Raw genomic sequence first — 53545 nt, 5'->3', positions numbered from 1 at the left:
GCTGGATCTCCTAAAAACAGGACTCCTTGGGCCGCTGGCGGTATGGTGTTGATGGTGTAGGAGGCGATCGACCCGTCGGGGTCATTTCCTCCCAATCCGGGCACAGGAAGGGTGTTTCCCGGCAGCACTGACCCAGTGGTAGGGTTGGCTACTGGTGGTTGGTTGGCTGCTGTCAGAGTCGTGGTGACATTAGCACCCGGAGCACTACCGTCGTTGTTAGTCGGAGTGGGGTCTGGAGTAGCTGAGCTGCTGCTAGCCTTGTTGCTGACGCTTGGCCCTGCGGGTGCGATGAAGCTGACTGTGTTGGCTAGAGCATTGGCCGCACCGATGGCTAAGTTCACAGGAGGGAAGGTGACAATACCCGTAACGCTATCGTAGATGCCACCCGGTGCCACCACTCCCGTTAAATTGGGAATGATGGTGTCGGTGACAGTGACGTTAGTCGCTATGCTCGGCCCGTTGTTGACTGTGGAAATTGTGTAAGTAACTATATTGCCAACAGTCTCCGCCACTGGCCCGATTTTTGTGGTACTGACATCGGCTTGAGCAACTGTAGTTTGGACTTGAGATGTTACAGCAGTACCGTTGTTGTTAGCTGGGGTGGGGTCGTAGGTGCTGGAGTTACTAAAAGCAGTGTTAGTTATGGTAGTCCCAAGCGCCCCGGTGGCATTTACGGTGATGGTGCGGACTTCACTAGCACCGCTAGCCAAAGCCGGAACCGTCGGCCAGATTACAGTCCGCGTGAGAGGGTTGTATACACCATTGCCATTAGGGTGGAGAGCACTGACAAAAGTTAAGTCTGCGGGCAGTTGATCTTGAATCAAAACGTCTGCGGCAGCGGATCCACCAGCAGCATTGCTGGTGGTAATTGTGTAGGTAATGTTTCCGCCAGGAGCGACGAAGGCGGGGCCTGTTTTAGCAACGGAAATGTCGGCTTGGCTTGCAGGAGGATTGATCGTTTCGACAAGGAGATTAGCAACCTCGTGAATGTTTGTAGACGAGCCTGTCGAACCAGCAAAACCAAATTTGAAAGTAGGTGGTATTGTTTCGTTTACCGCGATTAGATCGGGTATGTCTATCAAAGTTACGCCCGTATCAAATACATCGTTGCCGTCAGTATCTATAGCAACTGAAAGACGGCTTGAACCTGGTAGTAATGTAATTTGGACGGTTTTTTTTACATTAGCAGTAGTGCGAGTGGTTGCCGTAACATTATCTATGCCGCCCGGAACGGGAGCGGTAGTTAAAAATTTATAGTTGTTGGCTTCGCTGCCTCTAATTGTAATTGAATCAGGTCGCTGCCCCGGGTTGGGCATGGGGCCGATACGCCCTTGACCAGAATTGGAAAAATTGCCAAATTCATCTAATCCGACACCTAAATAACCTCCTACAATCCCGAATGCTGCTGGGGGGGAGGTGTTGGGAGCATAGCCGAGAGAGCCGCCGAAGCCTCCCGCCGATGCTGGCGTAGCTGTTCCGTTAATTAGGAAAAAACTAATGCCATCAGCACCATTATTGCCGTTATAAGCAAATAAATCAAAGGTAACTCTCAGCCCGTCAGTTGAAGAGATGGGGTTGTTGTAGATGACATAATTTGCTTGGTTATTCGCATTTGATGTTAATCTCAAAGCACCGCTGCCTGGTGGATCGACTGGCCCTGCCACTACACCGGGAATAATGCCGGGGCCGGTGCCTGCGGTTAAGCCAGGAGGAGGTGAACCGCCGCCATTATAAATCCAAGGCCCTAGTGCTGTTGAACCTTGAAAGGTTTCGCTAACTAAGGTAGCGAGGACTGATTTGTAGTTTTCTAGGACTTTTTTTTCAAAGGCTACTTCGGCATTTATTTGTCCTGTGGTAATTTCTAATTCCCAGTCGCCGCCTAGTGCTGCACTACCAGTTAAATTGTTGGAAGCGGCAATATTTGCTCCGGTGAATTCGCTAATTTTTTGTATGAATTTAAGGCCGGATTTGCCTGCTGCTATGTTGCAGCCGTAAAGTAGAATGCTGGCGGATTTGCTGAGGGATTTTCCCCACTGCTGCAATTGGTGGCTGTGGGTTTCTAGGTTGTCAAGATTAAATTCTGCAGGGCCGATCGCGATTGCTGCTTCTCGGCCGTGAGATACTACGTGCAGGCTGTTGATATTGTGGCGCTGACCCAAAATTTCGGTGATTTGCTCGATCGCCCCCCTAGTTTCACTGAGTATAAATACTTCCGTTCCTGCTTTGACCCCACCGATCAATTGCTCGTAATTTTCTACTCTGGAGTCAACCACCACTAGAGATTTTTTGGCTTCTGGCTCTGCTTGAGAGCTCGCTCCTGCAAAAAAAAAGCTGTTTTTAGTGGCCATATTTTTAGATTTCAGTATTTTTACCGCTGACAAATGCGACGTTTTAGGGATCATTTTCATTATTCGTTGATTTACTTATCCGTTCTAACCTACCCCTTTAAAAAAAATCAATCAACAACAAAATATAAATTTTTAATAAGTTTTCTTAAACTTCAAAATTAATACTTACGTGTTTTTTTTGTTGAGTTGAAATTTTTAGACAAAAATGGAGGGGAATGCTGGGGCGCATCTGCTGCCACCTAATGACTACTCAACTCAAAGCTTTTATCTGCAAAGGTTTTTAGGATTTTACGGCTACGGTTAAGTCTTGTTTTTTTTGAGCGTAGACTGTGCCAGAAAATTGAAATTGCGATCGCCCGCAATACAAAATCCGGCTTGAATACCCCTTTTATTTTTTAGCTTTTCTGAACTATAACGCCAGTTTATGCAAGATGGGTTTCAAGCGTTAAGTTTTATAAAGAGGGGTTTTTAACCCGGATTGAAGATTACTTACGCAGGGCTGAAAAAAGACAGTAATGTAAGTGACATAAGGGTACTCAGTGCGGACAAAAGTATTATTTCTCACCCAAGATTTACCGTAAATCCACTGAAAAATCTGTTTTTGAGAATTGGAAAGTTTTTAATTTGAGATTCGATTGACTTCTGTTGCCCGCTTGACATTGCCGCTAAACTAACTGAAAAAAGCGGTCTCAAAAAAATGTCAAAATGACCGCTAAAGCATACAAAAATTAATTTTAATAAAAATGATTAAATGGGGGGTTGACAATCTTTACTTACCTATGTTATTTGAGCTGGTTTATGCTGCGAACACCAGTGAAACATCGCAGGATTGGAGGGAAAAATTAGACGAGTAGAGTAATTGCATAAATCTTTGATAAATGTGTCAACCGCAGATTTAAGGCAGATACAACGCTGATACATTCACCCCCAATCCCGCGCTGGTTAAACCTTAATATCGAGCTCGCGCACCAAAAAAGCCCATTCATCTGCTAATTCTTCAATGACTTTAGCAGTAGGTTTGCCGCCCCCGTGACCTGCTTTGGTTTCGATCCTAATTAACACCGGCTTTTCTCCCCCTTGGGTTTCTTGCAAAGCCGAAGCAAACTTGAAACTGTGGGCGGGAACTACTCTGTCGTCGCGATCGGCAGTTGTAATCATTGTCGCCGGATAAGCTGTGCCCGATTTGAGGTTGTGCAGGGGAGAATAGCTGCGGATTGTGGGAAATTCTTCGGGATTTTCCGGGGAACCGTATTCCGAAGTCCAGGCCCAACCAATGGTAAATTTGTGGAAGCGCAACATATCCATAACGCCGACTGCGGGCAATGCTGCACCGAACAATTCCGGCCGCTGAGTCATGCAAGCCCCTACTAACAAACCGCCGTTGCTGCCGCCTGCGATCGCCAATTTAGCCGGTTTGGTGTACTTGTTTTCAATCAACCATTCAGCAGCGCTGATAAAGTCATCAAACACGTTTTGCTTCTTTAACTTTGTACCTGCTTGGTGCCAGGATTCACCGTACTCGCCACCTCCCCGCAAACAGGCTGTGACGTAAACTCCGCCCATCTCCAACCACACAACCCTGCTAACCGAGAAACTAGGAGTCAGCGAGATGCCAAAACCGCCGTAACCGTATAGGTATGTCGGGTTATTGCCATCTAATTGCAAACCTTTTTTGTGGGTAATAAACATGGGTACGCGAGTACCGTCTTTGCTAGGATAAAATACTTGTTTCGTTTCGTAGCCTTCGGGGTCAAAATCGACATTTGGTTTCCGATAAATAGTGCTTTCATCTGTCACCATGTTGTAGCGGTAAATCGTGTTTGGCGCTGTGAAACTGGTGTAAGCATAAAAGGTTTCCGTGTCGTGCCGCTTGCCGCCGAATCCTCCCGCCGAACCGATTCCCGGTAAGGCGATTTCTCGCACAAAAGAGCCTTCTAAGGTGAAGATTTTAATCTGGGTGTAGGCATCTTTTAGGTAAGAAGCGATAAATTGATTGTTGAGGATGCCAATGCCTCCGAGGGTTTCGGCTGCTTCGGGAATAATTTCTGCGAATTTCCCTTGAGTGTCACTGCCCGCGAGGGATGATGGTGGTGGGTTGCTAATGTCGATCGCAATTACGCGGCCTAGCGGTGCATTTAAATCTGTTTGAAACCAGAAAAGAGAGCCGTCATTATCGATGAAACTGTACTCTGCCTCAAATTCGCTAATTAGTTCAACAACGCTGGATTCCGGTGCTGTTAAATCTTTGTAAAAAATCAAGTTTTTGGTTTCAGTTCCCAGCCAAACAGAGATAATTAAGTAGCGGCCGTCTTCGGTGACACCTGCGCCAAATCCCCACTCTTTTTGATCCGGTCGTTCGTAGATCAATATATCTTCAGATTGGGAAGTACCGAGCTTGTGATAAAACAGTTTTTGGTAATAGTTAACGTCTTCGTGTTTAGTTTTTTCGTTTGGTTCGTCGTAGCGGCTGTAAAAAAAGCCTTTACCATCATGAGTCCAGGATGCTCCTGAGAATTTAATCCACTTTAAATGGTCTGATAAATCTTCGCCTGTTTCCACATCGCGAACTTTCCATTCTTGCCAATCGGAGCCGGAAGTTGACAAACCGTAGGCCATTAGTTTGCCGTCTTCGCTGATAGCTATGCCGCCGAGAGCAATAGTTCCGTCTTCTGAGAGAGTGTTGGGGTCAATTAATACTTTAGGTTCGCCGTCTAAGGATGGTAAAGTATAAAGTACAGATTGATTTTGTAGACCGTCATTTTTGTAGTAGAAATAGCGATCGCCTTCTTGGAAAGGTATGCCGTATTTCTCGTAATCCCAAAGTTGAGTCAGTCGCTGTTTGATTTTTTCCCGCGCCGGAATCTGGCTGAGGTAGCCGAAGGTGACTGCGTTTTGGGCTTCTACCCAGGCTTGGGTTTCCTCTGATTCGGGATTTTCCAGCCATCTGTAGGGATCTGATACTTTGACACCGTGATAGTCGTCAGATACGTCGGTTTTGTGGGTTGTGGGGTAGATCAAAGGGCGATCGAATTGAGTCATATTTTTTCACTCTCAGTAACTTTGTTTAGTTTAACCTTTTTTGCAAATTTGCGATTGCGAACCTGAATAAAGCAATCGCACTTCCTTCTCTCCCATCTTCCTTTGTGTCCTTTGCGTCTTCGCGGTTCGTTTCTCTAACATTTCAACTCAGCAATTGCCCATTTTAAACTAATCCAATTCCCTCCTTCCTTCCAAAGCACGAGCCAAAGTTACCTCATCTGCATATTCCAAATCTCCCCCCATTGGCAAACCAAAAGCGATGCGCGTCACTCTGGTAAAAGGTTTCAATAAATGACCGATATAAAGAGTAGTAGTTTCGCCTTCCACGCTGGGACTAATCGCAATAATTACTTCACTAATTTTTTGCTGGCTGACGCGGCGGACTAAGGGTTGAATGTTCAATTGTTCCGGGCCAATTCCATCCATCGGCGAAATAACGCCGCCGACAACGTGATATTTGCCGATGTATTCCCTGGTTTTTTCTAGGGCGATTACGTCGCGGGATTCTGACACTACACAAATGGTAGAACTGTCGCGGTTTGTGTTGCGACAAATTTCGCAAACAGGTTCAGCAGATAAGTGAAAGCATACTTTACAGAAACCGACTTGTTTTTTGGCATCAATCAAAGATTGAGCTAGGGCTTGCACGTCTTCTTCGGGTCGTTTTAAAATATGCAAAGCGAGTCGCTGTGCTGTTTTTGGCCCGACTCCTGGTAAGCGCTGCAATTGTTCGATTAAACGGGCTAAGGGTCGAGTATACATAAAATGAAGGAAGAGGGAAGATGGAAGATGGAAGATGGAAGATGGAAGATGGAAGAATAATATAAATTAGCCGCCGCTTATTTTAGCTTTGTAGCCCATTTTTTTGAGAATTTCGGCAAGCTTTTGTTTGTGTTCGCCTTGAATTTCGATTTCGTTGTCTTTAACTGTACCGCCTGTGCCACATTGGGCTTTTAGCTGCTTGGCTAAGTCTGCTAATGTTTCGGGTTTTCCCTGAAATCCGCTGATGACTGTAACTGTTTTGCCGCCTCGTCCTTTTCGGGATGCTTCTACTTTGAGATTTTGTTGATTTGGGGCAACTTCTGGGGTGCCGCGTTGGAGGGCGGCTGAGTTGTCGGTGTTGCCAAATTCGGAGTAAACTATTCGTTTGCCGTCGGTTGTTTTGTTGTCTGAATCTTTGCGTTTGGATGCTGCCATGTGTTAATATGCCTGAACTTCTTTTACTGGTATTTCTAGTTTTAACGGGTTCGGTAAAGTTGCGATCGCTCGGAATGCGCTCTATCTTCTATTTATTGTATTAGTCTGTTCAGGGTTGAAGGAATTATAATGAAATTTGTTCGATCGCCTCAAGTCTCCAAGGGATTTGGTACGATCGACTGGCGCGCGATCGAGTGCGCCGACTTCTAGCTTACCCGCGAATCGAACAATCTCAAATTTAAAATCTAAAATCCAATGACTGTTACCCCCCTGCGTCTCACTTCCGAAACCGCGGCCCAACGCCCCGACTCCCTGGGTAGATTTGGCCAATTCGGCGGCAAATACGTCCCAGAAACCCTAATGCCTGCTTTGTTTGAGTTAGAAGCGGCTTTTCAAAAATACCGCAGCGAACCGGAATTTCAAGAGCAACTTCAAGGATTGCTCAAAGATTATGTCGGCCGCCCCAGCCCTTTGTATTTTGCCGAACGCCTCACAGAGCATTATGCTAAAGCAGACGGTACTGGCCCGCAAATTTATCTCAAACGGGAAGATTTAAACCACACTGGTGCTCACAAAATTAATAACGCTTTAGCTCAAGCATTGTTAGCAAAACGCATGGGGAAACAGCGGGTAATTGCTGAAACTGGTGCAGGTCAACACGGTGTTGCTACTGCTACGGTTTGCGCTCGTTTCGGTTTGGAATGCGTTGTCTACATGGGCGTTCAGGACATGGAAAGACAGGCTTTAAATGTGTTTAGAATGCGGCTGATGGGGGCAGAAGTGCGACCGGTGGCGGCGGGTACGGGAACGCTGAAAGATGCGACTTCCGAAGCGATTCGCGACTGGGTGACAAATGTGGAGACAACTCATTACATTTTGGGTTCCGTAGCGGGGCCGCATCCTTACCCGATGATGGTGCGCGATTTCCATGCGGTAATCGGTCAAGAAACGCGCGCTCAGTGTCAGGAAAAGTGGGCTGGTTTGCCGGATATTTTATTAGCTTGTGTCGGTGGCGGTTCTAATGCAATGGGTCTTTTCCACGAGTTTGTCGGGGAAGAAACTGTTAGATTGATCGGTGTTGAAGCGGCGGGCGAGGGTGTGGATACGGACAAACACGCTGCTACTTTGACTAAGGGAACTGTGGGTGTTTTGCACGGCGCAATGAGTTATTTGCTGCAAGATAATGAAGGTCAAGTGATTGAGCCACACTCGATTAGTGCTGGTTTGGATTATCCGGGCGTGGGGCCGGAACACAGTTATTTGAAGGATGCTGGCCGGGCTGAATATTATAGTGTCACTGATGCAGATGCGCTGGCGGCTTTTCAGCGTCTTTCGCAGTTGGAGGGGATTATTCCGGCTTTGGAAACTGCTCACGCGATCGCCTATTTGGAGACTCTGTGCCCGCAGTTAACTGGGAGTCCGCGCATTGTGCTTAACTGTTCGGGGCGCGGCGACAAAGATGTGAACACTGTTGCTAAAGTTATGAATATGGTTTAGCGGAATTTTGGGCGATCGCTCTGTAGGAATCGGTAACAATTAACTTTATTTGTCATTCAAATTCATGTCCAAAGCTTTGGTTTTGATTTCTTTAGGATTGTTGACAATCTTGCCTAATTGTGCTAATTCACTTTCGGCGCGATCGCTCCCACAAGATTCTATGAATACTAATGTTGCTTTGACGAGTTCGCTGGCTGACTTAGAAAAAGCTGTTAACCAACAGATAAATCTATACCGAGCATCGAAAAAGTTGCCGCCGCTGAGTGTCGATGCGCGAATTACTCAGCAAGCAAGAATTCACAGCCAAAATATGGCGAGTGGGAAAGTTAAGTTTAGCCATGACGGATTTGAGGGGCGGGTGAAAGCAATTTCTATTCCCTATCAAAGTGTGGCTGAAAATGTTGCTTACAACATGGGCTACAACGATCCGGTACGCAATGCTGTTGAAGGTTGGATCAAAAGTGAGGGTCACCGCAAAAATATGGAGGGTCAGTTTAATTTAACTGGTATTGGGATTGCCAAAAATGCCAAAGGCGAGTATTATTTTACTCAGATTTTTGTCCGCAGTAGATAAGGTGAGGGAAGAAGGAAGAGGGAAGAAGGAAGAGGGAAGAGGGAAGAGGGAAGAGGGAAAAAAGCAGTCAACAGTCAACAATCAACAGTCAACAATTACTAATAATGGAATTTCCAGATTTTCAAGTGTGCGATGGTGATATTTCCGATGCTCTGTTATCTTATTATTTGACGGCGGAGGCGATCGCCGTTGATACCGAAACAATGGGTTTGCTACCGTGGCGCGATCGCTTGTGTTTGGTGCAGTTGTGCGATCCGCAAGGTAAAGTGGCGGCGGTGCGGATTGCTAAAGGTCAGACGGCGGCACCGAATTTAAAAAAGTTAATGGAAGTCCCGAATATTGAGAAAGTGTTTCACTTTGCCCGCTTCGATATAGCAACAATGCGCTACAATTTAAGTATTGAGATTGCACCTATTTTCTGCACAAAAATAGCGAGCAAACTAGCGAGAACTTACACCAACAGACACGGACTTAAAGACTTAATTAAAGAACTAGAAAAAGTAGAACTCAACAAAACCTCTCAAAGTTCGGATTGGGGAAATTCCGAGAATCTTTCAGACGAGCAACTGCACTACGCTGCGAACGATGTCCGCTATTTGTTAAGCGCTAAACAAAAGTTGACTGCTATGTTGCAGCGAGAAGAACGCTGGGAAATTGCACAGCAATGTTTTCAAGTTTTGTCGGTTTTTGTAACTTTGGATTTGTTGCAGTACAAGGATGTTTTTGAACACGGGCAATCTTAGGCGCGATCGCACAATTGCAGTCACCTAGGTTTGTAGTGAGGACTTTAGTCCTTCCTCATCCAAATTAAAAGGGTGGATCTGTGTTTTGCATTTGTAGCTGTAGAGAACTCGCGTGCTTTACACAGCACGCGAGCAGGGACGCTCGCACTGTAAAAAAAACATCCTTTTTGCGATGCAGGAGATGCTCCAAATCAGAAGAAGGACTAAAGTCCTAACTACCAACCTAATTATTATTTATTTGACCGGGCTAGATTCGAGTGAAAGAAATTTCAAAACTTACCAGTATTTCTAATTAGGGCTGATCGGGATTGTGTTCGTGCATCAAAGCTTCAAGTTGGTCGTCAACATTTTTAACCACCTGTTCCAAAGCGGGTAGCCCGTCTAAAGGTAAAGGAGAAAGCCGAGTGCGATCGCGAATTTGATTCACTTTCCGCTGCAATTCTTTGGCCAGTTGCAGCGCGTCCCGACTCAAACTAGACAATTGCTGCTGCTGGTAAAACCTCAAAGCCGCTCCCCGCAGCACTTGCAACGTGGCTTCTTCCTTGCCGCCCACTGCCATTACCCGCAAGCGCAACAGCAAATGAGTGTTTTTATATATGCGTTCAACTTCGACTTGTTTGGGATGTTCTATGGGGGAAACAGGCATATCCGTCAGCCTCTTCAACTCGTCGATGACTTCTTCAAACAGCACCGGATCGATACCTTCGACGATCGATTTCAAAACGCCGTCTTGACTCCAAAGAATGCGGCCCTGGGACTGGGGGCGCTCAAAAAACAGGCGGCCGATACCGTCTAGCAGCACTCTACCGAGCAATTCTTCCAGCAGTTGGGGCGCGGGTAAAGTTGCCAAAACTTCGACAGGGCTTGACAAATACGAGGCTTCGACATCCAAAACCGGCACATCAGCAGGTGTCGGGTAAACTTCGGCGCTTGCTGGTTTGATTGCTGCGGAGGTCGCTTTCAACCGGCTAGCGGGAATGGAGGGTTGGGGAAAAGAGGTCGGGGTTTTTGCTTCGGATGCGGAATTTGCTGGTGCGGGATTTTTTGGTGCTGGGGCTGCTGCGGTTGGTGTGGGGCTGGGTTCTTTGACTTGGTTCCCGTGGAGCAAGTAAGCTGAGAGCATCGAGCGTTGAGTTTCCGAGGAAATTTGCTCGGTTGTGACTGAGCAATTCATGTAAGCTAAAATCCGCTGCACGTAGTCCAAGGCGGAGTCATCTTTCCCATCGACTACGCCCAATTTCAATATATTGCCTTCTAGGGATATAGGCAAAACTTGATAGTAAAGACAAGCTTCAAAGGGGACAACTGTGTCGATTAGTTGAAATATTCGATCGGAGTCCATGTCCATTGTAGCCGCCAAGTCTGTTGAAGATGTATGTACCATTAGCTGCTCTGTAGTCGGAAGCGCGATCGATCGCGCCACAACAACCTGATTGATATAATTAAACGCTGCAACTTCCCTGACGGAGACATTCGTCTAAAAACCGGAAGCTTCGATCAAATAAAAATCCTCAGTCTCAGAATTTTTTCCCTTCTGTGTTGCCGTTTCAATATCTACTGAAAGATTTACAGTTAGATGATGACTTGCGCGCTGATGGCGAACACTCGATCGCGATCGATTGAGCGGCTGACAACGACAGAACGATCTTATTAATTCGCAAGTATTGCATCTGCACCACAATCGATGACTTGCGGGCCACGGCTAAATTGAGGATTTGTTGAAAAATCCTGACAAGTCGATCGCGCTGCTGATATTTTACCCCACAGAGTTCGCGGCGAGGCTAGCGATCGAGATATCATGACGCCCGTGCTGCGATATCCCGATCGATCTTACCGAAAGTGCGATCGCGCCAATGGCGATGTGCGAATTTTCCAGGGGAAAAATCGCAGGACTCTGTAGCTATTCCGGCATTGATTAGTAGCACGCATTATGCAAAATCCTACTGTTAATTAAGAATTAGCAATTGCCCGCAACTAATGGCTCATCTAGTCGTTGCGGAGGGTTTGAGCGGCTAAATAGAGTTTACTCCACTCGCCGATAACTTGATTAGTTTTCAGCTTTAATTCAGATGCGATCGTCTCTACGCTTTTTCCTGCCTTCAGCGATTCGACCAACTGCAGTTGCACCGGCGTGAGATTTTGTAAATATTGCTGCCACTGAGCGGGAGTCAAACCCAAATTGTGTTCTTTGAGCGAAGTTTCCAGCCAGTTAGCGACTAATTCCGGTGCTTGTTTGACCGCAAAAACCCGAATCGCGTGGTAACTGACTTTTTCTCGCAAGCGGTAAATTTGTTTGATGGGAACGTTCAAAGCCTCAGCAATTGCCTCTTGGGAACGGCCTTGCAGATAAAGCCGCAGCCACTGACAAGCCAGCGGATCGACTTGATCCCTCAAATAATTCTCAAATTCTTGCTGGACAATCTGCCGCCCCGCTTGTCGCTCTTCCCAAACTTGATTTTCTTGGTAATCGGACATCGCCTGTGTGTCTAGCAGGCTGAGCGGTTCCTCTGTATCGTCGGGTAGAATTTGTTCCGACACCAACCGCACCCAATCTCCCGCCGGGACTTGCGTCAACCCGCCCCGCTGGGAACGCCGCAGGTAGTTGACGAAGCGGTACACCAGCAGTGGCTGGTTGCGGATGGGCCGCAAACAGTATTCTTCTGTGCTCGCTAGTAGCAAAGCATTTCGCAGGCGTTTGTCTGTCGTGCATTCGGCAATCCAGGCGACTTGCTGCTGGAGGTAGCGATCGGAATTGAGCATTTCCTGAATCACTTCTTGCAGTACCTCCACCGCACTCCGCTGTCTGTCGCGACTCAGGGAAACCCACGCTTGGATTTTTTGCCTGAGCACTACCAAACCGCCCAGCCGCCCGATCAAGTTGCGGTAAGCTTTTTCTGGCGCGACTCCCAGATACCGCTGCTGTAAAATTCGATATAAAAAGTCGATCGCCCCACAGGCGACGGTGAGTTGAGTCGGATTCAGAGAGTCAAATCTTTCTGGCTTGTCTCCCAACAGCCAGCGGACAACACTCTCGCGAGTGCTAGAACTCTCGTCGGGGCAATCTTTTTCTAGTCGCGACTTCCAATCTTGTGCCAGTCTTTCCGCCAAGGTCATGTGCTGCTGAGATTATCTTTCACCCCCGATTTTAAGTGGTATGCTGGTTTTTTGAGTCTTTTTTGGATTTAATAGGACTTGCGCCTCGGTAAAATAGTTCTGTCAATGCGTTATCGAGATCAATTCCAGGGTTTTTTAGATTGTGGAACGGGCCAATTAATTGCCTATTGACAAAAACACCCAATTCTGTTAATTAGTGGTTTTCAATCAACTGAGGTACTAGCCAGCCGATCGCGCATTACCAATTACTAATTACCAATTACCGATGACCGATTTACCCATTACCCATTACCAATCCGTACCTCACTAACTTCAGAATTTCTATATGCCTAACTTTTTATTAGAACTCGGTACCGAAGAACTGCCCGCATCTTTTGTCGCCAGCAGCGTCCGGCAGTGGGAACGGCTCGTGCCTGCAACTCTGGCAGAACAATCATTGACAAATGAATCAATTAATGTATACGCCACTCCGAGGCGTTTGGCAGTTCTGATCGAAGGATTGCCAATCAAGCAATCAGACAGAGAAGAAGAGGTAAAAGGCCCGCCCGCAAGTTCGGCTTTTAAAGACGGGAAACCGACGAAAGCAGCCGAAGGTTTTGCCAAAAAACAAGGCGTAGAAATCGATGCTTTGTCGGTTCGCGCTACGGACAAAGGCGATTTTGTGTTTGTGCTCAAACAAATTCCGGGGCGGCTGAGTGCGGATATTTTGACACAACTTGTGCCGCAGTGGATTAATAAGTTAGAAGGCAAAAGATTCATGCGGTGGGCTGACGGAGATTTGAAGTTTCCGCGCCCGATTCGATCGATCGTGGCACTGTTAGATGATACTGTACTGCCGATCGCCTTGGTCAGCGGTTCGGATACGGTCAAGAGCGATCGAATTTCCCAAGGACACCGGGTGTTACATCCGCAGCCAGTCTCGATTCCGCAAGCCGAGGATTATGCCGAGTGTCTGCGGGCTGCTTGCGTCGAAGTCGATCGAACCCAGCGCAAAAATCAAATTAAATCACAAGTAGAAGCCGCAGCCACAAAACAAGGCGGTTACGCCGACATTACCGAAGATTTGTTAGAAGAAGTCACCGACTTAGTAGAATGGCCGAACCCAGTAGTAGGGAAATTTGACGAAGAATTTTTGATATTGCCGCCGGAAGTAATCACCACAATTATTGTTACAAACCAGCGCTATTTCCCAATCCTCAAAAGCCCCGACTTTCCCGAACTTCTGCCCTACTTCATTACAATTTCCAACGGAGATCCGGCCGCATCGGCGATTATTGCTGCGGGTAACGAGCGAGTCGTGCGGGCGAGGTTGGCCGACGGTGAGTTTTTCTACAAAGCAGACTTGGCCAAGCCTCTAGAGGATTATTTGCCGAAGTTGGAGAAAGTCACTTTTCAGGAAGATTTGGGGACAGTGCGCGCCAAGGTCGATCGCCTGTGCAAGATTGCCAGCCTCATCACCAACCAACTGCAAATAACTGCCGAAGAAAAAGCTTACATAGAAAGAGCAGCCTTACTTTGCAAAGCCGACCTCGTTACCCAAATGGTTTACGAACTTCCCGAAATGCAAGGAATCATGGGGCAGAAATACGCCTTAGCCTGCGGCGAAGCAAAAGCCGTAGCCACAGCGATTTTCGAGCATTATTTGCCTAGAGGCGCGGGGGACAAATTACCGCAAACTCTCACAGGTCAAGTTGTCGCAATAGCCGACAAATTAGATACATTAGTCAGCATCTTCGGCTTGGGAATGTTGCCGACAGGTTCCTCCGATCCTTTTGCTTTGCGCCGCGCAGCCAATGCGATCGCTAACATTATTTGGGCGGCTCAGTTACCAATCAACTTGGACCAGTTACTCGCAGAAGTTGTTGCCGAATTTACAGTAATTCGCCCGGAAACAAGCCCAGAATTACTTTCACAATTATACGAATTTTTCCTGCAAAGAATTCGGACTTTGCTGCAAGAAGAAAAGAATGTAGATTACGATTTGGTGAATGCCGTTTTGGGAGAAAACGACCCCGAATATACCGAACGGGCATTGAAAGATTTGTTGGACACGGTGGAAAGAGCGCTGTTTCTGCAACAAATCCGCAATGACAAGACTTTGGATCGGATTTACGAAACAGTCAACCGTTCAACTCGTTTAGCGGCTCAAGGAGATTTGGATAAAGTTGAATTGGAACCGAAAACTGCGGTGAAACCACAGTTGTTTCAAAAGTCGTCCGAACAAGCTTTTTATGATGCCGTGGTGCAGTTAGTGCCGCAAACGCTGCTATCGAAACAAACTCGCAATTACCAACAATTAGTAGAGAGTTTGACAGAAATTGCTCCGGCTGTCAGCAACTTTTTTGACGGCCCAGAAAGCGTTTTGGTGATGGATTCCGACCCGGAAATTAAGCGCAATCGCTTGAATTTGCTGGGTTTGCTGCGGAATCACGCGCGGGTGTTGGCTGACTTTGGGGCGATCGTCAATCGATTTTAGATTTTGAATATTAGATTACCGCCAAAAGTTTTGATGTAAAATCAAATCAATTAGTATCGGAATTATTCATTTCTATCATCTTTCTCCTCCCCCTCTGCGCCCTCTGCGGTTAAATCATCCAAAAAAAACCGTAACCGACATAAAAAGAAAAAAACCCGAAAATTTGCTATATCACAAAACTGATGCCGATCGTCAATCAATTTAAGATTTGAAATAGTTAGATTCCGGCCAAAAGTTTTGATGTAAAATCAAATCAATTAGTATCGGAATTATTCATTTCTATCATCTCTCTCCTCCCCCTCTGCGCCCTCTGCGCCCTCTGCGGTTAAATCATCCAAAAAAAACCGTAACCGACATAAAAAGAAAAAACCAGGAAAGTTCGCTCCATCACACACACACAACTTATGCCGATCGCTCACATCATTGGATTAGGAAAATCGGGGAATGCCGCCGCCAGACTGCTAAAACGCGAAGGATGGGAAGTAACGCTGAGCGATCGCTCATCTTCCCCAAACTTGCTCGAACAGCAACAGCAACTCGCTAGCGAAGGAATTGCAGTTGAGTTAGGTAAATCTTTTGAACCAGTCGAATCGATAGAATTAATAGTAGTAAGTCCGGGCGTTCCCTGGGACAGTCCAGGATTAGCACGCGCCAGAGAGTTAGGCATTGAAACAATCGGAGAAATGGCGCTGGCGTGGCGCTATCTCAAAGCTCCTTGGGTGGGAATTAGTGGCACTAACGGCAAAACTACGACTACTGCTTTAATTGCTGCTATTTTTGCAGAAGCAGGGCTTCATGCTCCTGCTTGCGGCAATATTGGCTATGCTGCGTGCGAATTAGCTTTAGCTGAAAAACCGCCGGATTGGGTAATCGCCGAAATCAGCAGCTATCAGATAGAATCATCGCCGTCTGTAGCGCCGCGAATCGGAGTTTTAACGACTTTGACACCGGATCACCTCAGCCGCCACAAAACTTTAGAAAATTATTACAACATTAAAGCGCATTTGCTGAAAAAGTCGGAATTGCAAGTAATTAATGGCGACGATCCTTGTTTGCGGCAGCAAGGAGTTGACATTTGGCCAGATGCGTGTTGGACGAGTGTTAAAGGTGAACAGGAATTATTAGGAAAGCGGGCTTTTGGAGCCTACATCGCAGACGGTTGGGTAATTGCTCAAAGCGAGAAAATTTTGCCTGCTTCGTCTTTGCGGATGGTGGGAGAGCACAATTTGCAAAATTTGTTGATGGCGGTGGCGGCGGCTAATTTGGCGGGGATCGATCGAAGTGCGATCGCCCGGGCGATCGATAAATTCCCCGGAGTATCGCACCGTCTCGAACACATCTGCACTTGGGAAGGCATAGATTTTATCAACGACAGCAAAGCGACTAATTACGATGCGGCGCAAGTCGGGTTGGCTTCTGTAAGCGCGCCGGCGATTTTGATTGCGGGCGGCGATCCCAAAGAAGGGGACGATCGCGCTTGGATCGATACAATTAAGGCGAAAGCTGTAGGGGTGCTGTTAATTGGGGATGCGGCAGGCATTTTTAGCGATCGGCTAGAACAAGCAAATTATAATGCTTGGGAAATCGTCGAAACAATGGAAAAAGCAGTTCCCAGAGCCGCAGAATTAGGCAAACAGAACAACGCTAAAGTCGTGCTGCTTTCGCCAGCTTGCGCCAGTTTCGATCAATACCAAAACTTCGAGCAGCGGGGCGATCATTTCCGTCAATTGTGTCTCGAATCGCTTGCGAAAAAATCAGGCTATATCTAGATTATCACTCAAGAAAGAAAATCAAATCAGGCTTTTGTAGGGGTAGTGGATGGTGCGATCCTACCCCCTCCACTTGTTAACCCAAGCTTATTCGGCTATAATAAAGGCAGCCTAATTAGCATGGCCAGATTTTCAGGCAGTTTGAGTGGGATGAAGCGAAGAATCTAAATAATATTCGCAAACATGACATTGATTTTGTAGATGTCCCTAAAATGTTTGATAGTCCAATGCTAGTTGAGCTAGACGATCGTTTTGATTACGGCGAAAACCGTTGGTTCGGTATCGGTTTCCTCGGTAACGGCATCGCGGTTGTTGTTTGGACAGAACGACAGAATGACGTGATTCGGATCATTTCAGCACGAAGGGCAAATCGATATGAGCGCCAAAAACTTGAGCAATACCTCTCGTACTAATTGGAAAGCATTAGAAGAAATGGAAGATGAAGGAATTGATTACTCTGACATTCCACCCTTGACGGCAGAGTTTTTTGAACTCGCTACTGTAAGAATTCCTGCATCTCAAGCACAGCGATTAGTTCAAATTGACCCAGATATTTTGAAGTGGTTCCAAGCTCGAACGGGAGAACATAAAGCTTTAATCAACTCGGTTTTGCGTCGCTACATAGAAGGCAGTAGTGAAAATTCATCAGTATAAAAAAATACGCTTTGGTTGACAAGGTAATTGCTCCGCGCGCATCTCACAAAGATTGAGAAGTAACCTAGTCTCTGCGATTACTCTCCCGTAGCGCAATGACAAATAGCATTAACCCAAGCGTATCTATCTATGACTATGTTTGACCTTAAGTTGACACCAATAGATAATGCCGTGTCCGGTGCAGCAACCTGCGACTTTATAGATGCGCCAGCCCTCAAATACTCTTCCAAATATCTTTAATTCTAGCCTGCTCTTCCCATTCCAGCTCATGAAAAACTAGCATCATTTCCTCATGGGTGTAATCAATAATAATAGCAGCAAACTGACCCACAGTTTCCGCTGACAGCATCGCTAGTTTCAATTTTGTCTTTGATCCTCCATCCATTAATATCATGTCAAATAAAATAACATTCCTCAGTTCGTAGTGATGCCTAAAATCCTCAAAATTTGTTAAGCCAATCAGGACTAAAGTCCTCATTACAAACAATTTTAAACATTTATAAGTTAGTAGTTACAACTTCATTTTTCAAAATTTCTGCCAATCCAGACTAAAGTCCTCACTACCAACCAGTTTTATTTTAGCCGTTAGAGCTGACACAATATAACACTAAACCTTTGATTTACCCTTCACTTCGATTTTAACTTAGCCTGCAAATATCTTTGAGTTTTGCATTAAAACTAGAAACATCAGGAACACTGATTGTATCATAATCCTGCCAGGAAATTTGAAAATCTTCGCGACAAATCTGAGATCGCAATTTTTCATCAATCTCCAAAATCTTGCTTTCGGAAGCGACATTATTTTTCAACAAAATAGCAATTTCTCTTTCCAGTTGGCGATTTCCTTGCTCAAAGAAATCTTGAGAATTAGAACGAAACAAACCGCTATTGACTTGCTGAAATTGGTTTGGTGTCAGCGATTGAGCCGAGACAGCAGCCGGAAATGCCAAAGATGCTGCCACCCAAAAACTAGGAATTATTTGTTTGAGAATTCTGTTCATAACTGTCGGGAGGACTTTTTACCTCAATTTGTTTATCGTCTTCTGACTCGGTTGCTGATTCATCTTCTAGTGCAATTTTTTCTTGCCACTCGGTAAGCTGTTGAAAAAGCTGCTGGCTAATTTGAAATACGGGTTTGTTGGTTTCCGACATATTAACTCCTGAAGGTGATTGAAAGAATTAGATTTACTGGGTAAGGTGCTTTTGGCGCACCCTACTAATATTAGTTATAACTGTGAAACTTTGAGCAGCGCCATGATGATGCCAATTAAGGAACCGCCCAGTAAAGTTAAAGTAGCTAAGGTACTAATGCCAAATCCGGCGGCTCGTTTTTCCGCTGCTTGATAGTAACCCCAAGCAAACAAAATGCGTCCAATTATCCAAACTGCACCGATACCGGCGGCCCAAATTGGGCTAATAAATTGCGAGAATATCCACAGCGAGGGCAAAAATAAAATCAGTTGCTCTAAGGTGTTTTGATGAACTCGCACTACTCGCTCAAAGTCTGGGTTTCCTGTCATCTGCGGAGGAGAAACTTTGTACTTGAACCTGGCTCTGCCGACGTTGAGGGTAAGAATGAAGTAAAGAATTAATGCTGAAATAGTAATTAGACTGGGCCAGAGTATGGCGTTTGCTTCTGCGAGCATGATTGGGTATGGTGCTGGGGTAGATATCTTGATTATAAATCAATTATTGTCGATCGCGCCATTCATCGCCATCGAGTAATTCAAGGCAGCGAATTTGATGCAACTGCTGGCTATTCGTGCCGTCGCAACTGGTTTCGGATTCGGGGACATCCTTCACAACTTGCTGGCTGCGCTTAAGTCTTTATTGCGAATTCAAGGAGATTATTTTGCTCAACAATGTTTCGTTCGATTCTCCGTAAGGCGTGCCTTGTATTCCCAAAGTTTATCGATTAACTAGGCATAGATTCGTTAGTGTAAAGAAGTTAGTTTATACAATTTTGCCAAATAAGTGAGTGCTACCTGTGAACACGATGTTTTGGATGGTTAAAACTGCTAATAACAAGTTTTTATTAAATTGCTCTAGATGAAGTCCTATTTGTATAGGAACAGTAAGCAAAGGTTAATAAAGCGTGAAGTTTTAATAGGTGAGTAGAGATATTATCCCATCCCTACTCGCTTGCGGATCTACAATTCAATGACTGCGACTTTCTTTTTACTCTTTTGGTCGCGAAGAACTACGGTATTGTAAGGGGAGGTATCTGTTCCTAGGGGGACGGCACTTTTAACGGTACCCATAGTTCCTGTGAGTTCGCCTAGTTCTATGGATTTATTTAAATTTCCATCTATCGCTAGGTATGCACTCAATTTTACTTTAGAATTTGTGACTTCTAAATCCTTAAAGAGTACGGCCTCTCCTCCTTCAGGATCGATCCCTAAAATAGCCGTGCCGTGTGCGACAACTGAACTTTCTTCTTCATCTACGTTACCCATCTTGATGTCAGCGGGGTCTTGACCGTCCATAGCCAAATATCCTCAAATGTTTGTTGATTTTAAATACTTTTTAGCTTATCTTAATGACAGAGCAATGACAAATCTCTTAAGACTGATATTCCACATCTCTATCGCTACACCGTTAGTAATAGAAATTTCACCCATCTGAGATGGATCGGAGGATTTTCAGCCGCAGATATGGCTAACTCATGTCCCAAATTTTGTAATTTACGAGCTAACTTTTGAAGGGTTTAAATTTATGATGTAAAAAAATGTATTTTTAAACTCATACTAATTCTCTATAGCAATCCTAAGTGATTTACTCGTTCTGCTCGTTACTTTCGCTTAGCCTGGTAACGCAGATCCGGAGGCTCTGCCGACATTTTCGCAGGCGAGACTCTTCAAGAGTGACATCGATTCCTAGGCTCTTAACCTCTTAACCAGTTATTGAAAATGATTTAGGATTGCTATATATCGTCTTCTTGCCAAGGGGGTTGAGCAATTACCCTAGAAGTTAGGGAAGCTCACTTTGGCTTGGGGACGCTTGGAGCGATCGCATCTACCAACAGCTTTTGACCACATCCCTCATCCCTTCTCTGCTTTTTTCTTAATCTTCTCCCGCCTTAAGTTGGTAGCCATTTGGCTTATTAAAAGAAGTTTTGGCTCAGTAACTGAGTTTTTGCGTACTCAACAATTCAACTAGCCCGATCCTGTTTAGCGCTCCAGCCTCTTTTTGAGCTAACGCATCCTTAATCCCGATCGCGTTGAGTGCAGCGCTGTTGATAAATTCGAGCGACTTTATCTGTAGGATTGCCGTGCAAGCACTCAGCAAATAATCGTTCAGCATCTTTAAGATTATGCCAATGGTAGAGTATCAAAGCTTCTTCAAATCGCGTTCTTGTGTCTAGTTTGCCGTCATAAGTCTCAGGCGGATCCGCATCGAAAACTTCAAACATCGATACCGCTTTTGATTTTCCCTTAACTTTTACGCGATCGATCAGACGGATAGCATACTGGTTAGAATCTGACAAAGACTGGAAAGTGTAGTTACTAATTAACATCGAAATTCCATATTGTTTAGTCAAGCTTTCTATCCGCGAGGCTAAATTCACGGCATCACTAATCACCGTGCTATCCATCCGGTTTTTTCCCCCAACCGTACCGAGTATTAAAGAACCTGTATTGATGCCAATACCAATCTTAATCGGCACGTATCCAGAAGCGGTGCGATGTTGATTATATTCGGTAAGACGATGCAGCATATCAATTCCTGCTTTCACTGCATTATCTGCCTCACCACTAAATAGAGCCATAATTGCATCGCCAATATATTTATCAATAAACCCCTGATTTTCGATAATGGCGGGTTCCATTTGAGACAAATAGGCATTAATAAATTTGAAATTGTCTTGAGGGTTCATACTTTCCGACAAAGTTGTGAAGTCGCGAATATCGGAAAATAGTACCGACATATCCTGTTGAACTTGGTCGCCTAATTTAACATCAAGAATGCTCTCTTTATCCAAAATTTGGAGGAATTGACGGGGGACGAAGCGCTCAAAAGCCTGATTGAGTTCGGTGAGATTATTGTAGAGACTGGCATTTTCAATGGAAATTGCTGCTTGAGCGGAAAGCAGATTTAAGAGTTCTATGCGATCGGAAGTAAAAGCCTCTGTGGTTAGATTATTTTCTAAATAGATAATTCCTGCCAGTTTACCTTGATGTTGGAGAGGGAAGCACAAAATTGATTTAGGCTTATGTACTTTGATATAGGGGGAATGAGCAAATTTAGGGTCATTAGCAGCATCGTTCAAGACTACACTTTTCTGCGTGCGAGCTACATAGTTAACAATTATATGAGAAATTAAAAGTTTATCCCCTGGTTCCCCTACAGACTGGATGGGGATTGACTGCAACACAGTCACGCCATCTTCATCCACAGAACCCTCAGCTTCAATCAGCAATTTTCCCTTCTTTTCCAGAATCAAAAAGCCCTTTTGCGCTCCGGCATTCTCGATCAGAATCTTCATCAAGGAAGCGAGTAACTTATCGAGGACAATTTCACCGGAAATCGCGAGTGATGCTTTCATCACTGTGGCTAAATCCAAAGCTGCCCCTGACTGAGAGCCAGTTGTGGTACTGGTAGTTGTCGTCGTGCGCGTGGAAGTAATATGGGGGCGCGATGATGATTGACTCAGTAGCTGCGGGTATTTTGTTTCTAAATCCTTGACCTTTGCTAACGCTCCCCAGCGAGTGTAGGCGTAATGAGCTTCACTGATGTAAGTTCGGGCAATTATTTCTTTGCCCAATGCGAGGTAAAATTTCCCGGCAAGTTCGTAAGCTAGGGCTTCTTCGTTGAGGTATTCATTCTCTTTAGCTCCGGCAATAGCCTTGTCGTAATAGTCCATTGCCTCCATATATTGACCGAGAACCCGATAGCGCTCTGCCTCCACTAAATAAAATTTATGTAGATGATTCATCGGAGCATGAGATGCCCAATATTTCATCCTTTCCTGGTTAGTGTTAATCCGATTAAGCAAAGCTTCTTTTTCAGAATTTAAAGCATTCGTAAATACGCTCAAATGAGCTAGAGAATCATAGAAATGGAAAAGCGACACAGCCATCAATGCTGTCACAGCATCTAAATACTGTTCTGCCAAAACAGCATTTTGTGCAGCTTGACGATAATCACCAAATAAATAACAGAGGATAATCTTATTTAGATATAAGTAGTGCAACTCTATTCTGTCATTTATTTCAAGGGCAAGGGGGAGTGCTAGCTCTTCATTGTAAGCATCACCACTTAATAAAGTGGGGTTCTCTTCCTGGCCCAGTAAGTTACGAACTGCCTGCAAAAATATTGAGATCCAATTAAAGGGTCTTTCCCGCCTTATTTGACTAATGGCTTTACTATAATTCGATATTTTTTGTTCTATATCAGTAAGTTGGTGACCGATAAAATATGAATGATAGCTATTTAAAAATGCCGCGTAGCCAGCATATTCAAAATCTCCCATTTCCATCCCGCTTTGATAGGAATCAATCAGAATAGGCAGTGTTTCCTTGAAATGCTTTTTCCAATGGATTATGAAGCCTCCAAACACCAGCAATGTCTTACACTTGATGTCTTTGATATCTAGCAACTCAAGTAACTTTAAACTCAATCTACCAAAACTATAACCAGAATCAATGTCTTGAACTACCCCACACAAAATTAATCCGTAACTAACATAAACAAATGCAGACCAACGTGAATTACCATATTTGATAGATAAATTCACCTGTTCGCACATCATAAGTATATACAGTGCTGGCGCAGATGTTAAAGCACTAGCAGCTATACTCGAAAAGATAAGTAGGGCTGCCTGCTTATCCGGTTCAATCATTAAAGGTAGGTTAATTAAATCTTCAATGTCTCGATTGCCAACCAATGAAGCCGTTGTTTCGAGTCCTCTTTGAACATCCCACTGGCTCGGATATTCTGGTAAGCTTATCCCTAACTGTGTCAGTGCTATAAGGCTAATTTGAATTCCTTCTTTTATTTTACTTTGTGCACCAGCGGCTTGAATTTTTACATCATAAACTTTTACTTTATCCAGCACAGTTTTAGCACGATTTAATACTTCTTCTGCCAGGTCTTCCATCTTTGGAAAGTCGCCATTGAGATATGCTGCTTCTGTGGCTTCTTCGTGTAGCGCTAAAGTTAAGTCATAGTTACTCTGCCAACTATCTACATTATTTATCAGGTTTAGTCCTGTATTCAAATAGTCAACGGCTGCCACATACGCTGTTGCAGCTTTAGCTTTTTTGCCTGCCATCAAATTTAGTTGGGCAATTTTATCTTGTTCCGCTCGATCGGTCACAAGTTCGACGCCTAAATTGAGGTGATCGACGATTTCAAATATCTCCTCTGATACGGCTTCCGGATCTGTATTCTCCAATAGTAGCCGACCAATTTGTAAGTGGACTGCTGTTTTTTGCGCTTCATCAATCAAGGCATAGCCTGCTTGTTGAACTCGATCGTGCAAAAACTTGTAATCCTGAATTAACAGTTGAGTATCTAACTCAGAGGTGGGCAAAATCAATCCAGATTGAATTGCCGTCACCAGATCGGGGAAAACTGCCTCTTTTGATTTTTCACAAACAATAGAGATAGTGGTTAAATCAAAAGAAGCCCCGACACAAGCTGCCAAGCGTAAAACTTGCTGTGTGGATTCTGGCAGTTTCTTCAAGTTGCCAATCATCAACTCCACTACATTATCAGTAATGTCCTGTGCCTCAATGTTTGAAATATCCCACACAAAGGCGTGACGCTGAAAATCAAAAGTTATTAAGTTTTCGGCGTGCAGGGTTTTCAGAAATTGATTGGCAAAGAATGGATTGCCAATTGTTTTCCGCTGAACCAGTTCTGCTAAAAGATTTACTGACTTATTGTCGCTATGCAATGTATCAGCAATTAACTGATTGATATGTTCTAATTCTAACGGTGCTAAGGTAATAAAGTTGAGAGTTGCCCCAAGATTCCGTAGCCCCTCAAGAGTCATCATCAAAGGATGAGTGGGGTTGACTTCGTTATCTCTATACGCCCCAATTAGAAATAAATATTGTGTATCCGTATCCGTCATCATCAGTTCGATTAACTTGAGCGTTGCGGAGTCTGCCCACTGCAAATCGTCCAGAAAGATGACCAAGGGATGCTCTTTTGCACAAAATGCCCGAATGAAGTTTTGGAAGACCAGATTAAAGCGATTCTGGGACTCAGTGGGGCTTAATTCCGGCACGGGGGGTTGCTTGCCTATAATTAGTTCCACTTCAGGAATCACTTCAACAATCACCTGTCCATTGGAGCTAAAAGCAGCAAGGAGTTTTTCTCGCCAAAGGTTTAGTTGTGCTTCGCTTTCCGTTAACAGTTGGCGCATCAATCCGGCGAAAGCACTGACAACGGCTGAGTAGGGAATATTGCGCTGAAACTGGTCAAATTTTCCGGAGGTGAAATAGCCGCGCTTTTGAGTGATGGGTTTATGAACTTCTGCCACCAATACTGATTTACCGATGCCGGAATAACCTGCAACTAGCATCATTTCAGTTGTGCCTTGACTCACTCGGTCAAATGCTGTTAGCAAGGTTTCAACTTCTGACTCTCTTCCGTAAAGCTTTTGGGGAATTTGAAACTTGTCGGAAATATCCTTAGAACCGAGAGGGAAATCTGCTATAGTCCCATTAGCTTGTAACTGAAAGAGACATTCTTCTAAATCAGCTTTGAGTCCCCAGGTACTTTGATATCGTTCCTCTGCCATTTTCGCCATCAGCTTCATGACAATATCCGAAACGGCTTGAGGACAAGGTTCTCCCGGTTTCCCTCTCTCCCCCTCTCCTCCTGCTAAAAGATGAGGGGGTATTGGCTGTTTGGCGATATGACAATGCACCAGTTCCAACGCATCGGTACTTTCAAAAGGTAACTGTCCCGTAAGGAGTTCGTAGAAGGTAACGCCGAGAGAGTAAAAGTCAGTGCGGTAATCTAAAGAACGATTCATTCGTCCCGTTTGCTCCGGTGACATATAGGCTAAAGTGCCTTCTAAAACATTGGGATTTTTCAGCGTAGGATTTTCGCGGGTTAATTGAGTGGAGATACCAAAGTCAATGATTTTGATAATTTCTGTTTCTGGGTTAAAGACGATGTTGGCAGGATTAATATCTTTATGAATAATATGGGCAGCGTGAATCGCGCCCAATATCTCGGCTGTTTGGATGGCTAATTTGAGGAATTTTGCGAGAGATAAAATATGCCCTGCATCTACAGAATCCTTGAATAATTGGCTTAAGGATGATGCGCCAAAATCCTCTAAGATAATGACCAGAGTTCTTTGATAAGGTTTTAAGGCATAAGATTTAACCACACCCTCTATGTTCAGATTGCGAGTGATTTCATATTCCTGCTTATATCGAGTTAGTTCAGAGGGGGTGGGGTAGTCTTGTTTCAGAACTTTGAGAATTACTGCTTTGCGATCTTGTTCTCGAATCCCTCGATAGACAACAGAATTGTCACTTTCGTAAATTTGGGCTAAAACTTTAATTCCAGGGAGTTTAATCATGTTTTGCTCTCCATCTTTGGCAGTTATGAACGTTACGGGCGATGGTCAACGATTGCTGATAGTATTCAATCACCTTGGCATAGTTGCCTAGGGAAGTGTAAACATTTCGCAGATTACCCAATGCTGCCCCATCACCTTAGCGGTCTTTAATCTCTCGGTAGATAATCAATGTCTGTTGACTAAAGTGCAATCAACCCTGGAACCCTTCTGAGTTTAGATCAAAGTTGGCTGACCGTTGTTCAATTCTAAGCGGCTGGATTTTAACCACAAAAACTTTTACCTTCTTCGATCGCGAAAAGCGCTGATCAGACACTTCGCATAAAACTCGGTGCCCGTGGCCTTACAATGAACGCCCTTGCTACATAACGCAAAGCTTACGCAGAAGCCTTCATAAAAGAAATACGGTAAGTGGGAAACTAATCGCACTTACTCCTGAGAAGGAAACGACGCGAGGGACTTCAGTCCCCGTGAATCTTAAAAAGGGGGTGGAAATGGTTGGGAGCATCTCAGCTATGAAATAAGTAGAAATACTCAGGCAAAAGCCAGATTAAGATAAGAGCAGCGATGCTTGAGAACTTGAGAGATATTGTTGCGGTTCCATTGAGCGCCCGATATTTTAATTCTACGCCCAATCTGCTTAATGGTCGATTGGGAGCATCTCAGTTTTGATTTAATGCGTGCTTTCCCCACTCGCCATCCAACACTCGCGAGAGGGGGAAAACACTGTAAAGAAATTGTTTTTTGCATTCATTGAGATGCTCTCCCCATATTTTTGCACTTTTGGCTGGAGTCTCTAATATTTTAGTGCAGCTTTATGGAGAATTTGTATAAACACTTTCCAGAGGATTGGAATTGGTAAAGTATTTAGTACAAACCTGTTGGACACGGGTACAAGTCAATGCAGCAATTCTTCTAGTTTTTGCTGGTTCCACAGATACTGATAAAGCCCTGGTTGTCCTACTAATTCTGCGTGAGTGCCACTTTGGACTATTTCTCCTTTTTCCATGACGAAAATGCGATCGGCTGTAGCAGCAGCGGACATCTGATGCGAGATGAAAATCACTGTTTTGCGATCGGTTCCTGTTGCCAAGTTATGCAGAATATCGGTAGCTGTTTGATTGTCTACGCTGGAAAGAGCGTCGTCCAAAATTAGCACGGGAGCGTCAACTAATAAGGCTCTGGCTAATGCTGTCCGCTGCCGCTGTCCGCCGGATAAGGTAATGCCGCGTTCGCCGACAACTGTTTTGTATTGCTGCGGAAAGTTGAGGATTTCGGGGTGAATTTGCGCTTGTTTGGCTGCTGATTCAACTTCGGGCTGTTCTGCTAAGGGATTGCCGTAGCGGATGTTATTCTTGATGGTAGTGCCGAACAAAAAGCTTTCTTGGGGCACGTAGGCGATCGCCCCGCGCAATTGGTTCAACTTCACTTCGGTAATATCATGCCCGTCCAAAAATAATTCACCCGGATCGATATCTAGCAAGCGCGGCAGTGCGTTAGCTAAGGTTGATTTTCCAGAGCCGATCGCCCCAACAACTGCGACTGTTTCCCCCGGTTTTATGGTAAAATTGACATTCTTGAGCGCGGGTGTATTAGCACCGGGATAAGTATAATTTAAGTTGCTGGCAGCAATTTCGCCGATTACTGGAGTTGGTATTTCAACTGCACCTGCAGCATCCTTAATTTGCGCTTCCACAGTCAGAATTGATTCGATGCGATCGACACTGACTTCTCCACGCTGGTAAGCCGTAATTGTGAAACCCAACAGCGCTGTCGGAAACACCAAACGCTCGACGTAAATCAGCAGCGCCACAAAATCGCCGATGCTAATTTCGCCCTTAGCAATTGCGCCGCCGCCAGCAGAAAGCAGCACTAACAAGCTGATGCTTGCCAAACCGCCCAGCAGTGGAAAAAGAAAGTTTCTGGTTTTTGCGAGTTCCAAATTTGCTGATAGCAATTGGGCGTTAGAATTGCGAAAGGCGCGGCGTTCGTTTTCTTCTTGAGCGTAGATTTTAATTACGGAAATGCCGCTCATATCTTCTTGAATCAAATCGCTCATTGCCGATAGTTCTTCTTGTACGGCTAATTGCTGGATGCGAAGTTTGTCGCTAAATAACTGCACCAAAACTAGCATTACAGGATAAACTGCGATCGCCAACAGCGTCAGCCGTACATCAATTCCCAGCATCACTGGCAAAGTCAAAGCATAGGCAAAAGCTGTATTCGCCAAACTCAGCACCGCAAACCCCACCAAGCGGCGAATGTTGTCTAAATCGGAAGTAGCCCGGTTAATTAAATCCCCTACTGTATTAACAGCAAAATAAGACGGTTCTAATGTTAATAAATGATTAAATATTTGCTGTTTGAGGTCAAATTCAACTTGACGGCCCACGCCAAACAGCAAAATCCGCGACACCATCCGAATTCCCCACATAATTGAGGCGAGGAGCAGAATTAGGAGCACGTAGTTGAAAACTTGGTCAAATTTAGTTGCAACTTGGAGAGTGTCAATGGCATTCCGAATCAGCAGGGGAATGTAAACGCCCACAGCATTGACAATTAATAGCGAGAAAACGCCCCAGAATGCGGGTTTCCAATGGGGGCGCATATAAGAACCGAGTTTTTGTAGTCGAGAATAACGAGCCATTATGTTAAGTCAGTTGTCAGTTGTTAGTTGTCAGTTGTCAGTTGTCAGTTGTCAGTTGTTAGTTGTCAGTTGTCAGTTGTCAGTTGTTAGTTGTTAGTTGTCAGTTGTCAGTTGTCAGTTGTTAGTTGTCAGTTGTCAGTTGTTAGTTGTTAGTTGTCAGTTGTCAGTTGGTAGGGGCGGTGCCCCGTGCCCGCCCTCTTAGTTGTCAGTTGGTAGGGGCGGTGGATGGTGCGTGCCCGTCCTCTTAGTTGTCAGTTGGTAGTTGTCAGTTGGTAGTTGTCATTAGGAAGAAGGCATGAAAGGCTTTGCTCAAGGTAAAAAGAAGCTAGAAGGAAGCTCTATCCTAAGCTAGACGATCGATCGAAGTTAAGAATTTTTTGAATGAAAATTGTGCTTTGGGATGACTGGCTATCAAAATTGGGATTGGACTTGAGACAAAAGCCGATCGCGCGAAATGACACAAACCACATTATATCCGTGGAGACACCACAGTGCCGTGTCCTGAGCCACCCGCACTCCTCGCCCGCCATCCCCAATCCGCCTCGCCCATCCCCTAGAAAGCTGGGGTGCGCTACAATCAAAAATCGATCGGCTTAGCACTCAGACTCAGAGAGTGCTAAATTTGCTATGTAAGCCAAAGGAGACAAACATGACCAAAATAGTTGCATTTAGCGACAAATCTAGGCGGGCACTAGAACGCGGGGTAAATCAACTCGCCGATGCAGTCCGCATCACCTTGGGCCCGAAAGGCCGGAACGTCCTATTAGAAAAAAAATACGGTGCTCCTCAAATCGTTAACGACGGTATCACCGTTGCTAGGGAAATCGAACTCGAAGACCCCCTGGAAAATGCCGGCGCTCGCTTAATTCAAGAAGTCGCCTCCAAAACTAAAGATATCGCAGGCGACGGCACTACAACCGCCACGGTGATCGCTCAATCTCTGATTCGCGAAGGTTTGAAGAACGTCGCAGCAGGCGCAAATCCAGTCGCCCTGCGCCGGGGTATTGACAAAACGATCGCCCATTTGGTCAAAGAAATCGAAAAATTGGCGAAACCAGTCGAAGGCGCGGCCATTGCTCAGGTCGCCACTGTCTCCGCCGGTAACGACGAAGAAGTAGGCGCGATGATCGCGCAAGCAATGGAAAAAGTCACCAAAGACGGCGTAATTACTGTTGAAGAGTCGAAATCTCTGTTAACAGAATTGGAAGTTGTCGAAGGGATGCAGTACGATCGCGGATATCTTTCGCCGTATTTTGTCACCAATAGCGATCGCATGGAAGTTGAGTATGAAAATGCTCGCATCCTGATCACCGACAAAAAAATTAACTCCATTCAAGAATTAATTCCGGTTCTCGAAAAAGTCGCCCGCACCGGTCAACCCCTGCTAATTATCGCCGAAGATATTGAAGGCGAAGCTTTGGCAACTTTGGTCATCAACAAAGCTCGTGGCGTGTTGAACGTCGCAGCTACCAAATCTCCTGGTTTTGGCGATCGACGCAAGGCTATGCTACAAGATATCGCCGTTCTGACTGGCGGTCAACTGATTTCCGAAGAAGTCGGACTCAGCATTGATACCGCAACACTAGAAATGCTCGGTACCGCCCGCAAAATTACGATCGACAAAGAAAACACGATCATTGTCGCTGGCGATGAACACAAAGCTGACGTGCAAACACGGATCGAGCAAATTCGCAAGCAACTAGCAGCGACGGATTCCGATTACGATCAAGAAAAATTGAGCGAACGCATTGCCAAACTAGCTGGCGGTATCGCTGTAATTAAAGTAGGCGCAGCTACCGAAACCGAGCTCAAAGACCGCAAACTTCGCATTGAAGATGCTCTCAACGCTACTAAAGCTGCTGTGGAAGAAGGCATCGTCGCAGGAGGCGGCACGACGCTGATTCACCTGATTACCAAAATAGATGCAATCAAAAACACTTTAGACGCTGAAGAACAAGTAGGCGCTGACTTGGTTGCGAAGGCTTTGGAAGCTCCTTTGCGTCAAATCGCTGATAATGCGGGCGTTGAAGGTTCGATCGCGATCGAGCGAGTGCGCGCGAGCGAGTTGAACATTGGCTACAATGCTCTCACCGACGTGTACGAAGATATGATTGCCGCCGGGATTATCGATCCGGCTAAGGTTGTGCGATCGGCTTTACAGAATGCCGGTTCCATTGCTGGCATGGTGTTAACCACCGAAGCTGTGATTGTCGAAAAACCCGAGAAGAAAAAAGCCGGCGGCGACATGGGCGACATGGGCGGCATGGGCGGCATGGGCGGCATGGGCGGCATGGGTGGCATGGGCGGCATGGGCGGCATGGGCGGCATGGGCATGATGTAGTCATCAGTCATTAGTCATCACTCATTAGTCATTAGTCGTGAGTTTGCGGCTAAAAACTGCCTGCTGATTGGTGGCTTTTGAGACAAAAAAGCCCTCTGTAGCGTCTGTAGGGTGCGCCTCGCGCACCTGACGCTATCGATAGACTAAGATTTTTCCCAAAAACCGCATCTCTCTCTCTTGGGCAATCTCTCCAATCTCCCCAATCTCCCAATCTCCCCCTCTCCCCAATCTCCCACTCTCCCACTCTCCCAATCTCCCCAATCTCCCAATCTCCCCCTCTCCCCATCTCCCACTCTCCCCCTCTCCCCCTCTCCCCATCTCCCTTTTCTATCCCCCTCCCTTTTCTATCCAATGCGTCTTGCTTTAAAAAAAGAACATCTGTTCTAATTAAGTTATATTCATAAAAATACTATTTCCTAAAAATTATTGTATCCTAGAGGGTTGCGCCGAAAATTGCACCGGGAACCGCAAATATAAAGTATGCAAAAATATTTGAGTGAGTTAAACTAATTTTAGGAAAAATTTAAAGCTTTACTTGCAAGCGATCGCAAAATACCCATGCAGGAAGTTATCAACTCGTTACAGTCTTTTTTCTCTAACTCTGTTGATGCTTTCCTAGAGTGCGATCGACAGCAAAACTACCTATACATCAATCCCGTTGCTGCTGCTTGGATGGGATTGGAGCCTGCTGAAATAGTCAACAAAACTAACCAAGAATTATTGCAATTATATCCCAATAATTCTGCTCTCAAAAACATAATCTCGCAGATTGATTCCTGCCTGCAACAAGTATTTATCACAGGGGAAAAAAAGCTGGCCATTCACGAGGTGAGGGCGGCAGACGGCGGAATTAAAATTTACGAAACGGCTTACACGCCAGCGGTGGATGCCTCTAGCAACCAGATGCGGGTTTTGGGTGTCGGTAGGGATATCACCAGGCACTACCGCTGGCAGCAAGAGAAAACTCAGCAGTTGCGCCGATCGAATCATTTACTGTGGTTGAATGCAGCTAACAGTCCCCTGGCAATGGTAGGCTGGGATGAAAATTTTCGGATCGTTCAGTGGTCGAAACGCGCCCAAGAAATCTTTGGCTGGACATCGGATGATATGCTGGGCAAGCAATTTGGCGATTTGGATTTGGTTTGCGAGGAAGATCGAGAGGCTGTAAGTGCGATCGAACTAGAACTAGCCTCTGGGAATGGCAATATTTCCATCAATCAAAATAAAACTAAAAGCGGACAAGTTATTTGGTGTCGCTGGTTCAACTCAATTATTCGCAGCGGCGACTCTTTTACCGTACTTTCTTTGGTGGAAGACATCACAGATCGCAAACGGTTGGAAGCAGAAAAAGCCCAAGCTTCTCGCCTCACAGCAATGGTAGCCGATGTCGGTATTGCCCTCACCAAACACCCTCAAGATATCCTGCTTCCTTGCTGCGACGCAATGGTGCGAAATATTGATGTCGCCTCCGCTGAAATTTGGACTTTAAACTCTCAATCCAATATTTGGGAGTTGCAAGCAGCCTCTGGAATCTACAGCCGCACAGGCGATCGGGCTAGCTTTATTGCAAGTAAGGTTAACTCGATCGCCCAACAGCAAAAACCGCAATTTGACTGCGGATTTGAACTGAAGAATTTTGGACTTCCAGAAGAAAAATCCGAAGCAACAGGGTTATTCAGTTCCGAATTAGCAATTATGAACAGCCGCCAAAATCCGGCAAATTGCCAAATTCCCCAGCAGATTTTTACCTTCGCCGGCTACCCCTTAATAGTCGAAGAAAGGCTGGTGGGAGTCATGGTAATTATCAGTTTCAAGCCGCTGACAGCACCATTTCAAGAAACTTTAGCATCCGTTGCCGATGTCATAGCTTTAGGCATCGAACGCAAGCGCGCAGAAGCTGAATTAAAATCCGCTAAAGGGTTCCTCAATTCCGTAGTAGAAAATCTGCCCGTGGGAGTTTTTGCTAAAGATGCTTCTTCGCTAAAATTTGTGCTGTGGAATAAGGCCGGGGAAGCGATCGCAGGTGTTACCTCTCAAGAGGCGATCGGCAAAAATGACTACGATATTTATCCCAAAGAACAAGCTGATGTTTTTGCGGCTCAAGATAGGGAAATATTGACAGCTCATCGCAACCAATCTACGGTTAAAGAAATAGCCGAAGAGCCGATCCAAACTCGCCACAAAGGTATGAGAATACTGCACACCCGCAAAGTGCCAATTCTCGACGCTCAGGGGCATCCTCAGTACGTGTTGGGTATTACAGAAGATATTACTGAACGCAGGCAGGTAGACGAAAGCGTGCGCCTCTATGACCAAATAGTGGAGAATATGCAGATTGGTTTGTACGTCTATCATTTGGAAGATATAGAGGATGATAGTACATTAAGGGCGATCGCCTCCAATCCCGCTGCTACCAGGTTTACGGGGTTAGAAATGGCCGACGTTTTGGGCATGACAATTGACGAAATTTTTCCTCATTTGCGATCGAAAAATATTCCCCAAGCATTTGCTTCGGTAATTATCGGCCAAAAAGCCGTAGAAGTTGAAGATATTGACTGCGATGAATCCGGCAAAATAACTCGCGCTTTTTCTATTAAAGCTTTTCCATTACCTAACAACTGCGTCGGCGTTGCTTTTGAAAATATTACAACTCGCAAGTGCCTCGAATTAGAACTACAAATAGCTTTAACACAAACTGAACGTTCCGAAGAACTGCTTCGCACAGTAATAGACACAACCAGTGACTGGATTTTTGCCAAAAACAAAGAATTTCGCTATATCTTAGCCAACAAAAGTTTAGCTCAATCTATCGGCAAAACAGTCGAAGAAATTATTGGAAAATCCGATTTAGATTTAGGATTTTCAGAAGAGCTAGTATTTGGGAATTCCGCACAAAATATCCGAGGATTCCGCACAGACGACTCTGCTGCACTAGCTGGCGAAATCATCCACAATCCCTGCGATGCGGCAACTGTTGCTGATGGTTCAGTACATATTTTAGACACCCAAAAAGTCCCTCTGCGCGACGCAGAAGGTAATATATTTGCAGTTCTAGGTTTCACTCACGACATTACAGAACGCTATGAATCGGAAGCAGCTTTGCGTAGAAGTGAATCAAGATTTCGATCTTTAGTAGCTAATATTCCCGGAGTTGTTTATCGCTGGGAATGCGATTTTTCTACAAGTTTTATTAGCGATGCCGTTTACTTGCTTTCGGGCTACCCGGCTGCGGATTTTCTTTTGCCTTTGGAGATGGGAAGCCGGACTTTTGCTAGTATTATTTACCCGGAAGATTTGGCAAAAGTAGAAGCAACAATTTGGCAATCAATAGAAAGCAAACAGTCTTATAATTTGGAATACCGCTTGTTAGCAGCAGATGGCACCGTTAAATGGGTGTGGGATAAAGGTTCTCCCGTGTTCGACGCAGATGGGAGCGTTTTCTGTTTGGACGGGGTGATTTTGGATATTAGCGATCGCTATTACGCCCAAGAAGCATTGCGCCAAAAAACTTCCGAGTTAGAAGCTGTTTTTCTGGCCCTGCCCGATTTGTATTTCCGCCTCAATACTGACGGCATTATTTTGGATTACTTATCAGGAAATTCAGCGGATTTGTACCTAAATTCTGAGTATTTTATGGGCAAACGAATGGCAGATATATTGCCGGCTACCGTCGCCAGCCAGTTCAATCTGGCAATGCTTGAGGTTTCCGAAAACGGAACACCGGTTGATCTAGAGTATTCCCTACCCATGCCGGCAGGAGAAGAAACTTATGAAGCTAGATTGCTACCTCTTAACTCCAATCAGGCGATCGTTATTGCTCGCAATATTACTAAGCGCAAACAAGCCGAATCTCAATTAAAAGATAAAAATACCCAATTAGAGCAAACATTGAAACAATTAGGAAAAACTCAAGCTCAACTAATTCATGCGGAAAAAATGTCTAGTTTGGGACAGCTAGTCGCGGGAATTGCTCACGAAATTAATAATCCTGTCAGTTTTATTTACGGTAATATTATTCACGCGAGCCTGTATGCGAATAATTTGCTACAATTGTGTAGTTTGTATCAAGAACATTACCCGGAACCTGTTGCTGCGATCGCGAATTTGGCTGAAGAAATAGAAATCGAATTTATGAAAGAGGATTTTCCGCCCCTGCTGACTTCTATTCAAACTGGAGCCGATCGCATTCGTGAAATTGTTCTGTCTTTACGCAACTTTGCCCGCCTGGAAGAATCCGATATTAAGCGTGTTGATATTCACGAAGGAATTGACAGCGCGCTATTAATTTTGCAACACAAATTTAAAGAAAATGGTAGAAATCGCCCGATTGAAATAATTAAAGAATATGGGACGCTGCCACAAGTAGAATGCTACGCCGGACAGTTAAATCAAGTGTTTATGAATATATTAAGTAATGCCATTGATGCTTTGGCAAGTGTGAGAAATAGAAAGTGGGAATTGCCTAGTCCAACGGATGTCCAACGGCAAAATTCTACGAATTTACCTTTGGATTGTGACGCATTACCTTTGATTCGGATTCGCACGGAGGTTTTGGAGAACAATTGGGTGGCGATCGCCATTTCAGATAACGGCGCGGGAATGGCAGAGTCTGTAAAATCTCGGATATTTGACCCGTTTTTTACGAATAAACCAGTAGGTAAAGGTACTGGTTTGGGATTGTCTATCTCTTATCAGATTGTGGTGGAAAGACACAGGGGCGCGCTGCGCTGCATTTCGGCGCCTGGTGAGGGAACTGAATTTGCGATCGAGATTCCCATGCGGCAAAGATAATACGATTTTAGATTTTAGATTTTAGAATTGGGAATTGGTGATTGAATAGTCGTAGGGTGTGTCGTTATACAAAATCCCTAAAAAATATCGACAATTGAGCGATCGACGCACCCGAAAAACTGGGTCATTGTCAATAAACACAACTTTTAACGATACATCTTACGAATACTCCAAATACTGTTGCATGAAATTTCAGAAATGCTATGAATTATTAGTTATACTGAAAAAAATGATAGCCTAATTAAAAACACTAAAAGTTGGGGATATTCACATGGCATACAAAGGCATAAAAAATACTTCGAGTGTATTTCAAAAACCCATTAAAGATGATGATGATGATTCCTACGTTGATTATTTTTATGACCATCCGGGGGCGCTGCCGGGGACTCTAGACTTAGAACCGGATGCGCCGCCTCCAGACATTGTATTAATTGACTATTGCGAAACCAAAGCTACTCGCCCCAAAAAATTGTTAAATCCTCAAGAAGCTGCTGCCTATTTAGATACAAAATCTGTTTCTTGGGTTGATATGTTGGGATTGGGCAACAAAGAAACTTGGCGACAAATGAGCGATGTTTTTAATTTGCACGTAATGGCTCAGGAAGATGTAGTAAATATTCCCCAACGCCCGAAAGTTGTAGACTATGAAGAACACCTTTTAATTATTGCCTGGATGGTGATGATTAAGCCTAATTCAGATAATTTTCATAAAGAACAAGTTAGTTTCATTTTGGGCAAACATTACCTGCTAAGTGTTCAGGAAGAACCGGACTATGATTGTTTCGATCCGGTGCGCGAGCGAATTCGCAAAGGACAAGGAGCTATTCGCAAGCACGGAGCAGATTATCTTGCTTATACTCTGTTGGATTCGATTATAGATGGATTTTTCCCCGTATTAGAACTTTACGGAGAGCGGATTGAAGAATTAGAGGATGAAGTGGTGGTGAACCCCAATCGCCAAACCCTGGAAAAAATCTATAAAATTCGGCGAGAATTGCTGACGCTGCGCCGCGCCATTTGGCCGCAGCGGGATGCAATTAATGTTTTGATTCGAGATAGCAGCGATTTGATTACTCCAGAGGTGCGAATTTACTTGCGTGACTGTTACGATCACACGGTGCAGGTGATGGATATGGTGGAAACCTATCGAGAGTTATCGTCGGGTTTGATGGATGTTTATCTGTCTTCGGTTGGCAATAAGATGAATGAAATCATGAAATTGCTAACGGTGATTTCGAGTATTTTTATTCCGTTAACTTTTGTGGCGGGAGTATACGGGATGAATTTCAATACAGAAAAATCGCCTTTGAATATGCCGGAACTGAACTGGTATTTTGGCTATCCGCTTTGTTGGGCGTTGATGGTGGCGATCGCGTCTAGTTTAGTTTACTTCTTTTGGCGGCGCGGCTGGTTTGAAAATTTTTCTACTATTAAAGATGACTGAAATCTAAAATCCTCAATTGATTGACGAACGATCGCGTACAATAAGTCTGGGGAAAAAAGTAGGCGCAGGCGGTTGCGGATTGGCGAAAGCTGGTCTGAGGAAAGTCCGGGCTCCCGAAAAACCAAACTTGCTGGGTAACGCCCAGTGCGAGCGATCGTGAGGATAGTGCCACAGAAAGATACCGCCCCCCGATTTGAGATTAGAGATTAGAGATTGCATCAAAAATCGATGGTCAAAAATTGCAAGTTGTTAGGGGGTAAGGGTGCAAAGGTGCGGTAAGAGCGCACCAGCAGCATCGAGAGGTGCTGGCTAGGTAAACCCCGGTTGGGAGCAAGGTCGGAGGGACTATGGTTGGTTTTTTACCAGTTCCGTTTTTTGGTACCGCTTGAGGCGTTTGGTAACAAACGTCCCAGATAGATAACTGCCATCGAAAAGTGCTTGCATTTGAGAGAACAGAACCCGGCTTATGTCCGACTTTTTTCCCTCCAAAAATCCCAGAGTGGGAGAGTAGGAAAATTTTTATATATTATTTTTAGAATCAAGTGAGATATAGCAATTCGATCGCGTTATGAGGTATGCGGGCTGCTTCCTGTGCCCGCGAGGCTGATGCGCGACAGATAGCCTCATGTTACCGAGACTCGGCTATAGATTTCCAATTCCCAATTCCCAATTCCCAATTCCCCATTGCCAATTCCCAATTCCCAATTCCCTGTTTGCCCAATTCCCTGTTTGCCCAATTCGCTATGAATATGCTTTATCCTGGTCGCCAAAAGCAACTTGAAACATTAATTGAAAAGTTGGGACTGTCGAAGGATGCTTCGATCAAATGGCATCTCGTCGATTTAGCTTTGACTCATGCGAGTGCGTCTGCTAAGGCAAATTACGAGCAGCTAGAGTTTGTCGGTGATGCTGTGGTGCGACTGGCTGCGTCTGAATTGTTATTTGAGATTTATCCTGACTGTACGGTGGGGGAATTTGCGGCTATTCGATCGATCTTGGTGAGCGATCGCATTTTGGCTAAAATCGCTGAAAGTTACGGGTTCGATCGCTATTTAATTGTTTCCAGCAGCGCCGCCGCCGACAAAACAGGTGCTGTTCCCAGACTGGCCGATTCTTTGGAAGCCTTACTCGCCGCGCTTTATTTGAGCGCCCAGACGTTAGAATTAATTCGCCCTTGGTTAGACGGTCACTTTCAACGCCTAGCGGCGGAAATTCGCAGCGATCCGGCCAGACAAAATTACAAAGCTGCTCTTCAAGAGTTGACTCAAGGCAAATATAAAACTTTACCCAAGTATACCGTGGAAGAAACCGGAACTGTCCAGGGCGGCGAGGATCGTTTTACGGCCAAAGTTAGCATTCAGGGAGAGTTGGTAGCAGAGGGAAAAGGTCGATCGATCAAAGCAGCAGAACAAGCTGCGGCTCGCTCCGCTTTCAATAAATTAGTCAGTTGTTAGTTGTTAGTTGATAGTTGATAGGGGCGGTGGATGGTGCGTGCCCGCCCTCTTAGTGGTTAGTAGTTAGTTGTTAGTTGTCATACCAAATCAGGGTTTTGGATACCTTTTATGAACCAGTCGGCGTAGGCTGACTTTGTTTGTATAGACGCGGTTTCAACCGCCGAATCATCAAGGGATATGTTACCCAAATTTAGTAGTCAGTAGTCAGCAGTCAGTAGTCCTTAGTCAGCAGTCATTAGTTAGTAGTTAGTATTCATTGGGCAGTGGAAGTTTTACTATTAAATAACACCAAATAAATGAGAAATTATGCTATAATTGCTGTGCGATTTTTAAAATTTATTATTAATGAAAATCGGAATAGCTGTATTGGGTGCGGGCCGCTGGGGAGTTAATCTCATTCGCAACTTTATCGAACATCCCAACAGTCAAGTTTTAGCGGTGGTAGATCCGAATCTAGATTCATTGATGGCTGTCCAAAAACAGTTTAATTTTAATGAGTCCGTGATTCTAGCTACCGATTGGTCGCAAGTGCAAGAATTGCCGGGACTGGATGCTGTGGCGATCGCCACTCCAGCTTCCACACACTACACCCTCGCAGCCACAGCCTTGCAAAAAGGCTACCACGTCTTAGTAGAAAAACCCCTCGCCATCAATCTCAGTGAAGCAATAAAACTGTGCCAATTAGCCGAAAAACAGCAGCGGCAACTCTTCGTTGACCACACTTATCTGTTTCATCCAGCAGTCGATCGCGGCCAAAGAATAATTCAACAGCATCAACTCGGAAAATTGCGCTACGGTTACGCTCAGCGTACTCATTATGAACCAGTGCGGCACGATGTTGATGCCCTTTGGGATTTGGCCATTCACGATATTGCTATTTTCAACACTTGGCTCCAACAAACTCCTATTCAAGTCACAGCAACGGGCACTGTATTTCCGAAGTCACAAGTCACAAGTCAGAGGGAAGAAGCAATAAATCCTTCAGAAAAACTAGCAGATTTAGTTTGGGTAACGCTCACCTATCCTGACGGATTTCAAGCACTTATTCACCTGTGCTGGCTGAATCCCGACAAACAGCGGCGCTTAAGCGTTGTTGGTAGTTTGGGAACCTTGATTTTTGATGAAATGTCACCGGAAAGTATGCTGATGTTGCAGCACGCTAGTTCAAATCGGCGGGGGGAAGAGCATAATGTTTGCGAAAGTGCGATCGCCCCAGGGCCCACTACTAAGATCCAAAGTCGCGAAATATTAAGTTTAGAACAAGTAGAACCGCTGCGGCGAGTGTGCGATCGCTTCCTCACCTCCGTGCAAACAAATACGCCTTGTCCTACCTCTTCCGGCGATGCTTCCGTCGAATTAATCCGCATTCTCAGCGCTTTGAGCAAATCTTTGGAACTCGGCGGACAGCCCCTGATACCATTTTAGATTTTAGATTCTTCGATTTCCTAAGCAAACAAGCTTTAGATGAAAGAGGCTGAGCCTCGTAACGAGCAGTTGAATTGTCATTCCTCATAGTATTCACCCGAAATGATATACCTCCTAATTTTTTAAATTTCCATTTTCTGTTACCAAATCCTGGCTGTTAAAATAAAAACTTGACTGATGGTTTACAGGCAAAGAAATCATCACCGAAGTACCTTGATCCACACCCGCGCTCTGCAGAGTAATGCGGCCGATCATAGATTCCATTATTCTTCGGGAAATAGCCAAACCCAAACCATTTCCGCCAAACTTGCGAGTTGTGGAACCATCAGCCATCACAAAAGGCTGAAACAATTTTTGCTGCTGTTCGGGATCTATACCAATTCCAGTATCTTTAATTGTCACCACTACCCAATCGTTTTTACTGCTACTATTACCGATCGCACTTTCCGGTACACTACCGTTAAAACCACCTGAATGATTACTCGATTCTAACCGCACAGATATAGTAATACTGCCCGACTCGGTAAACTTAACAGCATTGCTCAAAACGTGTATAAACACCTGTTTTAGCTTCTCTGGATCGGCATGAACAATAATCGGATCGTGAGGTTCTGGCAAGCTTAAATTCAAACCTTTTTCTTTAATTAGAAGTGCTTGCAAATCAATTGCATCTTCAAGTACCTGAGTAATATCAACTACTTCTAACATCAGGGAGAACGTGCCGGATTCTATTTTAGCAATGTCTAAAATATCATTAATAATATTCAGCAATTGCATTGACGAGTCGTGGGCGCGCTGCAAAAACTCCATTTCTTCATCTCGGTCATCGCAGTAGCCGTCTCGCACAATTTGAATAAAACCAATAATCCCGTTGAGCGGCGTTCTCAGTTCGTGAGAAATATTGCCCAAAAATTCGTTTTTTAACTGATTGGCAACTTGCGCTTCCTTGGTTGCGACTGCCGATTCTCTGGCCGATTCTCTCAGGCTCTCCACCATACTGTTGAGTGCTTCTGATAGTTGATTGAATTCCCGAATTTGGAAATTTTGGGGCACTGCCTGCGGCGCTTCTGTATCCACTGTCAGCGCGTAGTCTCTCAGTTGTTCCAAGGGACGCGCCAAGTCGCGAGACAGGTATAAAGTCGCGACGATGCTAGCCGCAACTAAACCGATGATTAAGTTAAATAAAACTTGCTGAATTTCTTCTAAGCCTGAGAGAGCGTAATCTAAGCGAGAGACAGCTAAAATAATCCATTTAGTGTTCTCTTTTTTACTTAAAGGGCTGGGGATGGCAGCGTATCCTGCTAGCAATTCTACGCCATTTCTTTCAAAGGAAAATAGGTGGAGAAAAGCTTGTCCGCCGGCGATCGCCCTTCTGACAATACTTTTTAGTCGATCGGCATCTGCCTCCGCGGCAATATTGCGGCCGACGCGGTTGATATTCGGGTGCGCCAAAATTGTCCCGTCTTGGTTGATCGCCACCGTATAGCCGGCTAGAGAACCCTTGGGAGCGCTCGTTTGCACCGGCAGAGCCGACTGCAAACTCAAAGCATAACTCAACTTTCGGCTGTTGCCGCGACCAATGTAAACAGGAGCGCTCAACACCAAACTGACTCGGCTGTCGCGGGCTTCTTTACCCGTACCTGAAAAATCTTCCTCACCCAAAGTCATCTTGTCGCCGTTTGCTCTCGGCTTTTGTTGATTCGGCCACAACAGACTGATGTAAACGTTTTTGTCGTCCTGCAGCGTTTGCTGCAGCAGCACTCGCGGCCAAAAATTGGTAGGTAGCGCCTGAATCGGCTGTTGCCCGCAAGTGCTCGCCATCACTTGATTTGTCTGTAAATTAGTCAATTGCAAGCAATCAACCTGAACTGGCAACCGCTGCCCTAATTGCGCGATAAACTTTTGATAATCCTTTGGCTCTACAGACTGCAACATCGAATTTTCCGAAGCGCCGATTAGATTCGATTTCAGCGATTTCGCCCACTGTTCAATTGTTTCGGCTTTTCTGCCTGCACTTTCTGTCAAGTTTTGGCGAGCGGTTTCCAGAAGCGTCGAGCGTGCCTTGCGATAGGTAACATACTCCCCCACCAGTAGAACAGGCACGCTGAGCAACAAAATCCGCGACAGTAAAATACGGCGAAAGGAGGACTGACCTAGCTTAACCATAGGACATTTCTAAATTAAGGTGCGACGCTCAACAGCGCTCGTAGTGCAATAAGCCAGATTAAAAGTGCGAATCTGCCTAGGGCAATCTGCTGACGGGACAACACAGCTTCAGAACAACATTTAAACACAATTATAGAAGCCACTGTATTAATGTCGATACTAAGTGTGCCCACTTAAAGATGCTCAGCAATTTGTTTGGCAGATGCCTGTGATTTCAGTCACACTTCCCTGTTGAATTTTCCGATCGACTTGCACCCGATCGCCCAGGCAAAATTTTTCAGGCGAGAAAAAGCGCGATCGCTGACAGAGCGCTGTTGGTTGAAGGTAGAATCCCACGGATCTGCTCGCCAGGCCGAAGTTAATAGGCCAAAAGTTTTGTTTCCGGCTAGTGTATGGAGAGAATTCTGGATCGATCGTTCGCACTTTTTGTTTCCGAATGCCGTCTGGCGACGGGCTCCCGGAGCAGAGATGGGATCGGCCTCGAATCGGGGATTCGAGATTCTGCACCCTGTGAATTTTTTTTGGCACCTCCGATCGAGCCGGTGACAACAATTCGCCTGTCAAACAAAAAGAATGAGACGATCGAGTTGCCCATCGACTCTCACAACCAGCAGGTGGCGAACATTTACCCAAACAGTACACCCGCGCCCGGTAAATTTGCAGTCTCGGCAATAGTCTCCATAACTTAATCGATGAAAAAAAACTCTAGCAACTATACGTATTATTACACAAACAACCATCCCAGATATCATCACACTTATTTGATATCTCCCCTTCTAGAAATGCTGGCGACACTTCAGGAAGCCAGCCAGACAAAACTCCGAGTTTTGGATCTCGGCTGCGGCAATGGCAGCCTCAGTCACGTCATCGCACAGCACGGCTGCGAAGTTGTCGGCGTTGACTCTTCTGCACCCGGAATTGCCATCTCCAGTCAAAGTTTCCCCGAGTGTCAGTTTATCCAAGCCGATATTTACGAGCTTCCCGATACCAATATGCTGCACTCATTCGATATTGTCTTAGCCGTTGAAGTAATCGAACACTTACTTTATCCAAAAGAACTGGCAAAAAATGCCCAAAAATGCCTCAAACCCGGAGGAAGGCTAATTCTTTCCACACCCTATCACGGCTATTTAAAAAACCTAGCCTTAGCTGTGACAGGCAAACTAGACAAACATTTTACCGTACTTTGGGATAACGGTAACATTAAATTCTTTTCAGTAGAAACCCTCACCAAATTATTGACCAAGGAAGGATACACCAATATTCAATTTAAATTCGCAGGTCGGTGTCCCTATCTTTGGAAATCAATGTTGTGCTCTAGTAAAACATCAGAAAAACCTGAATAATTATAATTTTTTGTCGGTGAGTGGGAGAATTGGTGTTTTGCTATAAAACACGCAAGAGCTACCTCTAACCACAACAAGACAATGCTTTTTATCAAGCCCCAGATGCCCCCAAGGCCTTCGGGAAGAAAACACCAATGACCGATGACCCATGACCGATGACCGATGAATAATTAATCCCCTTTGCAATTCTTATTTTTTCCCAGACTTTTCCCTAAACATTCCACAGCGTTTCCACAGGCAAGTCCGAGGTTTTCCACAGATTTGAAAAAGTTTTCCACAGAAATTAACGGCACGGTCGGATCTTGCTGCGGAATTGGGGATTTTGTTAACCTGCCGCCAAATCCCTCAGAAAACTTCCCACACATAAAGATATGTAACAAAAAAAGCCCTGAAAGGCTTATTTATTGGTAAATATTTTTTTTACATAAAGGAGTTTGTAATATTTCGCAACATTGACAAACCCGCCTCCTGATACGCACAATGATGCGACCGACCTAAAAAAAAAGCGCTCTAATTTCGGCTGTGTCTGCACCTGTATCCAGCCGAAAGGGGGGTTCTATTTTCAATTTATTAGCGAGACTAAAAAAATGATGAACCCGACAGTCAGTATTTTTGCCGAAATTCCCGAAACGCTGCACGATTCTCTTAAAATTTATCTGGAAACTCACCCCGAATGGGATCTAGACAGAGTATTCTCGGCGTCTCTGTCGCTGTTTTTGTTGCAGAATGCCGATAGCGGTACACCGGAAGCTTCGCGCAGTTATCGCCAAGCTGCGAGAGTTTATCTCGAAACTCTGTTTCAGTCCCCTCAAGACTTGCACAGCAATAATGTAACTCCGTCTTCGTGAAGGAGAGAGGGCTCGATTCGGCTTGCTTCGGCTATGTTATTCGGATAAGTCGCTCGGAGGGTAAAGATGGGAAGATGGGGGTACGGGGAGACGGGGAGAGTTTAATCGACAACCTTCGAGAAAAATGCTTGAGAAATGCGGGACAGCTTACCGATTCCCGATTCCCGATTCCCGATTCCCGATTCTCGATTCGCTAATCTGCAAGGGTTTAAAATCTTTGCCGGGGCTGTATTTGTGCAGCAACTACCTTGGAGGCGTGGCTTTGGGAGATTGCGTCCGCAGGGGTTTTGAGCGGGCGCAAGAAGTGGGCGAGTATTTGCAGCAATCAGATTAGTTCGTGCGTGCGGAATGCGAGTCCGCACTACGAACCGTTTTTATAACGAGTAGATCGATCGAACACCAGCGGAATTAGAACTCGTGCACCCGCCCCTAGAGCTTTGTGCCGAATGTTGTTAGGTTGTGGGTTCAAACTTGTAACCCACCCGCCGGACAGTTTGAATCATCGAAATTTGATTGGTATCTGGCTCAATTTTGCGGCGAATTTGACCGATATGGACATCCACCACGCGCTCGGCTCCTACATATTCGTAGTGCCACACTTCTTGCAGCAATTCCGCTCGCCTCCACACGCGACCGGGTTTGCTGGCCAAACAGTACAGCAAGTCGAATTCTAAAGCAGTCAAAGCCACTATTTGATTGTTGAGAATCACTTCGCGGCGGACTGGATCTATTAGTAGCTCCCCAAAGGTAAGACTTTGTTGCTCAGTGACAGTAACTGTGCGTTTGCGCCTCAAAATTGCTTCAACGCGAGCTCCTATCTCCACAAGACTAAAAGGTTTAGTAATGTAGTCGTCAGCACCTTCGGCAAACCCTTTCATTTTGTCAGCTTCATCGTTTCGGGCAGTCAGCATCAACACAAACACGCCCGTCCGTCTTTGCATTTCTTGACACAGTTTGTAGCCAGTAGTATCGGGTAAATTTACATCTAGAACTACTAAGTCAGGATTGAGTTGCTCAAATAATTCCAGACCTGTCTGACCGTCCTCGCCAGATTCAACTTGATAACCTTGCTGGCTTAAAAAACGGTGAATTAAATTTCGGATTGCTGGGTCGTCATCAACCACAAGGATTTTTACAGGGGCCATGACCACAACTTTAATTGAAGAATTAGGTAAGAATATTCAGCCATAATAATAGAAAACTGGATACAAATCTAGAAAAAATTGAGCTTTTAAGAGTTATAGCCGTATTTATAACCTACGCAAAATTTCTGGCAATAAATCTCCGGGAACTTTGGATAAGGCTAAATTTTGGCCGGCAAGCCCACATTCGCTATAGAAAGCTCGAATCGTTTTAACAATATAGCTTAATGCTGTTTGCCGGCAATCATCAGCGGCTTGGGAATTGGCTGGGGGTTGCAGGTTGAGTTTATCTCCATATATTAACCCTTTGTCGTTAAGATGCTGTCCCCATTCGGCACACACTTGCAACAGGTGGTGCAGTGCTGCATCTAAATGGCTGGTTTGTGCGGCTTTGTTTAGGGCCAAATCTGGGGCTGTGGCTAGTTGATAGTGGGCTAGTCCGAGATTGTTGCGGGCGGCAAGAGTGTCAAAGGTGAGTTGGGCTCGATCGAGTTTTCGGGCGATATCCAAGGCGGCTTCGTAGGCGGTAATCGCCTGCTGCAATGAGTCGATGCGGGCTTGTTTCTGCTGGAACTGGTTCGCCAAATGCCAGTAAGCCGTAGCGAGATTGTTGTAGGTGGCGGCTGCGGCTGCTGGTACCAATTCTCGGGTGCGGTATTTCAAGGCTTCGCGGTAGGCCTCAATCGCCCTGACTAATAAAAGTTCTGAGGGTTCGTGCTGGGCGAGGTTCCAGCAGGCGGTACCGAGGTTGTTTTGCACTCCGGCATAGTTGAGGGGTTCTCGTTCTGGACTGTAGCAGGAGAGGGCTTGGGTGTAAGCTGCGATCGCGCTTTTGAGATAGACGATGGGTTCACCGTCTTGGGCTAAATGCCAGTATGCTGTCGCCAAATTATTCTGAGCCGCAGCGCACTGCTGGGGCTCCGTCGCGGGGTCTAGATCCAGCAGCGCTTGTTGGTAAGCTGCAACTGCTTGCTGCAAGTTCTGCGTCTTGTCTTGATAGCGGGCTAAATCTGCTAAGGCGATGCCCAAATTTTTGTTTAATCTGACACGGGTTTGAGGTGTGCTCTCGGCATCTGTGCGGTTCAAACCTTCAATGTAGAGGGCGATGCTGCGTTCGAGGCAGGATACCGGATCGGGGACTTCCACACCGTCGGTGCGATCGCGCGACAGCATCCAGTAAAAAGTGCCGAGATCGTTGATCAAATCGTCCATCGGCGGTAAGCTGTTGGACTCCTCGGCGTATTGAGTTAAATTTTGTGTCAATTGGGCGATCAGCCGCGCGCATTCCTCAGTTGGTGGTTGATTTTGCTGCGAGCCCGCGTCGAGTTCGAGGTATGCAATCACTTGCTCGATCGCGCGAATGGCGATTGTCAAGTTTTGTGGCGAAGACTCTCCGCCCAGAATCCGATCGCGGTAGTAATTCCCCAAACTGTGATAAGCCAAAGCCAAGGCTTCGGAACAGCACTGATGTTCTTGCAGCAATTCGATGTATTGCAAGGTTTGCAGCGGCAGAAAATTGTCCTCCGATGCGGCATCACCCTCTGCTTCCAACTCATCCTCCGAGGCCGTCGCTAGCACCAAATCCGCCAGTTCGACAGATTTAGCATCTGGCGCTGGGAATGATGCGGAATCGGGAATTGAGGATTGTTCGGACTCTGGCGATCTTAAAAGTTGGTCGCCGGAGTCTCCGTTGTCCCGCAAGTTGCCCAAGTTTTCGGAGTTCCCGAAGTCCTCGGAGCGGCCGAAGTCTTGCTTGGCTGGAGTCGGTTCGCCTTCAAACTCAAATACTCCGGTTCGCCACTGCCAAAATTCCGGGGCCGATTGCTCGATCGAACTCAGCCAGGGGCGCGACACCCACAGCAACAAAGTAGACTCGCACATTTGCAGGTGTGCTTCGATGTCCCTCAAATAGCTCAGGAACGACCACTGCACGGCTGCTGAATGCCTGGTCAGGTGTTCTGCCCCCAAAATTTGAAATCCCGGCAAAGGGCTGTAGATGCCCATATTTTGGGGCGGTGGGTGTTTGGTCAGCCACGCGGCTAGCGAGCCCCAAGGATTGGGATCGTTCAAGTCGAGTTCCAAACTGACAAATCGGGGATAGTCGATCGGGGAGCGAGGATTGGAGCCTGCGCTTTCTGCGGTTAATTCTGCCTGCAAGCGAGCTGCCAGACAGTCCCGCAAGCACAAGTCGTCGCAGGCGGCAATAAAAATTTGACGGCGTAAGTTGAGGTCGATCGCCTGTTTCAAGCGTTGGTATATCTGCTTGTTCGAGCTAGAAACTTTTTGGGAAGGAATAGACATCACGGTCAGCCGATTTTAGATTTTAGATTTTAGATTTTAGATTTTGGATTTTAGATTGTAGATTTTGGATTTTAGAGTTGAGAGTTAAAAACTCGATCGCTCATAACTCGCAACTAAGCCCCGAAGGCCGTCAATCGCACCGATGATGACCAAAGGATTGTAGATTTTCAATTGACAATTTTATGTTTGTGACGAACTCGTCTGATTAATTGCAACCCAAGTCCCTGAAGCCGACAGCAGAGAGTAAAAACCCAAATTTCTGTTTGTCTTATTTAGCTTTCGAGCTCGCTCGGTACGCTTCAGGATTGTCACAACTACCTGCTTTGTATTGAAACACAAAAACCATGTTGACCTTGGTTGGAAAACATGGTTTGCTGAAGAATTATTTTAAATTGTGATTTGAAGCAGCTTTGAGTGTCAGGGCAGTTTTCAGACTGAGGCCGCCACAAACACCAAACCGGCCACTAACATAGCTGCTGCAATACCCATGATGATGTAGTTGCGTTGCTGATTTTTGTTGGGAGGTACGGCTTCATACACCTTCGGCTCTTTAGCAAAGTTGTTCAGGCGTCCATCGTCATCTTTGATGTAAGGCATCAGTCACAATCCTTAATATTTTTGATGTTTACAACTGTACCAAAAAAGCGCCCTGGAAAATTAGGGAATTTATTTTGAGGTGACAGTACCTGTTTGGGGGGAAGAGGCGATCGCGTAATCTTTGACTGGCATTCTTCCTGCTAAGTAGGCGATCCGTCCGGCTTCTGCCGCCATTCCCATTGCTTTTGCCATTGCTGGAGAATTTTGGGCATTGGCGATCGCCGAATTAATCAGCAGTGCGTCAGCGCCCATTTCCATTGCTCTAGCAGCTTCGCTGGGGGTTCCGATCCCCGCATCCACTACCACAGGAACTTTTACCGTGTCAATAATGATTTGAATGTTGGCGGCATTATTGATCCCTTGCCCGGAACCGATGGGCGAAGCTAAAGGCATCACAGTCGCACAACCGACTTCTTCGAGGCGTTTTGCTAGTAGCGGATCGGCATTGATGTAAGGCAAAACGGCAAAACCTTCTTTGACTAATTTTTCTGCTGCTTCCAAAGTGCCGATCGGATCTGGCAGCAAATATTTAGCATCGGGAATCACTTCTAACTTGACAAAATTATTATCTTCCTGTCCCAAAAGCTTCGCCATTTCCCTGCCCAAACGAGCCACTCTAATCGCCTCATCTGCAGTTTGGCAACCAGCAGTATTGGGCAGCATCCAAATTTTAGTCCAATCCAGAGCCTCTGCCAATCCTTCATGACCGGGAGCATTTGTCTGCACCCGCCGCACGGCTACAGTCACAATTTCGCACCTGCTAGCATTGACACTTTGCTGCATTTCGGCAATGCTGCGATATTTTCCAGTCCCCGTCATCAATCGAGAATGAAAAGTTTTACCGGCAATCACCAGAGGTTTATCTAAAGATGGTGTTGCAGTATCTACTGGATAGCCAAAAATGCTGTACTCAAGTGCCTCTTCCCATTGTTCTCTGCCGCCCAGCATTGCTTCTAGCTGCCAACCTTCTTCAATAGTTAGATCGTCGTGGGTAACAGCAGATAAAATTTGCCCTAAACTAATTAATTTAGCATCTCGTGGCATATTATTATTCAATCCACGCGCTACGATTTCTTTAAATTCGCTGAAATGATCTTCCATTTTTCCACTCTTCCCTTGTGATGATTTGAATCTGTTCGCTTTTGAGGACAAAAATAATTTTTTGAATTTGCTTTGCGGTATCCCAAAACAGAGCTTGTTTGATGCCAGCGTTGATTTTCCAAACATCATAATTTTCTCGGTTGATGTGAAAAATAACGGTTGCTACACCTTGATTTTTGGCTCTACTAATGCCTTCTTGCACTCTGTCTCTGATATTTTGAGTCTGTTCTGTCAACTCCTTAAATTCGCAAATTTGACCGTCAATCTCAGCATCTGGCGTTCGGACACCCTCTGCTGATTGCTCGCTCAGCATTCTGACTCTATTGCCTATTTTAGCCAAAACTTCAGCAACAAATATTTCCGAATTATTAAGATTGTGTTGTTGGTGGATGAGGACAAATCCGCCAGCTATCTCATCAAAATAATATCGCTGATATTCGGGTTCTGCATTTTTGTAGATGGCTCTGCTAGCCTCGATATATTCTGAATTCACCGCTATGATACTCTAAATGGACTCCGGCTCAAGTTAAATGTATGAAAGCAACTGTCGAGCAACTGGTCGAAATTGGGATATTTGCCAGCTTAAACCGAACTGATTTAGAGCAATTGCAAGAACATACAGCAATTCGGACTTACCAACAGGGAGAAGTTGTGATGTATGAGGGCGATCGCATCCCGGAAAAATTATACACGCTTTTGAGCGGTTCTCTGCGGGTGACAAAAACAGCGGTGGCAGGCAAAGAAACTATTCTCCGCACTTTATTTCAGGGAGATATTTTTGCTGCACCTGCTTTGCTGGGTAACGGTATTGCGCCGGCAACGGTGACTGCTGAAACTGATGTGCAAGTTCTTACCACAGAACGGGAATTTTTGCTAGCAGCAATTCGGCAAAATCCTGAGATTGCTTTGCGAATATTGGCGGTTTTTAACCAGCGATTGCAGCAACTACACGAGACTGTGCACGGTTTGGTGTCGGAAAGGGCGATCGTGCGGCTGGCCCGATTCATTCATTACTTTAGCGTCGAGCAAGGTACGAAGATTGTAGATAATAGTGTATGTTTAAAAAAACGTTTGCCATACTATCAAATTGCTCGCAGCATTGGCATCACCTATGAAGAATGCGTGCGGTTGTTTAAGAAACTTAAGCCGTTTGTATCCTACAGTAGAGGCGGTAAAATTACTGTTTTGGATTGGCAGAAATTGGAGGATATTGCCTCTGGAGATGAAATAGATTAGACTCGGCGACTTAAGGAGACTGTTGGCGAATTAAAAAAGGGTGAAACCAAACATCCCACAATCGTGGAAAAAAACTATGATGAGGCAGAGGGAAAAAGAGCCGCAAAACGAGAGACACGAGTCTTACCAATCGGAATGTCGCGCCAAAATGCCCACATTCTTGACAGATTCATCGCAGCAGTCATAATATGTTGCAGACGAGTCTTGGCAAGACCCATGTAACGAGCCTCGCGCAAACCAAAAACACGAATTCCTTGAGACAGCGAACTTTCAACACCAGCCCGTAGGGCATAACGCTGCTTAAACTCCTGGGTATGTTGTCTAGCCCTACCCTGGGCTAAAGCTTCGTAAAGAGGTTGAGGTTTGAGAGTCAGAACACGAGCCTGTGCGGGCGAATGAGTACATTGAGAGCGAACAGGACAACCAGCACAATCAGGCCGACGAAAGCGCACTTGAATGACCGGATTGCCATAGTTATCCGAGCGTTGATGCCAGGATTTGCTAATGTGGCCTTGCGGACAAGTAGCATGGCGATGCTCCCAATCAACGGTAAAACAAGAAAGCTCAAAGCCCAGCTTAGCTTTTTGTTGCCAACTAGAGTCAGAGGGTACAGGGCCAAGGAGTTCAATACTAATTGTGTCTCACTGGTGAGCAAGTGTTGAGCATCAACATAAGCAGTATCGACAATATGTTCTTGTGGTAACAGGTGTTTATCAGCTAAAGCTTGATGAATCACCTGAGTCATTTCGACATCTCCAGTAGTTGCGGGTGTCGTTTCCACATTGGTAATTAAATGAGGTAAATCTCGATCGCAAGTTTCTGTAAGATGTACTGTATAACCAGTCCAATTAGTATCTCTTTTTGTCCGATGGCGAGCCTCAGTATAGTAAGGGGATGTAATTAACTGCTTGTGGGGCGGTAAATCATCGGCTTCTCGCCAATAAACTTTGCCTCCCGACCACCCATATTGCTGTATCCAGACACAGCGTAGAATTTCTACCGCTTTTAACTGACGCAACCATTCAGGACTCAAAGGGTCATACAAAGCTGACAATAAGTAATGACCATCATCGCCAATAGTTAATAGCAAGCTTTGTTTTTCTGTTTCAGATTTCGGCAAGCGATATTGCTCAAATCTCGTACCATAACGCTCAGACCAATCATGATTAACTACTGTTAATAACCATTCATCAGCAATAGTGGCTAACTGATTTAAGGCATGAGGTAAAGTTTCTCCAACGCATTCTAGGCGGTTCATTTTGCGAATGGCTCCGATGACATGAGTCGAGTCAGTTCTGGCTTTACCTCTGGCTTTGAGCCATCCTCTATCTTGAAAATGTGCTAGCATTTGATCGAGTAATTGACTTTCACGTCCTGCAGCAATTAACCGACTTCGACCTTCACTTAAAACTGAATAATCAAAACCACTATCAGTAATTTCTAATCCCAAAGCATATTTCCAATCTATACGACTTCTGACCGCTTCTGCCGCTTGTCGGTCAGTCAATCCCTCTGCAAATTGCATGACACTGATTAATGCTAATTGTCCAGGTGATAAAGCACTTTGACCGCAGTCAGCTCGAAACAAGGTAATAAAGTCAGCATCCAAATACAACACTCCTAATTCGTCACGCATTTTCATATATGGGTTTCCTTTGGGAAAGGAGGTTCGTGCTACGGAGGCGGTGATTTCTGGAATCGATGACCAGTCGCGGGGGTGAAGAGTCATAATAAATGATTTAATATGCTGCGTGATTACACAATCAGGTAGTGATAAATATGTAGTGATTAGATATTCATTGGCTCAAAACATAGTTGTAATGATGAATAAAATACCAAATAGCACCTATATGGTTTTCTAATTTTTTAGAAAATGAAATAGTCTTTCTTACGAGCCGAGAAACACGTTGGCGCAAAGTATTATTAAATCTTTCAATGTGATTAGTGTTTCCACTGTCTTTACCAACTGGCTGATGCCGTAGCGAAGGAAAAATACAAGCATAAGCCTGCCAAAAATCTGTATAGCAAACAGCACATTGTCGATATACAGGAGGTAGAGAATTCCATAATTGTTTGGCTCCTTCTTCGCTACGATCGCCAATATAAACACCAATAATTTCTCTGGTGTCTCTATCCATTGCGGCGCCACACCCATTGCTTATTTTCTTGGCAATCTACAAATGACCACAGTTCATCACATTCAACATTCAATCTGACTTTTTTTTAGGTTTAACCTTTACTGTGCGGTCGATTGAGGCATATTTATTATTTACGTAATCCTGTAACCATTTTTGAGAAACACCCGTGCTTCTAGCTATACCAGCCAAATAAATCTTCTCCAAAAGAAGTCGAACAATTAAATTTTTCGTTTCTGAGATAATTACTTTGTTTGTCGGATTTTCGACTTTCTTGGCGACCGCAACTTTGACATTTGTATTTGGGTTTTTTATTGTGAATTCTACCATTTTTAACTATGTGAGTTGAACCACAATTAGGGCAATTTGGTCGTAAGGATAGCATATTATATAACTAAATTAATCTGGGCATATATCAAAGATTCCAGCAATAATTTATTATAATAGCATAACTGTAACTCAATCTACATTCAAGCGCGTAAAGAAATACTAAAATCACTAAATTTGATTCTATGAGTTATAAAAGTATCCTATGTATCAATACTTCGGACAGTTTTGGAAGAGGGACGCGAGGCTCGCCTCGCTACAAAAGTTATTGGAATCTGAATCAAAAAT

At 45.1% G+C, this 53545-nt stretch carries 37 protein-coding genes, 1 other RNA gene and 3 pseudogenes; 18 read left to right on the top strand and 23 right to left on the bottom strand.

The features are described from left to right. The 4 genes from QT998_RS15280 to QT998_RS15265 all read right to left on the bottom strand — a co-directional run. On the bottom strand, positions 1-2348 hold a 2348-nt coding region (locus QT998_RS15280; protein WP_333218067.1), incomplete at its 3' end, for a DUF4347 domain-containing protein. A 942-nt stretch (positions 2349-3290) separates the two neighbouring features. Next, positions 3291-5387, bottom strand: a complete 2097-nt coding sequence (locus QT998_RS15275) for a prolyl oligopeptidase family serine peptidase (protein WP_333093404.1) — start codon at positions 5385-5387, stop codon at positions 3291-3293. Between the two features lie 168 nt (positions 5388-5555). Next, positions 5556-6149, bottom strand: a complete 594-nt coding sequence (gene recR / locus QT998_RS15270) for a recombination mediator RecR (protein WP_194008721.1) — start codon at positions 6147-6149, stop codon at positions 5556-5558. Positions 6150-6215: 66 nt separating this feature from the next. Then, entirely contained in the window at positions 6216-6584 is a 369-nt protein-coding gene (locus QT998_RS15265) for a translation initiation factor (RefSeq protein WP_194008720.1), read from the bottom strand. Between the two features lie 255 nt (positions 6585-6839). Between QT998_RS15265 and trpB the strand changes: the two genes are divergently transcribed. The 3 genes from trpB to QT998_RS15250 all read left to right on the top strand — a co-directional run bounded on the left by trpB (position 6840) and on the right by QT998_RS15250 (position 9398). Then, a complete protein-coding gene (trpB, locus tag QT998_RS15260; protein ID WP_194008719.1) occupies positions 6840-8081 on the top strand; it encodes a tryptophan synthase subunit beta in 1242 nt (413 codons plus the stop codon). Between the two features lie 64 nt (positions 8082-8145). Continuing rightward, the gene (locus QT998_RS15255) at positions 8146-8655 is read left to right on the top strand and encodes a CAP domain-containing protein (protein WP_333093401.1); all 510 of its coding nucleotides are present in this window, start codon (positions 8146-8148) and stop codon (positions 8653-8655) included. 104 nt (positions 8656-8759) lie between these two features. Then, complete coding sequence (locus QT998_RS15250) at positions 8760-9398, top strand: ribonuclease D (RefSeq protein ID WP_333093400.1); 639 nt, start codon at positions 8760-8762, stop codon at positions 9396-9398. Positions 9399-9690: 292 nt separating this feature from the next. Here QT998_RS15250 and QT998_RS15245 read toward each other — a convergent pair whose 3' ends face one another. Together QT998_RS15245 and QT998_RS15240 are read right to left on the bottom strand one after the other, a co-directional pair. Then, complete coding sequence (locus tag QT998_RS15245) at positions 9691-10782, bottom strand: hypothetical protein (RefSeq protein WP_333093399.1); 1092 nt, start codon at positions 10780-10782, stop codon at positions 9691-9693. A 602-nt stretch (positions 10783-11384) separates the two neighbouring features. Next, on the bottom strand, positions 11385-12512 hold the full coding sequence (locus QT998_RS15240) for a HetZ-related protein 2 (RefSeq protein WP_333093398.1): 1128 nt from the start codon (positions 12510-12512) through the stop codon (positions 11385-11387). A 325-nt stretch (positions 12513-12837) separates the two neighbouring features. Between QT998_RS15240 and glyS the strand changes: the two genes are divergently transcribed. The 4 genes from glyS to QT998_RS15220 all read left to right on the top strand — a co-directional run bounded on the left by glyS (position 12838) and on the right by QT998_RS15220 (position 17411). Continuing rightward, the gene (glyS, locus tag QT998_RS15235; RefSeq protein WP_333118266.1) at positions 12838-14988 is read left to right on the top strand and encodes a glycine--tRNA ligase subunit beta; all 2151 of its coding nucleotides are present in this window, start codon (positions 12838-12840) and stop codon (positions 14986-14988) included. Positions 14989-15392: 404 nt separating this feature from the next. After that, on the top strand, positions 15393-16757 hold the full coding sequence (gene murD / locus QT998_RS15230) for a UDP-N-acetylmuramoyl-L-alanine--D-glutamate ligase (RefSeq protein WP_333118265.1): 1365 nt from the start codon (positions 15393-15395) through the stop codon (positions 16755-16757). 128 nt (positions 16758-16885) lie between these two features. Next, complete coding sequence (locus QT998_RS15225) at positions 16886-17170, top strand: BrnT family toxin (RefSeq protein ID WP_333118273.1); 285 nt, start codon at positions 16886-16888, stop codon at positions 17168-17170. Further along, positions 17133-17411 carry a BrnA antitoxin family protein gene (locus QT998_RS15220; protein ID WP_333093394.1) on the top strand — a complete coding sequence of 93 codons (279 nt, stop codon included), beginning with the start codon at positions 17133-17135 and terminating at the stop codon, positions 17409-17411. Before QT998_RS15225 ends, QT998_RS15220 begins: the two co-directional genes overlap by 38 nt. 214 nt (positions 17412-17625) lie before the next feature. Here the strand turns inward: QT998_RS15220 and QT998_RS15215 are convergent, their stop codons facing one another. The 9 genes and pseudogenes from QT998_RS15215 to QT998_RS15180 all read right to left on the bottom strand — a co-directional run bounded on the left by QT998_RS15215 (position 17626) and on the right by QT998_RS15180 (position 28603). Next, positions 17626-17889: a hypothetical protein gene (locus QT998_RS15215; RefSeq protein ID WP_333118263.1), complete on the bottom strand. Its 264-nt coding sequence runs from the start codon at positions 17887-17889 to the stop codon at positions 17626-17628. Positions 17890-18049: 160 nt separating this feature from the next. Beyond that, positions 18050-18412 (bottom strand): hypothetical protein, encoded by a 363-nt coding sequence (locus QT998_RS15210; RefSeq protein WP_333118261.1) that lies wholly within the window; start codon positions 18410-18412, stop codon positions 18050-18052. Further along, entirely contained in the window at positions 18381-18563 is a 183-nt protein-coding gene (locus QT998_RS15205) for a hypothetical protein (RefSeq protein ID WP_333118259.1), read from the bottom strand. The genes QT998_RS15210 and QT998_RS15205 overlap by 32 nt, the downstream gene beginning before the upstream one ends. Before the next feature lie 74 nt (positions 18564-18637). Further along, complete coding sequence (locus tag QT998_RS15200) at positions 18638-19057, bottom strand: MAPEG family protein (RefSeq protein WP_333118258.1); 420 nt, start codon at positions 19055-19057, stop codon at positions 18638-18640. Between the two features lie 504 nt (positions 19058-19561). Continuing rightward, on the bottom strand, positions 19562-19897 hold the full coding sequence (locus QT998_RS15195; protein ID WP_194008708.1) for a hypothetical protein: 336 nt from the start codon (positions 19895-19897) through the stop codon (positions 19562-19564). Positions 19898-20616: 719 nt separating this feature from the next. Continuing rightward, positions 20617-25959 carry an AAA family ATPase gene (locus tag QT998_RS15190; protein WP_333118257.1) on the bottom strand — a complete coding sequence of 1781 codons (5343 nt, stop codon included), beginning with the start codon at positions 25957-25959 and terminating at the stop codon, positions 20617-20619. Then, the gene (locus tag QT998_RS27530; protein ID WP_442921979.1) at positions 25952-26080 is read right to left on the bottom strand and encodes a tetratricopeptide repeat protein; all 129 of its coding nucleotides are present in this window, start codon (positions 26078-26080) and stop codon (positions 25952-25954) included. Before QT998_RS27530 ends, QT998_RS15190 begins: the two co-directional genes overlap by 8 nt. A 410-nt stretch (positions 26081-26490) precedes the next feature. Further along, positions 26491-26610, bottom strand: a pseudogene (locus QT998_RS15185) (ISKra4 family transposase); the annotation flags it as partial. Positions 26611-26854: 244 nt separating this feature from the next. After that, positions 26855-28603, bottom strand: coding sequence for an ABC transporter ATP-binding protein (locus QT998_RS15180; RefSeq protein ID WP_333093331.1), 1749 nt, complete (start codon positions 28601-28603; stop codon positions 26855-26857). A 649-nt stretch (positions 28604-29252) separates the two neighbouring features. On the opposite strand from QT998_RS15180, the gene groL reads away from it, so the two are divergent. The 6 genes from groL to QT998_RS15150 all read left to right on the top strand — a co-directional run bounded on the left by groL (position 29253) and on the right by QT998_RS15150 (position 40058). Further along, a complete protein-coding gene (gene groL, locus QT998_RS15175; RefSeq protein ID WP_333093329.1) occupies positions 29253-30944 on the top strand; it encodes a chaperonin GroEL in 1692 nt (563 codons plus the stop codon). 558 nt (positions 30945-31502) lie between these two features. Next, positions 31503-35735 (top strand): PAS domain S-box protein, encoded by a 4233-nt coding sequence (locus QT998_RS15170; protein WP_333118254.1) that lies wholly within the window; start codon positions 31503-31505, stop codon positions 35733-35735. Positions 35736-36006: 271 nt separating this feature from the next. Next, the gene (gene corA, locus QT998_RS15165) at positions 36007-37179 is read left to right on the top strand and encodes a magnesium/cobalt transporter CorA (protein WP_333118253.1); all 1173 of its coding nucleotides are present in this window, start codon (positions 36007-36009) and stop codon (positions 37177-37179) included. 55 nt (positions 37180-37234) lie between these two features. Beyond that, positions 37235-37661, top strand: an RNA gene (gene rnpB, locus QT998_RS15160) — RNase P RNA component class A. Between the two features lie 261 nt (positions 37662-37922). Then, complete coding sequence (gene rnc, locus QT998_RS15155; protein WP_194066959.1) at positions 37923-38633, top strand: ribonuclease III; 711 nt, start codon at positions 37923-37925, stop codon at positions 38631-38633. Positions 38634-38978: 345 nt separating this feature from the next. Then, entirely contained in the window at positions 38979-40058 is a 1080-nt protein-coding gene (locus tag QT998_RS15150) for a Gfo/Idh/MocA family protein (RefSeq protein ID WP_333118252.1), read from the top strand. Between the two features lie 114 nt (positions 40059-40172). Here the strand turns inward: QT998_RS15150 and QT998_RS15145 are convergent, their stop codons facing one another. Continuing rightward, positions 40173-42224 (bottom strand): sensor histidine kinase, encoded by a 2052-nt coding sequence (locus QT998_RS15145; protein ID WP_333118251.1) that lies wholly within the window; start codon positions 42222-42224, stop codon positions 40173-40175. A 392-nt stretch (positions 42225-42616) separates the two neighbouring features. On the opposite strand from QT998_RS15145, the gene QT998_RS15140 reads away from it, so the two are divergent. From QT998_RS15140 to QT998_RS15125, 4 genes are all read left to right on the top strand, one after another. Then, positions 42617-42913, top strand: a complete 297-nt coding sequence (locus QT998_RS15140) for a hypothetical protein (RefSeq protein WP_333118250.1) — start codon at positions 42617-42619, stop codon at positions 42911-42913. Positions 42914-42916: 3 nt separating this feature from the next. After that, positions 42917-43570 (top strand): class I SAM-dependent methyltransferase, encoded by a 654-nt coding sequence (locus tag QT998_RS15135; protein ID WP_333093322.1) that lies wholly within the window; start codon positions 42917-42919, stop codon positions 43568-43570. 590 nt (positions 43571-44160) lie between these two features. Next, the gene (locus QT998_RS15130; RefSeq protein ID WP_194012004.1) at positions 44161-44418 is read left to right on the top strand and encodes a DUF2811 domain-containing protein; all 258 of its coding nucleotides are present in this window, start codon (positions 44161-44163) and stop codon (positions 44416-44418) included. 124 nt (positions 44419-44542) lie between these two features. Then, complete coding sequence (locus tag QT998_RS15125; RefSeq protein ID WP_333093321.1) at positions 44543-44752, top strand: hypothetical protein; 210 nt, start codon at positions 44543-44545, stop codon at positions 44750-44752. A gap of 118 nt (positions 44753-44870) precedes the next feature. Here QT998_RS15125 and QT998_RS15120 read toward each other — a convergent pair whose 3' ends face one another. The 5 genes from QT998_RS15120 to QT998_RS15100 all read right to left on the bottom strand — a co-directional run bounded on the left by QT998_RS15120 (position 44871) and on the right by QT998_RS15100 (position 50052). Further along, a complete protein-coding gene (locus QT998_RS15120; protein WP_333093320.1) occupies positions 44871-45563 on the bottom strand; it encodes a response regulator transcription factor in 693 nt (230 codons plus the stop codon). 105 nt (positions 45564-45668) lie between these two features. Next, positions 45669-47861 carry a tetratricopeptide repeat protein gene (locus QT998_RS15115; RefSeq protein ID WP_333118249.1) on the bottom strand — a complete coding sequence of 731 codons (2193 nt, stop codon included), beginning with the start codon at positions 47859-47861 and terminating at the stop codon, positions 45669-45671. A gap of 429 nt (positions 47862-48290) precedes the next feature. Further along, the gene (psb34, locus tag QT998_RS15110; protein WP_015177107.1) at positions 48291-48458 is read right to left on the bottom strand and encodes a photosystem II assembly protein Psb34; all 168 of its coding nucleotides are present in this window, start codon (positions 48456-48458) and stop codon (positions 48291-48293) included. Positions 48459-48527: 69 nt separating this feature from the next. After that, positions 48528-49559 (bottom strand): thiazole synthase, encoded by a 1032-nt coding sequence (locus tag QT998_RS15105; RefSeq protein WP_333093318.1) that lies wholly within the window; start codon positions 49557-49559, stop codon positions 48528-48530. Then, positions 49534-50052, bottom strand: coding sequence for a hypothetical protein (locus QT998_RS15100; protein WP_333093317.1), 519 nt, complete (start codon positions 50050-50052; stop codon positions 49534-49536). The genes QT998_RS15105 and QT998_RS15100 overlap by 26 nt, the downstream gene beginning before the upstream one ends. A 41-nt stretch (positions 50053-50093) precedes the next feature. Here QT998_RS15100 and QT998_RS15095 point away from each other — a divergent pair, with 41 nt between their 5' ends. After that, the gene (locus tag QT998_RS15095) at positions 50094-50795 is read left to right on the top strand and encodes a Crp/Fnr family transcriptional regulator (RefSeq protein ID WP_333093316.1); all 702 of its coding nucleotides are present in this window, start codon (positions 50094-50096) and stop codon (positions 50793-50795) included. Positions 50796-50874: 79 nt separating this feature from the next. Here QT998_RS15095 and QT998_RS15090 read toward each other — a convergent pair. Together QT998_RS15090 and QT998_RS15085 are read right to left on the bottom strand one after the other, a co-directional pair. Then, positions 50875-52524, bottom strand: a pseudogene (locus QT998_RS15090) (IS1182 family transposase); the annotation flags it as partial. A 67-nt stretch (positions 52525-52591) separates the two neighbouring features. Beyond that, positions 52592-53315, bottom strand: a pseudogene (locus tag QT998_RS15085) (IS1 family transposase). Positions 53316-53545: the final 230 nt, after the last annotated feature.

Source organism: Microcoleus sp. S1D4 (assembly GCF_036700765.1).
Lineage (GTDB): Bacteria > Cyanobacteriota > Cyanobacteriia > Cyanobacteriales > Microcoleaceae > Microcoleus.
Note: the sequence above shows the minus strand (reverse complement) of the source record. Positions and strands in the feature narration are given on the sequence as shown.

Excerpts from the sequence above, each read along its gene's own strand:
- QT998_RS15275 (WP_333093404.1), bottom strand. The coding sequence starts at position 5,387 with ATGACTCAATTCGATCGCCCTTTGATCTACCCCACAACCCACAAAACC.
- recR (WP_194008721.1), bottom strand. The coding sequence starts at position 6,149 with ATGTATACTCGACCCTTAGCCCGTTTAATCGAACAATTGCAGCGCTTA.
- QT998_RS15265 (WP_194008720.1), bottom strand. The coding sequence starts at position 6,584 with ATGGCAGCATCCAAACGCAAAGATTCAGACAACAAAACAACCGACGGC.
- trpB (WP_194008719.1), top strand. The coding sequence starts at position 6,840 with ATGACTGTTACCCCCCTGCGTCTCACTTCCGAAACCGCGGCCCAACGC.
- QT998_RS15255 (WP_333093401.1), top strand. The coding sequence starts at position 8,146 with ATGTCCAAAGCTTTGGTTTTGATTTCTTTAGGATTGTTGACAATCTTG.
- QT998_RS15250 (WP_333093400.1), top strand. The coding sequence starts at position 8,760 with ATGGAATTTCCAGATTTTCAAGTGTGCGATGGTGATATTTCCGATGCT.
- QT998_RS15245 (WP_333093399.1), bottom strand. The coding sequence starts at position 10,782 with ATGGTACATACATCTTCAACAGACTTGGCGGCTACAATGGACATGGAC.
- QT998_RS15240 (WP_333093398.1), bottom strand. The coding sequence starts at position 12,512 with ATGACCTTGGCGGAAAGACTGGCACAAGATTGGAAGTCGCGACTAGAA.
- glyS (WP_333118266.1), top strand. The coding sequence starts at position 12,838 with ATGCCTAACTTTTTATTAGAACTCGGTACCGAAGAACTGCCCGCATCT.
- murD (WP_333118265.1), top strand. The coding sequence starts at position 15,393 with ATGCCGATCGCTCACATCATTGGATTAGGAAAATCGGGGAATGCCGCC.
- QT998_RS15220 (WP_333093394.1), top strand. The coding sequence starts at position 17,133 with ATGAGCGCCAAAAACTTGAGCAATACCTCTCGTACTAATTGGAAAGCA.
- QT998_RS15215 (WP_333118263.1), bottom strand. The coding sequence starts at position 17,889 with ATGAGGACTTTAGTCCTGATTGGCTTAACAAATTTTGAGGATTTTAGG.
- QT998_RS15210 (WP_333118261.1), bottom strand. The coding sequence starts at position 18,412 with ATGAACAGAATTCTCAAACAAATAATTCCTAGTTTTTGGGTGGCAGCA.
- QT998_RS15205 (WP_333118259.1), bottom strand. The coding sequence starts at position 18,563 with ATGTCGGAAACCAACAAACCCGTATTTCAAATTAGCCAGCAGCTTTTT.
- QT998_RS15200 (WP_333118258.1), bottom strand. The coding sequence starts at position 19,057 with ATGCTCGCAGAAGCAAACGCCATACTCTGGCCCAGTCTAATTACTATT.
- QT998_RS15195 (WP_194008708.1), bottom strand. The coding sequence starts at position 19,897 with ATGGACGGTCAAGACCCCGCTGACATCAAGATGGGTAACGTAGATGAA.
- QT998_RS15190 (WP_333118257.1), bottom strand. The coding sequence starts at position 25,959 with ATGATTAAACTCCCTGGAATTAAAGTTTTAGCCCAAATTTACGAAAGT.
- QT998_RS15180 (WP_333093331.1), bottom strand. The coding sequence starts at position 28,603 with ATGGCTCGTTATTCTCGACTACAAAAACTCGGTTCTTATATGCGCCCC.
- groL (WP_333093329.1), top strand. The coding sequence starts at position 29,253 with ATGACCAAAATAGTTGCATTTAGCGACAAATCTAGGCGGGCACTAGAA.
- QT998_RS15170 (WP_333118254.1), top strand. The coding sequence starts at position 31,503 with ATGCAGGAAGTTATCAACTCGTTACAGTCTTTTTTCTCTAACTCTGTT.
- corA (WP_333118253.1), top strand. The coding sequence starts at position 36,007 with ATGGCATACAAAGGCATAAAAAATACTTCGAGTGTATTTCAAAAACCC.
- rnc (WP_194066959.1), top strand. The coding sequence starts at position 37,923 with ATGAATATGCTTTATCCTGGTCGCCAAAAGCAACTTGAAACATTAATT.
- QT998_RS15150 (WP_333118252.1), top strand. The coding sequence starts at position 38,979 with ATGAAAATCGGAATAGCTGTATTGGGTGCGGGCCGCTGGGGAGTTAAT.
- QT998_RS15145 (WP_333118251.1), bottom strand. The coding sequence starts at position 42,224 with ATGGTTAAGCTAGGTCAGTCCTCCTTTCGCCGTATTTTACTGTCGCGG.
- QT998_RS15140 (WP_333118250.1), top strand. The coding sequence starts at position 42,617 with ATGGAGAGAATTCTGGATCGATCGTTCGCACTTTTTGTTTCCGAATGC.
- QT998_RS15135 (WP_333093322.1), top strand. The coding sequence starts at position 42,917 with ATGAAAAAAAACTCTAGCAACTATACGTATTATTACACAAACAACCAT.
- QT998_RS15130 (WP_194012004.1), top strand. The coding sequence starts at position 44,161 with ATGAACCCGACAGTCAGTATTTTTGCCGAAATTCCCGAAACGCTGCAC.
- QT998_RS15125 (WP_333093321.1), top strand. The coding sequence starts at position 44,543 with ATGCTTGAGAAATGCGGGACAGCTTACCGATTCCCGATTCCCGATTCC.
- QT998_RS15120 (WP_333093320.1), bottom strand. The coding sequence starts at position 45,563 with ATGGCCCCTGTAAAAATCCTTGTGGTTGATGACGACCCAGCAATCCGA.
- QT998_RS15115 (WP_333118249.1), bottom strand. The coding sequence starts at position 47,861 with ATGTCTATTCCTTCCCAAAAAGTTTCTAGCTCGAACAAGCAGATATAC.
- psb34 (WP_015177107.1), bottom strand. The coding sequence starts at position 48,458 with ATGCCTTACATCAAAGATGACGATGGACGCCTGAACAACTTTGCTAAA.
- QT998_RS15105 (WP_333093318.1), bottom strand. The coding sequence starts at position 49,559 with ATGGAAGATCATTTCAGCGAATTTAAAGAAATCGTAGCGCGTGGATTG.
- QT998_RS15095 (WP_333093316.1), top strand. The coding sequence starts at position 50,094 with ATGAAAGCAACTGTCGAGCAACTGGTCGAAATTGGGATATTTGCCAGC.